Raw genomic sequence first — 57,671 nt, 5'->3', positions numbered from 1 at the left:
TTTTCTGAAGCAAGAAATAAGACCATGTTTGCAATATCATTTGGCGTTCCCGGCCTCTGTAAAGGAATATTGCTCACATAATATTGCCATAATTCTGGGTTGCTGGTCGCTGTATCTTCATTCATTCCTGCTTCAATCACGCCTGGTGCAATAGTATTCACTCGTATGCCGTGTTTCGCCAAATCCAAGGCCGCATGTTTCGTCCATTTATTCAGCGCAGCCTTCGAAGATCCATAACCAATCCCTTTGTTCATCGTCATAATGCCGCTGATTGAAGAAATATTTAAAATACATCCCTTATTCACGTTTTCCACCATGTTCTTAGCACATAATTGCGCTAAATAAAGCGGGGAGATCGTATTCACCTGAAAAACTTGCTGCATTTTTTCCGGAGATAATTCAAATAAGGTTTCGCGACACAACATCCCGGCATTATTCACTAAAATATCGACACCCCCTAAATGCTCAATTGCCTGCGCAGCAAAAGCTGCAACATCCTCCATTTTGGCAAAATCAGCATAAAATGCGTTTGCATTTCGCCCTAGTGCCTCAATGGCTTGAACCGTTTCCGCAGCCCCCTGTGCATCACTGCGATAACTGATGACCACATCGGCTCCTTGCTCTGCAAAAGCTATCGCTATTCTTTGGCCTATACTGCGATTCGCACCGGTAACAATGACTTTTTTCTCTTTAAAATCCATGTAATTCCTTATTTGTTGGTAACCCAGAGGCAGCGGAGCGAAAAGGGGGTGAATGGTACTTCGAAAAATCCCATGGTTCGTTACGCCAGCGTTACTCTTTTTATTGGGCTTTGTATCCTCAATAATCGATAGCAGATAATTTTAAGTCAAATTATCATGAAATGCAGGCAATAAATGAAAAACTCGTACTCATTGAATCGAAAAAATTAAACACCTTGACACCGATGCCTGCGCACTGTAGAAATTAAAGCACTAAAGGATTTAGAGGGAGAAGATTATGGGAGGAGAATTAGAGCTCTGTCAGAAAGAAATGAATACAGCGATTCAGCCTGTTTTCGCACGCCTTGAGCACTACCGGAATGCCATGTTTGAAATAAGGAAATTGTTAAAGGAATATTTTTTTAATACATGGCGAACACAAAAACTCACAGAAGTTGCCAAGAACGAGGAAGTAGTTTTTAGCTTCAACTTGGTTCAAGAGGCTATGGAAAGATGTCTCGTCGAAGAAGAGACTTTAGTAAAAACCGCGCAAATAATTAGTGATAATACAAAAAACCCAAGTCTTGTCGCCGCTCTTGATGCTCATGTTCTAAAATGTGGCTTGCCCATTGAATTGCGTGAAACAGATGGAGTATATCTCTTTAAATCGGCTAAACCCTATACGCCTTCGGCGCAAGCTTTTATGTGCCAGTTTGCTTATTCCTTGAGCGCATATCGGGTGTGTTTAGGAATTTGTGAAACCTATTATGCGCTTTATCGTCATGAAGGGATACAAACAGAGTATTTGTCCAATTACATGCAATCAGCGACTTTGTTACAACAGCAAATCGAAGGAAGTGTCAATTTAATTTCCTTACATCAACAAGTAAGAGCAATAGAAAAAGAAATTATCAGCGCGTTGCGGTCTGAAAAAGTACGTGAAGGAATAAATCAGTTTAAAATGGATATCGATTCGCTTACAAGCAAATTGGTCGAATTATTAGAATCCGGAATAGTTCATCTACAAAATTGTTATCTGGAGTTTCCTAACAATCCCATCTTATGGATGCTCCATGATCGGAGTTGGCATACCTTACTCAAGACCCTTTCTGGATTATTGTATGCCGATCATTACACTTACTCTACTTTATATGGCTCACTGACCATTAAAAAAGAATTTATTGAGCTTATCAAAGCAGAAATAGACCATTTTGGCGCCGTCACATCAGCCAAAACTCCTGTGCTTAAAGTTGAATTATTAAGAAAAGCAGCAAAGCTTATTACTGAAATAAAAATTGATATCTTGGCAAAACTTGCTGAGCAGGGAATCGAATTGGTTAAAGCCCCCCAAATAGGCGTGTTTTCAAAAGATCCATCACCCGATCTTTACGCTCTTTTATTGACTTCCTGGAAAAAAAGTCTTTCTGTAAAAGAACAGGATGATGAAGAGAAAACGGTCGATCTCCCTTTGGGTATCCGTTCGTAAAATAAAATGCGTGATTTGCATCATTTTTTAACTATTTAAATTATGGTTTAGAGACTATCTAAAAACGAGTCCATAAATGAAAGCAAGGGCAATTGTATACGCTAATAAACATAAAAATCGCGGTGCAACTTTCATAGACACCGCAAAAAAAACAAAAATTAAGTGAATCAAAAATAGTATGCCAATTACATATTGGTTGATACTTTCTGCAGAAAGATAAAAATAATTTCTAGGGAATCCATCAGGAAATGCATTTAAGCGAGTGACGACCGTTGCAATAAGAATGATTAAATAAAATAAATACAAAACAATGGGATAAGTCATTAAAAATATCGGCAGCTTAAATTCTTCACCGTCTTCTTCTTTATCTAATTTTTTAACAAAAATGAGCGCAATGAGTGAAACAATAATGCCGATAAAATTAAAGCGGACGAAAGAGGAGCTGATTAAAGGAAAGAAATCGAAATGGCCCAACAAGGACCATTTATACTCTGCGATGAACGCGATGAGTATCAGAGGAAAAAATAATGCTGCCTTCAATAATAAAGGGTGTGCTTTATACATCTTAAATAAAGAACGGGTGTAATTAAGATGAAAAAAAATAGTCCAAACAAATGAAGTAACAAAGAATAAAAAAAACGCATTTATAAAAAATAATAGCGTTAAAGGGCTAAACCACATCGAGATAAAATGTTCATGCATTGCATTTTCTCAAAAATTACTCCGATTTCATAAGTATAGAATGTCTTCTTTATATTAGCTCTTTCGCGAAAACCCCTTCAACGAGCACAAGCCAGCACAAAAAATAATCACCTATACTATAAAAAGAATCAACTGATCTTTTTTTAATCATGAAAAAACAATTTGAAGAGATTTACACGCGTTTATCGGGGTTAGGCATTAATCTTCAAAATGTCCCCCCGCTGGAAAACAATGATGAGACGATGCAGTATATGGCCTATGTTGATCATTTAAATCATGCGGCATATGAAGCAATTGAAGAACAATACTCAAAATTTGACCCTAATTTCAATATAGATGAGCAGCTTCAATTTTTTAAAAGAGTTATAGCGATAAAAAATATCTTAAGAGAACTACAAGTTATTCATAATGAGCTAACAAAAAGTTTGTGCGAAAATTCAGATATATACATACATAATGAAGAAGATATTTCATTAAATGAAAAATACATCCTTCCTGAGTTAAAAGGAAAAAAACCTAAAGAAATCGCACGTGCAAGCTTTTATCAACTCTTAGAGAATATAAAAAATAATAATTCGCTTAGTACAGAAGAGGCAGATTTTGTTTACTCACTCTTAATGCAAATTGTTTCCAGACCCGGAGGGATAAACTTAATTGTCAAACTTAATTACATGTTAACAACCAAAGAGGCTCAGTTAGTTTTAACACCCAGTAATGATTTTGAATGCTCGATGGCAGCAGCTGGATTTGCAAAGATTAATCCAAACTACAGCAGCAAATCCCTTACTCCTGAGCAAGAGCTTAGAACGATTTTAAAGAGAGAAACCATGCCTGGAGTGGGGGCAAAAAAGATACATATCGGTATCGATTTTCGCTATAACGATAAAATTTCCTCCTTGAATTTAGATACTTATGCATCAACTGGAAATGGATTAACTGATGCGGGCCCACCTTTTATTTTATTAGCCCATGAACTGATTCACGGCTTGCATAATCTTACCGGCAAAGCACGCTATAATTTTGCGCCTTTTTTTCACGGCCCCCAATACAGTGATGATCCTTTGATGAGTTTATTATACCCGATGAGCTCCTTATTCAGCTTGGGTCCTGCGGCTGAAGAATACTGGACTATTGAAGAGGGTAATTTATGTGAAAATGTAATCCGCAAAGAACACGGTTATTTTTTTAGGACCGGGCATATCAGCGCCGAACCAGGTGGTCGAGGGATTCGAGATCTCTATTATCTTGGATTAGCACGTAGTTATAATATTTCTGATCTAAAACGCTGCCAAGAGTATATCAGTATGCTTGATTTAGATGAGAGTGACGTTGATGACGTAGTCGTTGACAAACTACTTAAATTTGAAAAATTTAACACCTGGTCTTACTCTCTAACGGACTTAATTCATTTATGTGAAAGCATTTCTCCTTACCAACTTAAGAAAATGGAACGAATTATTGCTCAATTTAAAAATCCAGTAGATGATGCTCCGGATCAGGAAGTAATTTTGCAAGACTTTTTAATGGAAATACCGCCTAAAATGGCTCAACTATTGATTGCTATTTCAAAAGATAACCTGGTTGATAAGGACAAAGAAATAGACCCAGATGTACTCACGAAAGCCCTCACAAAAATTCAAAATATCAATGAACTGTTAAAAGCTTCCGATTTACCCAGCCCGCTTCGAGAACATTTTGAACAATTTACCAAAGACATAGAATCAAAAGTCGAGCGCCCCTATAGGCTCGTCTTCTAGCCTCATTCATTTTATTGTTGACAACCTGAAGGTCTTAATTAACCATGGCCAATCTCCCTTTGAGCTCAAAGGGTCTGAGGAGCATCCTGCTATTCTGCAGAATGCGGTGTTTTTTGCGATCAGATACTCACATCCTTTATGTATGCTGAATTTCTGTAAAAATCACACCTTTAAGTGAATTGTCAAAGGTCTTAGTTCAAACTACAACACATGAAATACCATTATTCATAAACGCTTTATCCCAGCTGTCTTTGCTCTTCGTGATACGATAAACATTACTATCTAGTCCCGAGGCTTGCCCACCGGATCCCGATCACTCGCAACTTAAAACCTGATGAAAATAAACTAGCTCGGTGACTTTTCGTGCCACTTACAATGAGTTAATATTAAGCACTGTGATTATCTACCTATTATTAAAACCATTTATTTTTTGAATCCCCCAATGGACTACAGGTTGGGAAATTCATTATGAGGATATGATAGAGCAATAGAAAAAGACCCTGTTAGTATTTTTGAAAACGAAGCTGTGAAGAGTAAAGACGGATATTTTCCTGAAAATATGTAAATGATTTTTAGGCACTTTCAAGCGAACAAAAAAGAGAGGGACAATGTGCATTTTTAAAGATATTACACACCGTTATTGTCAAAAAATATTGGATGCCTACCAGACGCAGGTAGATGAAAAGACATATAAAGGTAAAGAGGCTGAATTATTAATTCAAAGAAATGAAATTGCTCGAGATTTAGTCACAACCATTAAAGAAATAGAATTTGAAAATGATTATATTAAATATTTCGATCAGGTTTTAAACACCATTAACGCGAAATTGAAAGAAGTGAGCAATGCTGTTTTAGAATATAACAAAAAATATAAAACTTCGTTCACCACTGATCTTTATGAAACTTTTTTCACTGCAAGCTTGATCAGTTTTATTAACGCATTAAGCAACCTGGTTCAAAGTAGTCCTCAGATCATCCTGAATATCAAGGATGAATCATTATTCACGAGTAAAAAGGAAGCCCCGTGGTTTTATCATTTTTCCTTTGTTTTATATGAATATATTCTTGATAAAGAATTTGAATTCGCGACCACTAAAATCGAAAGAGATATTTTTGATGCCAAGAAAACTTTAATCCTTAAATACATTCAAAATGCCGGAAATCTTTTTTCTCGCTATGAAAATGAGAATGAGGCGGAATACCAAGAGCTCATGAAGGTACTTTTAAATAGTCTGTGTTCTGAGGAAAAAGACATTCAACGACGTAAAACAGAAGAAACGAATTCAGGGTATATGTACACTTATTTTTCCCAATCATTTTATAAAGCTTCGGAAAAAATAATGGGGAAAAATCAATTGGGACAAAAAATTGAACTTTTGACTAAGGAATTTAGTGAAAAGTCAATGGGTAAAGAACTAAGTTGTAACTAATCCTTATGGCTACCCTGAATCAAAGGCGGATGGACTATGAAAGGTAGTGTTTAAATAACTGTGTCATCTCTTTTAATTTGTTTATAATTTAACACTTAAAAGAGGTAGATATGAATAAAAAGAAAATAGATTTATCGAATTTTGATTTCAATGAGTTCAAATTAGAGGCTTTGACCCAGTTAAAGTCTGGCCAATCTCTCACTGGAAAAGACGGCATACTGACCCCCTTAATAAAAGAGCTATTAGAGGCGGCATTAGAAGGTGAAATGGATTCTCATATGACTGATTGTCATGAGACAGGTATTTCAAACCGTCGCAACGGCAAAACGACTAAAACAATTAAATCAACAACTGGAGTTTTTGATTTAGAAACACCTCGAGATAGGGATGGCAGCTTTGAACCCGAGCTTGTAAAAAAACGTCAAACGGTACTCAACGAGTCACTGGATAATAAAGTCCTAGCCCTCTATGCGATAGGCATGAGTTACGAGGCGATAAGCGAGCATTTATCTGAGATGTATGGACTAGAAGTCTCGAGTGCTAAAATCAGCCTGATTACTGACAAACTATTACCCCTGATTACCGAGTGGCGTAATCGCTCCCTAGAATCTGTATACCCAATCGTTTTTCTTGATGCCATGCACTTTAAAGTACGTGTTGAAGGTAAGGTCATAAGTAGAGCATTTTACACCGTCCTTGCTGTAAATTCAGAAGGTAAAAAAGATATTCTAGGGCTCTATTTATCTGAGGCAGAGGGAGCTCGTTTTTGGCTTAGTGTATTAAATGACCTTAAAGCTCGTGGTGTAGAGGATATCCTTATAGCAAGCATCGATGGACTTAAGGGATTTCCTGATGCCATTGCTGAAGTTTTTCCTAACACCGAGATCCAGCTTTGTGTCGTTCATCAAATTCGCAACTCATTAAAGTATGTGGTTAGTAAGGACCAGAAAGCCTTTATGGCCGATTTAAAGCTGGTTTATAAGGCTTCAAGCAAAGATATGGCTTTGCATCATCTACTTGAGTTGGAAGAGAAATGGGGCAAAAAATACCCGGCGGTGATGAAATCCTGGAATAACAACTGGGAAGCTCTATCACAATACTTCAAATACCCAGAAGAGCTAAGACGCATCATTTACACTACCAATATTGTTGAAGGCTTTCATCGGCAAATTCGCAAGTACACTAAAAATAAAGGCGCTTTCACCAGTGAAAACGCCCTTATTAAGCTTATTTATTGTGCTTGCCAGAAAGTACTGGAAAAATGGAATCAGCCCATGCACAATTGGGCGCTTATCGTGTCCCAGTTACAAATCTATTTCGAAGACAGACTAACCCTGGGACTTAGATAATGACTGAGGTGACACAGTTGGATGAACACTCTCCTATGAAACTATTCGCCTTTGCTACCTTTAATTACACGCAAAATTAGGACTTTCTGCTTCTGGCTTTAATTCATCATTCTCTTCAATTGCACTATTACTTTCTGGTTCTGGATTGAGATCATCACTCTCTTTAATTCCATTAGCGTGCTCTGGTTTTAAATCATCATTCTCTTTAATTTCACTGAAGTCTTCCTTAAAGTTCCTGGTTTTTTCGACACCTTTAGTAATTATATTCTTATCAAAATAGGAAGCCACTTTTAAGAAAAATTCACATATTTTCATTAAGACTCGGTTTTTTCGGTAGCAGAAATCCTTCAAAACTTCCGGTTTATGGATAGTATCAATTAGAGTCGTACAAAATTGGGTTAGTTTTTGTTTGTTCATTATTTTATGAGCGGGCTCTGCTCGGTGAAGCTCTCTATCAAGAAGTGATACAAAATGATAAACATCTTTCTTCAATAAGCTCGCTTGATTCAAATGGTGCACTTCTCTTCCTTCTTGCTGATATCGAGATCTAAGCGACTCTAATAACCTGCCTCGAAGTCCATAAGTAAAGCCCCCACCTTTAGCCAGCCCCGTCATCTCACTGACTGCATCAATTAATTTCTTAGGTGTCACGTCAATTTTTGTATTCTGATCCAGCAATTCTTTAATATCGTGAGGAACAGTTACTTTTCTAATTTCAGTGCTTTCTTTAGCACAAGCCTGCTCCAAACAGTCTTGTATCATTTTTTGATCAGCTCGGCTGTAATCTTTTATATTTTCTACTATCTTACGAACATCATCCCACCGTTCTTGCTGCACATATAATGGAATTAATTCTAGTTGTACTTCCATATTGTTTTGCATGCCTAATTTTTTTTCTAAAGCGTTTATTTTTTCTGTTGCATCAGCTATCAAATGGATTTGTGTAATAGCAAGTAATGCATCCGCATCCAGCAACTCCCTAATATCGGCAGGAACAGTCAATTTCCTACTTTCGGAACTCACTTTAATACATGCCCCCCCCAAACATTCTTTAATAATATGCTTATCCGTTTCGCTGCCTTTGGAATGCCGCACTATCTCACGAACATCATCCCACCGTTCTTTCTGTACATATAATGGAATTAATTGTCGTTGTACTTCAATATTATTTTGGATTCCTATTTTTTCTAAAGCGTTTATTTTTTCTGTAGGATCCACTATCTGATTAATTCTTGCGAATTCTGCTTTAATCGCTGAATTAACTTCCGGAATAATTGAAATTTCTAAAAGCGTACTCTCTACTGCACCTTTTGGGAATTTCTGGAGAAGATTCTGGATTTCTTTTGCGGCTGCCCACCATGTTTTTCCATTTTTATGATGAAAAGCCTCGTCTAAGAGTGCATCAATATTTTTATCTTGAGACCCATATTGCTGTTTTACAAATAAACAATAAGCCTCAGGAGAACAATATGTACTAGGATTAGAAGGATTAAGATCGATTTCTTGGACTTTTTTACGAAGTACCGAATTCATATAGGGGTCTTGTCCAACAACGGCAGTTCCTACAAGACCTATGTTCTTTTTCCATTCGGCAAAAGGAATAGACGCCGACTTCTCCTCTCCCCACGTCATAATGCGCACATGAACCCTATCCGTTTCTTCATCAAAGTCAATGTCTCGAATAATAAAAAAGTGACCATCCATAAAACGTTGCACGACATTTTGACTATCCGGTGCTCCTTCTTCCGGATTCAAAATATAATTAGCGAGACTTCCAGTGCCAGCAAGTCCAACCATATAGCCATCTTTAATTAGTAAATTTAATTGCTTAACGGCTTCTTTCTCATGGACAGGTATATTCTGTACATGATGATACCCTGCTTGTTTCATCCAACGTTTTATTTCATTATGAGTAGTCACCCCAAAAAGTTGTTTGGCAAGCTCTGGTCCTTCCCTGCTATAACGGATCATAGTATTTTCTGATGAACGGATACCATTCAAAATAATATGATCCGCATCACGAATGTCACTTCCATCCGAGCTTTCTTTTTTGGCCACGCCCTCAGTGACTTCGACGCGTAACACGCCTTCTTTACCAGCAAATTCTTTAAGATCACAAACCCCTGTAGAGGCCAATTCAGATACTATATGGACGTATTTCATAGGATTAAACAGGGTGATATTGTGCACAAAAGCATTGACCCCACAGACCTGCTCATCCCGTTGATTGATGTAACGAGGATCTAGGACGCGCATCATCATTTGTAAGGCTAATAGAGGACGATTAAAATTTTTAAATTTAAGAGAGCCTTGCCCATCCAAAAAATTATTATCCACCTTATACTTTTTGTACTCACTTTTTATACCTTCTAATAGAGGAAATTCTTTATAAATTGCCTCAATTCCCTCTTGCTCCCCGGTTAGAAAAGCAAACGCTTCCAGCTGTTTTGCTACCGTATATAACTTGGGATTATCTTTATCATACCAATCGCTTTGAGTTGCCCTAAGATGTTCTTGATATTTTTCTAATAGAATTTTTGTTAACTTCTTTACATAAGCATTAGCTAAAAACGCTTCCCCTTCATCTTCGCAAATTTGAGTAATATGATCTAATACATAGAGATACTCTTCCAAAGTACTCGGCGTTCTGTCTCCATCCTTGAGGGTTACCTCGACTGTATGTTGTCCATTGTCTCCAAAAGTAAACGCTTGTGTTAATGCTAGACCCATAACAACCTCACTGAGAACAAATGAATGAGTAGACACTTTAGAGCAGTATCACCAAAGGCAGCTCGATCACTTCACTATAAGTAAGTATAGTTAAGGATTTAGTATTTGCGGCGCTTCGGTGTGCTTAGAGAACATCAAATGTGTCGATACAAGCTAGGAGTAGACCAGCGAAACCCCAGAGGGCTGATACAGCCCCCGAAATACAATGTGCTGCTACTTCATATACGGTTGCAAAAAATCAAAAGCTTTTTTAGCATACTGAAGGGGCGGCGCTTTAGCGGGATCTTGCTCTGCCTCTACAATCATCCAACCAGAGTATTGGTATTTGTGCATCATTTTAAAGATGGCAGCAAATTCAAGAGCTCCATCGCCTGGAACAGTGAATACGCCTGCACGTACGGCATCCATAAAGTTCATGTGTTCGTGCTTCACTTGATTCAGCACGTCCGCGCGAATATCCTTTAAATGAACATATAAAATACGCTCATGGTATTTGTTGATTAGAGCAAGGGAATCAATATCAGCAAATGCCGCATGTCCGGTATCCAGTAATAACGAGATCAATTGGGGGCTGGTATTTTCCATTAAATAATCAATTTCATGCTCATAAAAAACCCCTGTTCCTGCATGATAGTGATAAACAAGGTGCATATTAAAATCATGGGCAATACGACCCAGAGCATGTAATCCTTGAATCAGCTGTTCCCACTGCTGCTCACTAAATTCAGGTTTATGTGGACCTAGGATAGGAAGTTCTGTTCCTTGAATCGCATGCCCACATTCACATACATTGATAAACGATGCTCCCATCGCTCTCATAAAACTTAAATGGTCCATAAAGCGTGATAACGTAGGTTCATATTGTCCTGGCTCAGTAAAAAAGGTACTGAACCACGCACTTGATAAATGTAATCCACGCTCAGCTAATGCTTTTTTTAAAATGGACACATCGCGCGGGTATTTATTCCCTAATTCAGTACCCACATAGCCGGCTTCTGACATTTCCTTAATGCTTTGTTCAAAACTAATCTCTTTACCTAATTCAGGATCATCATCATTGCACCAATTTATTGGTGCAATTCCCAGTTTAATGTGCATAAATAATTTCCTTAATATTCTCTCACTTGTTTCAACTGTTCGCGCATTGCTTGATGCGCATTGGTTACTTCTACAGAATTAGATACCTCGGCAACACCTACACGCCACCAGGTTTGATAACCATGACTCATTGTTTTAGGTAATATGGGTAAGACGATCACTGAAGAATGTTTTTCATGACGTGCCGCATCCATAGCCCCAGCCAATTGCTCGTAAGAATCTACAAAAAAGGTTTTCGCCCCTAACCCCTCGGCGTACTTACAAAAATCAATCGGTAGATATTCTCCAGACAATTGATGGGTTTGCTCTTCCCGATAGCGAAACTCATTACCAAAACCTTGACTACCCTGACTTTCCTGTAAGTTTCTAATGCATTGAAAACCATGATTATTAAAAAGAATGATCGTCATTTTTTGATGTTCTTGAATGCTGGTTAGCAACTCTGAATGCATCATCACAAAACTCCCATCGCCTACGAATACGTAAACCTCACCCGTATTGTTGGCTTGCGCCAACCGCACGCCTAAACCCGCAGCGACTTCATAACCCATACAAGAATAGGCATATTCCAGATGATAATCTTTGGGTTTTTTGGATTTCCAAAGACGATGCAAGTCACCAGGCAAACTACCTGCTGCACAGATAATGACATCCTCTTCCGTTACCATCTCATTTAACAGTCCAAGCACTTTGGTTTGCGATAACCCCTGTTGCTCAGCATCAGTCACGGCAGCAATACGTTTTAATTCCTGTTGCCATTCGTTCTGATAGTGTTGTACGCCTTGCTGATATTCTTTAGATGTTTGATAACTTGCTAATTTCTTCCCTATTTGCTCTAAACCTGTTTTCGCATCGCCCTTTAACATCAAACCATTCATTTTGATCGCATCAAAGCGCGAGATATTTAGATGAATGATACGGCTCTCTTCATTTTTAAAGCCCCATTTGGATGCGGTAGTAAAATCTTGTAGCCGTGAGCCAATCACTAAAATAACGTCCGCTTGCGCAGCAAGAATATTCGCTACTTCCGAGCCAGTGACGCCTATTCCCCCCACATTCATGGGATGACTCGCTGGCAAGGCACTTTTTCCAGCCTGGGTTTCCGCGACCGGAATTTTGTGATGTGCTGCAAATTGCGCTAAAGCCTCGGTAGCCAATGAATAATGCACCCCTCCTCCTGCAATGATGAGTGGTTTTTTTGCTTTTAGAAGCAGTTGGCTTGCTTCGTCAAGGGCGCGCTCACTAACGGCTTCTCTATCAATATGCCAAAACCGTTTGTTAAAAAAAGAGGCCTCATAATCATATGCCTCGGATTGCACATCTTGTGGCAGACATAGGGTGACTGTACCCGTTTCAGCAGGATCAGTTAAAACCCTCATCGCGTTGAGGCATGCCGTCATCAATTGCTCCGGCCGAGCAATCCGGTCCCAATATTTACTGACGGGTTTGAAACAATCATTTACCGATAGGGTGTAATCGTAGGCCACTTCAAGTTGCTGTAATACGGGATCTGGCTGTCTGCAGCTGAATGTATCGCCTGGAAGCAACAGCAAAGGAATTCTGTTCGTAGTTGCTGTTGCCGCAGCCGTAATCATATTGGTCGCCCCCGGTCCTATAGATGAGGTACAGGCAAAAATACTTAATCTGTTTTTTTGTTTTGCATAAGCGGTAGCAGCATGAGCCATTCCTTGTTCATTATGGCCTTGGTAATAAGTCAAACCATAATTATCGTATTCAAGAGCCTCTCCTAAACCCGTGACATTACCATGACCAAAAATTCCAAATACCCCTGAGACAAATTGGTGTTCTTTACTGTCCATGACTACATATTGATTCGCTAAAAACCGTAATAAAGCCTGAGCCATTGTTAATCGAATTTTCATAAACATCCCTTAATATTGTTTTTTTTCCGGACTTTTACTACCCCCCCCCTCCACTACGTCCCGCGACGTGTTCGCGGGATCCAGAGACTATTGCTCTAGAAAGAACTTGGAGTGCCTCAATGCCTTATTCTGAATAACGCACATAAAGTGCGGTAAGGAGGCTCTAGACGCATCGGTGGTCTAAGTCTTCCTCCAAACCCTATTATTCGCTTTACTGGTTCTCGTCCATTCATGCTCTTTAACAAAAGTCGGTATCGTATAGGGGTTGTCCTTTAAATGCCGTATAAACCAAAGAGTATAAAGCGCATATCCTGGCGCTGCACAGTGAGCATGACTCTGCCCCTTTGCAATGTGATAGGTATCATAATTCTCGATGCGCAAAATCTCTTTCCCATTCTCCCCAAATGCATAGCCTTGAGGTTCAGAAAAACGGTAATGGTAGATTTCAGGTTGGTCATGGTAATGGGAGGGATAACTTGACCAACGTCCTTGGAACGTAATGATTTCGCCCACCACTAAATTAGACTCGGGTCTATTGCGCTTATCAAATACTGTCCTCACAATGCGATAAGAGCTGTCCTCCAAAATATCTTTTCCGCGATTATCCAATTCCAAAAGATTCGTGTGGTTAAATAATAAAGGAGCAAAGGAAGTGTCATTCTCAGTTTCAATCAACAAAATCTCACAATCGCTCAAGGCTTCAACCGAGGCAATTTGGCCTGAAGGGCAATGCAAGACAATAGGTTCTTGAGAAAAATAATCGTAACGCTCCGCATGTTGGCTTTGATGTGCATAATGAAATACGACTTTTCCAATCATTAATAATGCCGCAAATTCATACTGCTCATTAAATAAATATTTTTGTCCGGCATCTAATTTAAGTGAGCTAAAATTCATACCGCTATCGGAGAGGGGATCCATAGTAACAATTGCATTCGCTCCCCGTGCAAAACCTTGTGGGTTTTTAATCAAAATCTGTGGATTATGCGCCACGTTTTTTTGATGTAATTGGCTCAAATAAGCACTCTTCCAAATCTGCGGCTGTGCATCAAAATGTTGAATAAAATAGTCTAATTCTTCTTTATAGGGTATGGCTGGAGCACAACCATGACGGGTAACGACTAAAGCGCCACTGGCATTTGCATGAGTCGTAGCGAGTTCCCAAGATCCTCCTTGTAACAACGCGGATAAGAGGCCCGCCATGAATCCATCGCCGGCTCCCAATACATTAAGGACTTCAACAGGAAATGGTTTAGAGGATAAAGGTTGGCTGTTGCCCGCAAAATATACCTCAGCCCCTTTTTCACCTCGCTTGAGCACTACAGGAGCCTGAGTCAATGCTCTGATGTTCTTAAGCGCCGTATGAACCTCATCACTCCCGCCCGCGATACAAATTTCCTCTTCAGTACCGACGATTAAATCACAAAAAGGCACGATGCCTTGGTAGGTTTTACTTACTTTCTGGCTCGAGCAATATCGCGTTTCTCCATTCCCACGCGCGGTCAAGCCCCAAAGCACAGGACGGTAATCCAGATCGAGCACTACGGCAGTTTCTGTGTGTCTTGCAAGCTGAATCACTTCTTCTGTAGTGTGCAACATGGCATCTGTCGATAATCCTGTGCCGGTGATTAAAATGGCTTTGGCCTGTTGTAATATGTCCTTGTTAATGTGCGTCGATTTAATTTGCATGTCGGCGCAATCAGTACGATAAAACATTAAGGGAAATTCATTAGGGGGCTTAATGCCCAGCAAGACGAGTCCAGTCAAATGATTTTCGGTTTCATATAACAAATCAGTATTGACACCCTCAAGTTCTAATTCATGTTTTAAAAATCGCCCCATCTCATCCTGGCCCACACAAGAAAACATCATGCACTTCAAGCCAAGACGTGCTACGCCTACAGCAATATTTCCTGCGCAACCACCTAAATATTTTCTAAAACTCTGTGCCTCACTGAGCGATACACCAATTTGCTCTGCATACAGATCAACAGCCACACGTCCCATACAAATCAAATCAACAGGTCTTTTCACATCATAATAAAATGGTGGATAAGTCATAGGTCCTCAACTCAAAGAAACAGGCAATTTTGTCACTAAAGATTGTTTCGCTGCTTGTGCAATACGCAAAGCCTGTAAACCATCCCTTCCAGAAACTGGACTTGGACTGTTATGAAGCCAGGCATTATAGAAAGAATCTAATTCTGCCCTAAAAGCTTGATGATAGCGTTCTAGAAAAAAGTATTCAGGATTCGCTTGCTCGGTGACTGCATTGGCGTAATGCATCACCGAATGCTTCAAATGATTATTTGCTATTAGCATCCCTTCTTTGCCAAATACCTCAATCCGTTGATCATATCCATAAACGGCCTGACGACTGTTATCAATTACTCCTAATGCCCCATTAGCAAAACGCATTTGGATAATTGCTGTATCGATATCGTCCAATGCTTCAAAATCAGGATTAATCAGCACAGCACCCGTCGCATACACTTCAACAACTTCGGATTGAGTCAGAAAACGTGCCATATCAAAATCATGGATGGTCATATCCAGAAACAAGCCGCCTGAGGTTGCACAATATTCTTTAGGAGGACAAACCGGATCGCGAGAAGTAATTTTAACAAGATGCACTGCACCAATTTCACCTGCTTGTACTTGTCTTTGTAAATGGGAAAAACTGGGGTCAAATCGACGGTTAAAGCCAAGTTGTAGTAACGTATTGTTCGCCTGAATTGTTTTTAGTACCTCCAAAATTTCTTCTTCATGCAAGCCAATTGGTTTTTCACAGAAAATAGCCTTGCCCGCTTCGCTTACTGCTTTAATCTGTTCCACATGTAAATTCGATGGGGAAGCAATCAAAATGGCATCTAAATTGGGATGCGTAAGCAATTCCTCAAATTGAGTATATTGACCGGTAATAGACAATTTATCCGCCCATGCTTTATTCAGATAAGGATCAGCTATCGCTTGTAACTCAAATTGAGGCAAATGATATTTGATATTTTCGGCGTGCAATTTACCGATTCGTCCCGCACCAATGATTCCTATACGACACATTCTTTGTAGATTTGTACTGTCCATTTCTAATCTCTCACTAGTTCAAATTCGTTTGTTTTTATCCCAGATAATTCTTGACCAATATCTCTGATTTTCTTACCCGCCAACAAATTTTTTTCTATTTCTTCCAGGGAAGTTCCCGTTGTCTCGGGTACAAAATAATAAATAAAGAAAAAAGCCGCAAAGCATAATGAACCAAATAAAACAAAAGTAAGTACGCCTAAATTTTGGTAAATTGCTAAGAAGGAGATCGAGACTACAAAATTAGCCCCCCATTGCACCACCGTGGCAATACTCATCGCTAAACCACGGACAGATACAGGATAAATTTCAGAGATCAGGACCCAGAATAAAGAACCAACACTAATACAATAACCCATCACATAGATTGATAAAGCACCCAAAATCCAAAATTTTTGACTCGGCACTTCCATATTAAATAACAAGCCAACCGCAAAAAGACTCAGTGCCGCAATAAGCGTACCGCCTAACAATAAAAAACGTCGACCTAGTTTATCGACATAAAATAAAGTCAATAATGTAAATAAAAAATTAACAACCCCCATGCAAAAAGTAGCTAAAATCGCATTGGAAATCGGATAAAATCCGGCTGATTCAAAGATCACCGGCCCGTAATACATCACCGCATTTATCCCTGAAAATTGTTGAAATATTCCCAAAGCGATTCCTACTGAAAGAACAAAAATAATGGGCGGCTTAATTAAAAGATTAAATTTGGGCTGAACCGTAGTTAAGTTTCGCTGAATTTCATCAATTTCTTTTTGAACGTTATAACCCGAAGGACGAATCCTTTTTAAGGCATGCATTGCCTTATCGATGCCATATTTTTTCATGAGCCAACGCGGTGAATGAGGAACAAAATGCATTCCTACAAATAAAACCAAGGCAGGAATAGTCCCCATGGCAAATAAAAATCGCCAGCTGTTTGCAGAGTAATCATGAAAGAAATAGCCGATTAAATAGGCGATAGCCTGACCAAAAGTAATCGCTAAGCCATTTATTAATATTAAAGTTCCTCTGCGATTTGGTGGAGCGATTTCGGCGATAAATAATGGTGCAATATAAGAAGCAATGCCAATACAAATGCCGATGATGAATCGCCCCATTAATAAAAGCGTGAGATCATGCGTCAGTGCGCAAAGAAGGGTTCCAAAAATAAAACCCAAAGCAACTGTTTTTAACAGATAACGCCGACTGAGTTTATCCGCAAAGAGTCCGCTGAAAGGAATACCCAAAACGCAACCGAGTAAACTGATACTCACCACCTCAGACCATTGCCATTCTGAGAGAGATAATTGGACCATGACCTGATCCTTCACATCGGCAATCACACTGGAATCAAAACCAAATAAAAAGCCACCGAATCCGGCAATCAAGGCAACAAAAAAAACAAATGAATTAACTCCTTCATTCATAGTATCACTTTCCTTAGCGTTACTTAATCGCTGCTGATGTTATCACCGTATATGGTGAATAAATAGATGGTAAGTAAGAATAAATCGCACTGAGGTTTACCCTTGAAATTTTAATAGACCCTCTCAGGGATAAAGTGTGATCAAGGCAAAAAGAACTTCTTTTTGCAAAGTAAGGCGTCAATCCCTCATCCTCCCTTAGACGGCTTCTCTCCAATGGAGAGAAGGGAAATTATCTGCATATATTATTTGCTAGACTTATGCGCTCCCAAAAGTTGTATCAGCTACTTTCTTCTTATAAACTCTGTTCGGCAACATTCACATTTTAAAATAATGAGCCCTATGCTTAGCCAAATGACTGAGCATTTTCGGGTACGCACGAGATTATGTAAATGGACAGGGTCAGTTATCAATCAACAAGGAATGTATAATGAGTACATATCAATTGTTTAGAAAAATGATCATCATTTTTTATTTAGGAAGCGTTGTCTTATTCCTTGGTTCTTGTGCAGGCAATAAAAACTCCATTCCCCAGAATGTCGGTGGTGAAGAATATGGAACAAACGACTATGGTGGATGGCGTTAAAGTGAAATTTGACCTCAATAGCCTTGTCAGTCAAAATAATTAGTTCTCTTTTGTTTCTATTTTAAAGGACATTTACTTCTTATGAGAATTCATTTGTTCCTGTTTGCCTTAGTCTATTGTGTCGTTGTTCAAGCACAACCGATGATTGCTTTTGAACGTAATGGTTCCATTTGGACTGCCTGCCTTGATGGCAGTCAAGTCCAAAAAGTAACCCAGGGTTACATTCCAGAAATTTCTCCTGACGGGAAATATATTGCCTACAATGTAATGGATAATAGCCCATCAGGAAACCGTTACCTTGCTGTAGTAGAGCTTGCATCCGGTAAGGTAACCCAATTGAACAATATGCCTTCTGCAAATAATTTCAATCCGGTATGGTCGCCTGATAGTAAAAAATTACTGTTCAATACCTTTGTAGGCAGTCATTGGCATCTGGCCTTAATCAATATCGATGGGAGTGGTTATCGCATCATCAAGAATACTGAAGATGAATACAGCCCTGCGTGGGCTGCAGATGGAAAATCTTTTCTCAGTCATGATATTGAAACAATTTATTGGATGGATTTTGAAGGTAATCTAATAAAAAAATGGCCACTCAATGCAATAATTCCTCACGGCATGATGAGCAGTGGCTCCCGTATTCACATCTCTCCCAATGGAAAAACATTGATTATGGACGTAGATATGGATGAAAACATCCACAGGAAAAACTGGGATGAACCTCCGCCGGCCATTTGGACACTTGAGCTTGCCTCAGGGAAGACCATGAGAATTACCCCTAAAGGCATGCTGGCGTGGAGTCCTTTTTGGATTAATTCTGAAACATTTGTTTTTCTGGAACAAGGTTTAAAAGAGAACTCCCCTTCATTGCATCGTGGGTCGTTAAAAAATCCTTCCGAATCACGCTTATTAAAGAATGTGCAAACGCCCAGCGTTTCCCACTAATTATAACTATTCTCAAGTCTTTTAAGAATAACCCGTATTAGTTACTCATAATGCGGGATTTTCTTGTACATGCTAAATGAGCCATATTTGCTGCAGTGCAGTAAAAAATTACTCATCAAACGATGTTTTTTGTGTTTTATCTACTATACTCTCTAATAATTAGGCTTGGTATTTACACAGGTTGTATTAAAAATGTATTCCTCGTTGTATTCATTTCACACGATTTTCCATCAAATTATTGAGCATAAAAATAAAAATCCTCAAAAAGTTGCCTATCGATTTATCAACAAGGACAGCGAATCGGGTTACATAACCTACGATGAGTTGTGTCGCCAGGTATTTCACTTGGGGTACCAAATCCAGCAAAGAACCAACCCCCAAGACCGAGTAATACTTTGTGCGCAACCTGGTTTGGATTTTATTGTGGGCTTTTATGCGTGTCTCGCTACAGGAACGATAGCAGTCCCATTGATCCCCCCTCTCAATAAAATGATGATGAATCGATTTTTACATATTATTAATAATGTAGAAGCTCAATTAATTTTATTTGATAAAAAAACGTCACACATGTTGCATATAGATCAAAAGACCAATCAGTTTATGCCACATTTATTAAAGCCGTTTCTAAGGGTATCAAGTATTCATGAACATTTATTTAATCAACTGAAAGATACACCTCTTAATACCTTATTTATTGACCGATCGCATGAAGTAAATCCACCATCAGAAATTGTCTATCCCTGTGCAGAAAACGATGTCGCATTCATTCAATATACTTCTGGATCTACTTCTGATCCCAAAGGTGTTTTAGTTACCCATGCTAATCTTATGCATAACTCCAGCATTATTAAAGAAATGTGTCAAAATTCTGAAAAGAACTCTGAAGACGTAATTACCTACTCCTGGCTCCCCCCTTATCATGATATGGGGCTAATTGCGGGAATTATCCAACCAACTTATGCTGGTGGAACCTCTATTATATTACCAACCTTAGACTTTATTCAGCGCCCTGCTCGTTGGGTTGAGGGAATCTCCAAATACCGTTGCAATCTCACCGGGGGACCTAATTTTGCTTATGAGTTATGTGCGTTAAAAACTCCTGAAGACTTGCTGAATCAGCTGGATTTAAGTTGTCTACTTACTGCGGCCAATGGGGCAGAGCCAATTCACTATAAAACAATGGAACTATTTTATAATACTTTTGCTAAAGCAGGCCTCAAACGAAATGTCTTCTTACCCTGTTATGGCTTAGCTGAGTCTACACTGATGGTATCTGGTAAATCATGTTTGACTGACGATATAACCTTTTCAGTCAATAAGAAAAAATTAAAACATAATCGTGTTGAGGCATGTGAGATCGAAACAGAAAAAACGGTTCTTGTCAGTTCCGGAACACCACGAATGCCTTTAAAAATAGTGAATCCCGTTGATCAGAACGAATGTGCATCCCTAGAAATTGGTGAAATTTGGGTACAAAGTCGGTCTGTAGCAAAAGGTTATTACAATAACCCAGATGAAACAGAGAAAGCATTTCATGCTCGTCTAAAAAATAACCCAGATCAAGGGCATTATCTGCGGACAGGTGATCTTGGTTTTTTATATCAGAATGAACTGTATGTATGTGGGCGAATAAAAAATATGATCATTATTCGTGGCCAAAATTATTATCCCCATGATATTGAATTAGCGGTTGCTCATGCCGATCCCTCAATTCGCAAAAGCTGCGTTGTTGCCTATGCAAGTCAATTTAATGATGAAGAAGGAGTGGTTATTGTCGCTGAGGTAAAAGCAAATACTGAGCCGCACTCCTATCCTGAAATGACCACTAAGATCAATCAAATGCTCGCCCAGGAAATTCATCTTGCAGCAAAACAAATCCTATTAGTACCTCCCAAATCAATTCCTAAGACCACCAGTGGTAAATTACAGCGAATCAAATGCAAAGAACTCATAGAGGAAAATAAAATCACCCCTTTATTCTCCTATTGTGCAACAGATGATTTAAAAGAAAATAATTTGTCTTATCAAAAATTGGAAAATCAACTGATGGCCGTTCTTGAAGATACGCCAGAGGATAAACGCCAACAACTTTTGCAAAATTATCTGCAACAGCTCATTAAAGAGGTGGCGCATTTACCTCAAGAGACAGTAATTGATCCAACGCGTCGTTTTTTGGAACTAGGCCTCGACTCCATAATGTTCATTGAATTTAAAAACACGCTGCAAAAGCTTTTAGAAGATACGATTACTCTAACAAATGAGGTGTTTTTTGAAAACGATCACATTGCATCGCTGAGTCATTATCTTTTAGAGCAACTGCAATTTAAAAAACCGATTGCACAATCGTTCCCCGCTAAAAATTTGCCTCAGGATATCCATTTTGAGGGAGGAGAACATGCCGTCTTATTATTATATGGGCTCAGTGGCACGCCGCTTGAATTAATGTATTTAGCCAGAAATCTCAATCAACAAGGTTATAGCATTGAAATTCCTCATATTGATGGCTATGCCTATCTTAAAGATAAAAACACGAATGTCCCTCATGAAGAATGGATAGAATCAATAGCTCGCTATTTTCAGCGCATGAAAAAAAAATATAAAACCGTTTCAGTTGGAGGGTTATGCGTTGGTTCTATTCTCAGTCTGAAACTTGCTGCATTGTTTCCCTCACAGGTTAAATCGTTGATCATTCTTTCCCCCTCCTTTTTTTATGATGGTTGGGCCGTGCCCTGGTATTCCTTTTTATCGCCGATTATTTATCACACGCCGCTGAAATATTTTTTTTATTATAAAGAAAAGGCACCCTATGGCATTAAAAATGAAGAAACAAGAAAAATGATTGAAGATGAAATGCAGAAAAATCGATACTCCATTACAGGTGGCTCAAAGATATCCTATTACCGGCTCTATGAGGCACAGCGATTAAACAAAAACGTGAAACGACATTTAGCGAATATCAATTGTCCCATACTGATGATCCATGCCGCTGAAGATGAAACGGCAAGTGTTCGAAATGTACGATTTCTAGAAAAAAAGATTCATTCTAAGACTAAGAAAAAAGTCATTTTAACTAACAGTTATCATATTGTTACAGCAGATAACGACAAAGATATAGTCGTTGATGAAACCATTAACTTTCTGAGACAAAATGTAACTGAATGATGTCTTCTTGAATGGGCTGGTTTTAAGGGTACATTCATGATAGCTTTAAGAAATCAATACAAATATTAGCTCAAACATCATGAACCATTGGATTATTAAAAGTATCTTATGCAGTCTACTCTTCACCTACTCAACCTTTGGTTTTACTGAAACGCACAGGGACAGTGTCTCTAAAGAAGAAGTGAATGGTACCTTCATTATGCATTTTCCTGCCCCTCATAATGATGTTACCAATACGCTCACTGTCGATGCATTGGGTGGTGGAAAAATTAAAATTTCTTTTCAGTTAATATACCCTTATATGGCCAATGGAGCGCTTCAAGCCAATACTGGAGAATTATCCGGCATAGCCCGTATTAAAGGGGATACTGCAATTTACTCTTCATCTGAATTTGGCCAATGTACCATCACAATAACCTTCATCAAACCAGGAATGGTGTCTGTAAAACAAGAAGGTGCTGATTTTGATTGTGGTTTTGGACATAACGTCTATGCCAATGGAACTTATTATAAAAAATAGCCCATTATTTCGAATGCTCCAGTCGATGCGATGGGATTCAGTTGCTTTCGTTTAGTGATTATGCTTTGATTTTACTTAAGGGAATTAACTGGCAAGTATAATGATATACGTCCTTTATTTGTTTCTCTTAATCAGTCTCATGATTGTATTGAAACTTAAGCTGATATCATTTAATCAAATAATTCCGTCCTTATCCTACTTTACATCAAAACGTAATGCTTTAGAGCATGAAGATTTATTAACTCTTTTTGATAAATTTAATTATGAACATGGCGATGGTGTATGCCATGGTTTTACATTAACCTGGGCACAGGAAGCGGCTCTAGGGTTAGATTATCAATTTTATAATCGACTTAACTTAATTAAAAAAGAAAAGGCAACCTTACCCCATACCTTACATACAATTACCGAAAAAATAAAAGCAAGTCTGTCATTAACCAAAAAAGAGCGAAAACTCAATGAAATAAAGCCCTTTCTTGAAGCCGTCTGCCTGGCTCAATCTCCCGATGATTACGCTGAAATTTATGCCCAATCAATCCAGCAGTCGGACATCGATATCATCTACAAGATGATTCAGTTGAACCTGAGTAGAAAGCAAAATACCGTTAAAAATCTTTTCAGTAAAACAATGAGCTTCGCATCCCCCAAAGAGGTTAACGAATTTTTTCATCAACTAAATGTGCTCCTCAACGCTAAAAATCAAGTCGTGGTGGTATGCAGCAGCGAAGAACATACCGTCGGCTTTAAAAAGCATAAAGACAATACTTGGTTATTTTTGGATATCAATCACATGTATGAACAAACTGAGGAATACCCCTATCAACTTTTAACGAGTGAAGAACTGGTCCCCATTTTGTATCAATCCCTTTTTGAAACCAGCACGCATTTAATAGTTCATTGTTCTTTCATTGCGAAAACAGGTCAGCGAAGATTAACTGAACATATCCGGGGGCTTGGTTCATTATACCCTATCCACTCCCCCCCCCTAATCACCAATTGTCGTGGTTATGGAGCTCTCGCTCTGGCCGTGCAAAATGATGATCGCAATACCGTGCGAGCACTACTGCACTTGCATAAAAAATCTCCTGTAATCAGTCAATCCGAATTAGAACATGCGCTCTTTTATGCAGCAGCATGCAATCGATCAGACATTATGAATCAACTCAAAAATATTCCTACAATCAACATCAACCAATCTTGCGATCATGCTGGAAATTCCCCACTTGGAATTGCTTGTAAATATGGTAATGAAGCGATTGTGAAACTGCTACTTCGAGATAATCGTATTGAAGTGAACCCGACAAACGCCAAAGGGATGACTCCCTTAATGTTAGCCTGCAAATCATCCTACACACAAAAGAAGCCGGCACTCTTTCAAATGCTTTTAGCAGCAGGGGCCAACGCAGAACTCACTAATACCAATGAAAAATCAGCTTACGACATCGCCAAGGAACATGATAATCAAACAGCTTTGCAGATTATAGGCTCTTATCACCCTAAACCAGCTCCTCAACCCAGTGCTGCTGTAGCAAGCAGCCGGAATTCTGGAAAATCAAAGCATGGAACCATGATTTCATTTTTTCTAAAGACACCGGAAAAATCCATCATGAAATCCTCACAACAACATTGCAGCAGTCCAATAGAAACTGAAAGCGCAGGTGCGACACAAACAGAACTACCCTATCTTTAAATCACTTTCATGATTGAAGTTGTCTGTCATTTCTTAGATCAACTTCTCGGATTTTAGATTGTTCCGCCTACACGGCCCACACAGCCCTTTAATTTCTACAGTACAATTGATTATTGAAAACTCAATTGAATTTGCAAATTCTGTAACCGCCGCGAAATCAATAATGCATTCTAATTCTTTGACGAAATCACATTGATTGCAAATGAGAAATTGCGCCTGCCCCACATGATGTCCATGCAAACAAGCAACATAGGATTTAAGGCTATCAATACAATGGATAAACCCTTCTTGATGCCAAAATTGAATCGCACGATAAACTGTAGGTGGTTTTGGATTTTCAATTTGTTGGGATAATCTTTGCAGAATTTCATAAGCACCAAGAGGTTTTCTCGCATCCGCTAATATTTTGAGGACACGCTCTCTTGGCTCCGTAAATCGGTAGCCATGTTTTATACAATGCTTATAGGCCTTGTCCAACAAAGTGCATTTCATCAATCATTTTTATTTAAAGTGCTCGAATATTCTATTATACCACAGTCCTTAGTGTCTGTTTACCATTCTACTCTCTTGGTTATAAACAAGTTCAAAATCGAACACAGTGAGGGGTTTCCACACTGTAATAACGTTTTACGTGGGAGATCTCTTGTCTGAAGTGAGCGTTGATGTAAACCGACCTTATTTTATAAAAATAATTAGGGCGTGTTGACAATTCATCCCCACCGCCTACGTGCCGCGACGTGTTCGCGGCAACCAGCCGATCTTAATCAGTGGCAAATTTCTTCATAAAGATCATGCCATTCTGTATTTAGGTTCTCAATCAAATTTAACTTCCACTGCCTGGGCCAATTTTTGAATCGCTTTTCACGTCGAGCAGCTTCTATATAGGTTTCATGAACCTCATAATAAACCAATATATGTACATTGTACTTAGCTGTAAATCCCGGAATCAGGTTGTTTTTATGTTCCCAGACTCGTTTAATTAAATCTGATGTTGAACCAGCGTATAGTGTACCATTTCGCTTGCTTGCCATAATATAGACATAAAATGACTTCATTTTGCTTCCTTGTTTTGATCAGAGTGTTGGACTCAATGCGATGATATCACCTAAATTTCACTGATTACATTGGTAGCCAAATATAGGAACAAGCCATTGCGAGCATTGACGCATAATTTCTCTTCAATTTATCATATCTTGTGGCAATAGCTCGAAAAAGTTTAAGTCGCGCAAATACGTTTTCAACTAGATGACGATATTTGTATAGACCCCAATCAATATCAGCATTCCCAGTTTTAGAGTTCGTCTTCCGAGGAATCATTGGAGTAGATGATTTTTGCCTAATCTGATCTCGAATTTCCTCGCTATCATATCCTTTGTCTGCAATGGTGTAATCAGCTTTAGGGAGTGTTTCAATGAGACCTGAAGCTGCTTTAGCATCATGTACCTCTCCGCCAGTCAATTGAAATTCAATCGGAAGGCCGCAAGCATCAACTGCCCTATGAATTTTTGTTGTATTACCACCAACGGATTTCCCTATTGCTTGATGTTTCTTTCCTATGGCGCCTGAGCTATGTTGATGGGCACGAACGATACTGCCATCAATAAATTCCGATTCAAGATCAGGATGTTGTATGAGCGCTTTGAAAATCATCATCAACTTGTTCTTTGAGGACCAACGATTGAATTGTTGATAGGCAGAATTCCAAAATCCAAACTCTTTAGGTAGGTCTCGTCAAGGGCAGCCTACACGCATGCGATATAACATTGCCTCAACCATCATACGAACATTAGGTTTGTCATATATCTGATGTTGTAGCATTATCTCCTTTAGCTTAGACCATAGCTCATCACTGAGCATCAGTCTAGCCATTGCAAACTCGTTTTATACTTGATATTGAAATCGATATATTATGAGTTTGCTCTTATTCATCATTAGATTAGAGCAATGAATTAAGTTCATCTTTAACTTGACCATTTCCTGGATGCCGCGAACACGTCGCGGCACGTAGCCGGTGGGGACGAATTGTCAACACGCCCTAAATTAATTGTAAAAGTTGTTTTGGTTTAAAAATCATTAAAAGTGTCTTGTTCTTTGGCAAGATAATGTTACAATGTAACACTTTTTTGATATTAGAATGTTTAGCAGTCACTATTCTGGCGATTTTTTAGCAGAAAATTCTTTGCTGCACCAGACTCAAAATCGAATCGTTAGGTTTAAAAAGTACTGTAATGGTCATGATATGTCTGAAATTAATATTGACGTACAACTGATAAAGTCAGGAAAGCTCTCTACCAGTGGGCTTTTACAAAAAGTGGATAGTTACCCCTCATTAACATCTATATGTCCTATAAATGGAGGAAACCATGCATCTTAATTATTATAGATTCCGCCTTTCAGGTGACACCCAACTTTTCGCCCAAGAACAAACTGCAGCACACATCGAACAAATTTTGCATGATACCCACAACCTGAAGTTAATACGGGTAGCAATCGATTTGACTGATCCTAACCCAAGTATCAGCTTATTATGTAAATCCCCAGATACCCAGGTTTTACAAAGAACCATAGCTGAGCGTTTAATGGAAAAAGGGATTGCGTTAACCGAATTGCTCGAGAATGAAACCATTTGGTATGATGAGGAAACACCGCTTGAAAATCCTGTTTCTCCATCTCAACCGGTACATTCTGAACATCTTAAAAAGAAGCGAAAAAAACGTAAACCGCATGAGCATGCCGATGAGGGCTCTCATGTACAGTCTCTAGACCATTTTCACGACCATGGTCAGGGTCATGACCTTAGTCATGAACACGGCCATAGTCATGGTCACAGCCATAGTCATGGTCACAGCCACAGTCATGGTCACAGCCACAGTCATGGTCACGGTCACGGTCACGGTCACGGTCATTCTGATGAGGATACTCATGAAAATCATTGGCTTAAAGCTGCATTAGGTTTGATTTGGGGAATAGGTCTGCTCGTCCTTTCTATTGCCAGTTTTAATATTCCTCTAACAGCCTATATTCTTATAACTGGCCTTACCACTTTAATGACCTTATATTTGGGATATAATGTATATAAATCAGCATGGTATTCATTACTTGAAAAGAAATGGGATACCACTGCTTTATACACGATCAGCACTTTAACTATCGTCGCGGTGTCGCTTGCAAGCCTGTTTATTCCAGGACTCCCAATGATGTTCGAGGCGGCTCCATTAGTTTTGGGATTTTGGCATTTAGGTGAAGGAATTGAACATACCTTAGTCGGTGCAATTGAAAAAAAATTAGATGTACGTGATTGTTTGCCTCCATTAGTCCTATTAAAGGGTAAACCCAATAAGGAAATTTCGGTCCGAAATTTAATTCCTAACGATAAGATCATCATTAAAAAAGGAGAGGTGATTCCGGTTGATGGAATATTAACGCAGAAAGCATTGCTTTATACGACTCGAATTGATGGCTCTCCCGAGCTTAAGGAGTTCAAGCCTGGGGATGAGGTGAAAGCAGGCATGCGCTTAGCCGATCATATTCCTTCGTTGGAAATGCGCGTTACAACAACCTATCAAAAATCCTACCTGTCATTAATCGCAGAAAATATTGATAAAGCAAATGATGAGAAAGCCCCTGTCGAGCTATTTGCAAATCAAGTCGTGAAATATTTTGTTCCTGGTTTACTCCTGGTCGCTCTTGTTTCGGGTATTGTCATAGGTACTCTGGTTAACCCTGCACTGGCTATTCAATGTGTGATCTCCGTTCTTGTCAGTGCATGTCCCTGCGCTTTGAGTTTGATTACACCCATGGCAGTTAAAATCGGCATGAAAAAAGCCTCTGAAAACGGAATTCAGTTTAACAACGGAAAAGATCTGCAAGCAGCAGCTGATATAGATACCGTTGTTTTTGATTTAAATGGCACCCTTACCCAAGGCAAAAGTGTGGTGCAATCACTAACAATTGACGATAAAAAATTTTTGCACCACCTCGCCTTATTAGAAAGCCAGTCCGATCATCCGATGGCATCAACTATTAAGTCTTACATAGCAGGCCAAGGCGTTGTTACAGATCAGCAGTTGAAAATAACCTCCGTTGATAAAAGTTATCATTCTGGCATAAAAGGCGACATTGATGGCGAAACATTCATGGTAGGCAATAAAGAGATGCTGCTTGCGAATGGAATTAGAACGATTAATGAACCTTATAATGATCCTAAAAAGGGTTCTGTTTATATTGTGCGCGGGACCCAAGTTATAGGCCAAATTTCTTTATTTGACCCTCTACGTGAAGACGCTTTTGCGACTGTAGAACAATTAAAAGAACTTGGAAAAACAGTACACATTTGTACCGGAGCAGATCAAGACACCGCAGAAAAATATGCTGCATTACTGGGTATTTCCCCCCAAAATATTAGTGCAAATACTGTAGGTACGGCCACTAAGCCTAATGAAAAGCCTAAAAAAAATTACATCCTAGAGCTAAAACGCAAAGGATATAAGGTGGCGATGATAGGTGATGCCACCAATGACCTGGAAGCCTTTGCATACGCTGATCTCGCCATTGCAGTTAAATCACGTATTGGCGATAAGATCATCCAACAAAAAGCAGGAATCGTCATTCACCAAGGCGTATTATTTCCTATCGCCACTGCATTTGATGTAGCAGCAAAAACAAAACAAAATATTGCCCAAAATTTGTTTGTAAGCTTAACTTACAACTCAGTCATTACTTTAGTGGCAGCAGGATTGTTTGTGGCCATTGGTTTTGCGCTGAATCCCATCCTCGGTGTTGCAATGATGGTGCTTGAATCTGCTATTGTGTTAACCAATTTGTACCGGTTTAAACAACAGGAAGTTGTATTGGCTGAAACGAATAAAGGGACCACACTCGATTTAGAAACGCCTAAAGAGAAAACCTTTAATCCTTTGTCTGCATTAGGTTTTCCCCCTCAACCTAAAAAAGATTTAACACACATGGGGGAACCTCAAGATATAGGACCTTACGTTAAAAATATATTTGCACCGGCAGAACCTAAGCAAGCTCTTCATTCACCCCAGCCAGGCTCACAAGAGAGCTTATTTCAACTCTGTTGACGGCATGGAGCCTTGGGTAGACTTTTAAAGCGCGCTTCACCATTTCAGGTGGTGATCAAACCTAGAAATGGTGTCTTTCTCGTATACCCATTTTAAGGGGCATTGGGTGGCAAATGCTGCTTATTATCGTCCGAGAAAGACTCTTTTTTAATGTTCGCTCTACTTGTATTGGTACTGGGATTCCAAAAAAGAAACCGTCTATCTATATCGTCATGAGGAACTAATAGGCACTGCTCCTCAGGGAACTCTTCCCAGATCAAATCACAGGGATCCTCAAGCTGATAGTCACTTAAATGAGTGTCAGGTAGTAATTTATTTTTAAATCGATCCGCATACAGAACACACTGATACACCGAAATAAATTTTTGATATTCACTAAAAGAACACTGTTCGTAATTGTTACTCCTACGAGCATAAAGAATAAACATCAATTCATTCACTGCTGTTGATGACTGCAGATCGACAGTGATTGATTCTGCACTATTTTTTTTATTAATTATAAGTTTCATGGATGACCATTTTCTCAATTGCCCCTATTCATTAATATATAATGGGAAGAAATCAATATCTAGTAAACCACTCAAATGGTTCTGAGCTTATTAAATCATGCCAGAAAATACAGTGGAGCAACCTATGGAACAAAAAATCTGATCAGTGGGTTGAAGTGACCTGTTGATCTTAGCTTAGGCGCTTCCCTTCACCCCAGCGATGATCAACATGTTCGCATGTCTCAAATTGCGATGCATTCATCAGGCCAAACACCGCATTGAACTTGCCCAATATGCTTTTTTTGCAACAGAAGCATCACCAAACGCGATTGCCCTATGCCACCACCAATCGTTTGCGGCAAAGAGCCCGCAATCAATCGCTGATGCCAATCATAATCCAAACGATGTTGATGGCCTGTTAATGCCAATTGATATTTCAATATGGCTTCATTCACTCGGATACCCATAGAAGAAATTTCAAAAACATCGTCGATGATTGGGTTCCATACCAGAATATCTCCATTTAAGCCTGTAAATCCCACCTCATTTACTGAGCTCCAATCGTCATAATCTGGAGCACGAACATCATGCGGTTTTCCATCTGATAAAGAACCACCAATTCCAATTAAAAAAACAGCACCATATTTTTTGGTAATAGCCCGCTCTCTTTCTTTAGGAGATAGATTAGGATATAGAGCAAGTAATTCTTCTGTATACATAAAATGAATGTATGAGGGTAAAAATGGAGTTAAACCATAAAGATCACTGACCGTTTTTTCCGTTTTTTTTATGGCATCATAGAGCTCGATGACCGTTTGTTTTAAATAATTCAAGCCACGGTCTTTAGTATCGATAACACGCTCCCAATCCCATTGATCCACCAATACAGAATGAGTCGCACTTAATACCTCTTCGTCAGGTCTTAAAGCAATCATATGGGTATAAATGCCTTCTCCAGTTGGAAAGGCAAATTCTCCGAGTAACTTTCTTTTCCATTTAGCTAAGGAATGAACGATTTCATAAGTACGATCCGGTATGGCTTTAACCTTGACTGAAACTGCTTGTTCTGTACCGGACAAATTATCTTGCACGCCATCGCCTACACAAGTCAATAATGGTGCTTGCACTTCAACGAGGCCTAACCGTTGTTCGAGTTCACGAGAAAAAAAAGATTTCACAAAACTTATTTGTTTTTGTTTTTCAATAAATGCCTGTTTCATTCAACTACCCCACAATAAAATTAAGTTAACATTATATTGTATTTTCCTATTATTTTTATTATCAAATTAAAATATGTATGGATATAAAAGATAATATTTAATAAAATATCAAATAAATTAAATAATATATAAAAATAACCTATGAAAGACCTGGAAAATTATCAAATCGATGATCTTGACAAGAAAATACTCCATGCATTAATAAAAAATGCACGTACTGCTTATGCGGAATTAGCTAAAGCTTATGCTGTAAGCCCGGCTACAATTCATGTTCGCGTTGAGAAAATGCGGCAAGCAGGTATTATTGAAGGGGTGCATGTGCACATTAACCCCAAACGGCTGGGGTATGATGTCTGTTGTTTTATCGGGATTACTCTGAATCATGCGAAAGATTACCAATCCGTCCTGAAAAAGTTAGAAGCTCTAGAAGAAGTCCTTGAAGCTTATTACACTATTGGTCATCATTTTAATATTTTTATTAAAGTCATGTGCCAATCAATTGATACCTTACAGCAACTTTTGGTGAATAAAATTCAGCTTATTGAGGAGGTGCAATCCACCGAAACCCTTATCTCCCTGCAAAATCCAATTATGCGCTCAGTGACACCTTAATCACTTCATGGGGGGAGTAACATCAATTTTGCTCTCTTCTTCCAAGAACGCCTTCTTTAAGTGATTCAGAGTCGAAATCACTTCATCCATACTAGGCCTATCGTCAGAAGATCGTAAAACCATCTTGTTGACTAAAGACCTAAGTCCCATATCCAGTTCGGGAGAAAACGTTGGGCTTTCCAATTTTTCTATCTTTTGTAGTAGTATCGAGATGATGCACCCGACCGAATATACGTCAATTTTATCGTCAATCATTACCTCGATTTGCTTATTAAAAGCACTGAGCAAATCTATGGGGAATATAGATGGACTCACCCCCCCTAACCTCGACTTTTGCGCCAAACGCCTTGCGGTGCCAAAATCAATTAAATATACTTCGTCCGTTTTGCTATCGAATAATATATTCTTTGCATTAAGATCTAAATGAGCCCAACCTGTAGCATGCATTTTTGCTACAGCCTGAACGAGATTGTTAATTAGATCAAATAATTGTTGAGGCGATTTACCATCCGGTGTAAATTTCGAGATGGGCTGTCCTTTTATGTAGGGCATAAAAAGATAAGACTTGTGATAAGAAGTAGACTTTTTAGACTCCTTTCTCTCTCTATGCGTTACATTTTTATTTCCCTCAATAAATTTGCTATTTAAATTCGCTTCTTCCTCAGTAACACGTACAACCTGCTCACGAGTTTTAAGTCCAAGACTATCACTTTGAATCGACACTGCTTTAACAACTTTTGCATTATCTTCATTGCGTTCTTTTTCGATTAATTTATCACCACTTATTTTAAGGGTTTTAAGGATAAACTTAACCGTCCCTGCTCCTCCCATTCCCAAACGTAAACCTACTACTTCATATTTAGTATTTTTCTTGCCTTGCTCGGGTAAAACTGAATGTGATAATGAACATTTTGAAATGCCATGCGGCGTTTGAACGAAAAAAATTTCATTCTTTCTTATTTTTACATCTTCAATATCATCTGGATTTCTTTTTTTTGACTGCTCAATAATCTTTTTGAGCATTTCTTTGTCATTGTCAGTTAATGGCTGATTGAAATCAATTGTGTATTCTTGATCGTCTATTTGAATGTTTACTTGATTCATTAGCTTATTGACAAAATTCATCAATTCTTCATATTGGGCATGATCTTTTCGAATGTGTAACGACTGCAAAGCATCAGAAAGAATGATCCTGCATTTTTCTAGTCCCTCTGGTTCATTCTTCGAGTGATGGATGATAAGCCGTATAGAATCTTCTATGTGTTTTTGGTAAGGTTCATTAAACTGTTCAGGTAACTTATGTAAATCCCCTTTTAGCATCGCAGCCGTCTCGTCAACCAGTCCACTCATTAATTTCTCTCTACTGGTATATCCAGTTGTTTCTTGCAACACGACCGATAAAGCCGCAAGACCTTTAGCATTACTATTTTCAAAAAATGATTTATCTCTGCTTAGGTGTCTTATCGCTTCTTGTATGAGGAGTATTAGGAGTAAATTTTGATCTGGTTTGGAGACGTTGTTTTTCAAAGATTCCAATCTATCTATGATTTCTAATCGAGATAAAAAGGGTGCGATTTTTTCAATATTATCAAGCGTCCTAAGTTGAAGACCAGCAGAAGGAAGCGTCAATTTTATTTTTTTAATCAAATCATTAACTATACTTACTTTAGTTTCATCCCTCATTTCATTAAATTGGGGCATAAAAACTTCTTATAATTCCAGATGATATGTGCAATTATAGCACATACAGTTATTGTAACGATCATTTGGACCTAAGGGGAAGATGCCTGGCTATATACCTCCATAGCGGTCAAGTGAAGCAAAAAGTGAATGGTGTCATTCCCGTGAGGGCGGGAATTCATCCATGATTGAGCACCATGCTAATACAATAATGGATCCCGACGTAGGGTGCTTTAGATTGATACATTGACGTGTGGGTCACCTATAATTAGCTAATCGAGAATGGTTTATATGGAGTAATAATGAACCGGACAACTCTTCTTAGTACTTGCCTCCTTGGACTTGTCCTAATGCAAGCAGGCTGTGTTACTGTATAGGGAACGACTGCAAGTTCATCTGATGCTATGAGGTATGTTGCCTCTTCTAAGGATTCCACACTACCAATAACACTTAGGTCGGGCCTTGGCCCGACCACTCTTTAAGGTTCACTTAAGCTCTACTAAAACTCATAGACCATTATTTTTCAGCTTTTTTAACGGAATTCTCATTCGGAGGAACCACAATAGCAAAAGGCTCACTGGAACTGCCTTCGATGAAATTATTTAATAATTGCACTCGAACTAAAACTCGCATTGTCTTACTTTCCTCAGAACATTTTGTTTCTTGCGGTTCACGTTTACAATTTGCAACTTGATGTACCGTATCGATAGGACTGTTGTCGCTATCAATCACTTTTTGGTGTTCTAAATCAATAAGAGTTAATGCCAAATGACTCAGCTTCCACTCATTTCCTTCGTCAGTGTAACCCACACGTCGTTCATGGACTAGGGTAACCTTTTGCCCTCTTTTAAGGATGGTCTCATATTCCCATATTGGTTTTTCTACGGTTAACTCACTTTCTATAATATTATTTTTCTGTTGAAATGCTTTTTCCATGTTGAGATACCCCCAGCCGTAGGTTCTATTCCACGCGGAGCCCATAATTTTAGTGTGTCCAGAGTCTTCTGTACCGGCATCGGTCCAGGTATCTGCACTGTTAATTAGTAACGCTTTAATGGCCATAGGATTTGTGATTCCTGCATCCTGTAATAACAAGGCAGAGGCACCTACATGCGGTGCTGCAGAACTGGTGCCACCCATGAGGCGGTATCCATCTTTATACTTCATCGCATTCGAATAGACAAAGCCATAAACTTTAGGATCAGGAGCGCATGTAAAGGTATCATGACCTGGGGCGGTTAAATCAGGTTTACGTCTTCCAAATGGCGTAGGCCCTCGGCTGCTGGTTTCCCTTATACGATGTTTGCTTCTATCTGCGGCTTTAACAATAACCGAATCATTTTCGGTAACCACGGTATTCATATTGGCAATTGTAAGTCCATTGTAATTATCACCAGGGACGGTTAGCGTGGAGGCAAAAGTATATTGATGTGCTGGCTCTATATATCCAGCATTTCCCGCTGATTTTACCCAGAGGATTTTTTGGGTATTGACTACATAGTCTATGACTTTTGCGAGCCCGCTCCATTCAGGACACGCAGGACAATTTAAATCCAGTCGACCATTTCCCATACTGTAATTAATGATAGTGGGCTTAATTTCAGAACGGTTCACCATCCAATCTAAAGTTTCCATAGTACGCATAATACTTGTTGGATCCGCGGTTTCCTCTCCAGCTAACCCAGAAATGATGGTAGATGCTCCATAAGACATGCCTTTGTATTTTTCATGGTTACTCGCATAAATACAGGCTACTCCTGTTGCATGGGGTTCTTTTACTCCATTAAGATGATTTGAATACCCAGAACCTACATCTTGCTGCACTATTAATTTTTTGTTGGATAAAGAAGGACGCAAAGGATCTACCCCAGTGTCGATTATGCCAACAATTCCTTTTTGGCCAGTATAACCATGCGCCCACCAATTATTTACATTCGGATAAAAAGATGAAGGCGCCAATTTTAAAACTTGGGCATTGACATCCAACTCCGGTGAGGCTGCGGTATGTGAAGAAATTTGTGCCGCTGCGTCTAAATGAGCAATTTGATAGAGTATATTGCGATCCTTTGGAACTTGCAGTGCGACTGCAGGCATAAACCCTAAATCTTGTATATTTACATCCGGAATTTTTTTAATCTCTTCGATAAACGATTCTTTTTCCAATTGATTATGCAAGAAAACCAGAAGTGATAATGTAGCCTGCTTTGAACCTTTAGGATATTTAAACTTTTGAAGCACGTCGGCATCGATAATTGCCTTTGCGGAAAGAATAGGACTTACAACGACTAACATCATTGCAAGATAAAATCTTTTGAATGTATACCCCATAGAGTTCCTCATTTGCGCGGTCTAACATAATAAAATAATTTTTACCTTCCAGGTTGGCAAATTATTGTTATTCTTTGCATCCACAAAGGAATTTTAAAGCAAGGGGTCAAAAGAGGAAAGCGGTCTCTGTAAAAAAATTCCGTCGATACAACAATATAGCGTCAAACCAAGTATTATTTCGGATTTCGAGGAATAAAAACTATTGTTTGAGCCTAGGTGTATCCCATTATTTTTTAGAATGAGCTGGATATTACGAGATCAGTGAATTTAAATCATACCGGTATCGTTGCAATTACTGCATAAACAGTAGCTTCGATATTTCTTCGCTGGCAGAAAGACACCATGCAATGTTGAGTGCATCGGTATATTGCAAGGGTTTGATAATGCAGCCTGATACATGTAACTCACTTTTAGCAATTTTTTCTTTAGTCGTATATTCACCGGTAAGTAAAAAAACTTTCACTTTTTCAAAATCAAACGTTTTTCTTACTTCCTTCAAAAAATCGATACCATTCATCTTGGGTAAGTTGAGATCAAGCAATATCACCTTCGGGTTAATTTTTTGCTTGCCATGACGTCCATACAACATATCCAGTGCTTGTTTCCCATCCTTGGCTATAGCAATATTCACCTTTTTTTCCATTTTGGCAAATACATGCTGCATCGCTTCAATATCAAAAATATCATCTTCTATATATAAAATATCCACGTCCATAGTCAGAATCTCCTATCGTTTGGCAGATGCTATAAATCCTTCTTATACTTTATATTATACATCAGAATATTGAGCGCCGAGACTTGTGGATTACATGAGTTTCGTGGTTATTGATCCCAGCTAAATTCTGATTTTGAAGGCGCAACTGAATCAACCATATTTTTGGAATCAGTTGGTTGATGTAGAGATGCTGGCTTCCAAAACATATCTCTAGGTAGAGCAATTTGGTGTTTATTTAGAGTCTTAGCTTTTTCATCCACGAGCAAGTCAATTAATTTATCATCTGAACTTGCTTGTGGACGACGCAGATTCGCAAATTTGGCCGATAATCTTATTTTTTCATTCAAGGGCTGAATTAGACTAAAATAATCATTCAAATGTTGTTCAAGATTCAGCGCACATGATTTAAATGTTTTTAAATAGTTGCTCAAACACAGATCTGAATCCATTTCCACAAAAACCTTGATATCAAATTTTGCTCGTAATTTTTCTTCTAAAAAAATATCAGGCCCAAAAACAATAACATCGTGGGGTGCATTCTCAACTGCGGCCAGGAGCAGCTCGATAGAATCAAAACTAGAACTATCAATGAGCACGGTGGTCTCTTGATTTAATAAAGAATAACATCGCTCACTGAGCCCTTTAAAATCACTACCTATAGGTCCACAAACAGCCAGTATTGTCATTGCAATTGCCATGATGATTAAAATAGCGGCAATAATACCTTGTTGATAGCAAATTTAAAACTATTAAATCAAATGGTACATATCACTCATGTAGTCTCTATAGGAATACCATCTACTTTTCTTCCTACCATGTCGGTCCAACATATGGCTCCATAGATCGGTTTATAAAAACGTAATTTTTGATCCCGGTATTGAATCATATCTATTTCTGGATAACTGTCGTATGACACGAGTTGCAGTAACCCGGGCCCCATAAAAATAAGTTGAAGGAACAAAAAACGAACTGGGTATGTTGGCTGTGCCATTTATATTATCCGTGGGATCAGCTCTTAAAACCCGATAAGATATACTTTGCCATCAGGTTAGAGTAATGACCCGGTGGCTTTTCAAAGCTGCTAGATATTGGAATGGAATTCTAATTCATTAAAAAAGGAGTTTATTATGAAAATAAGCTGTTTATTAGGTACTTTGTGTTTATCACCCCTTCTTGCTTTTGCTCATTCAGATCCCGGTTTAGATGGTCTTATTTTTTCTCCAGTAACTAAGAATAAAAATACCGTAGTCAGACATTATAGTAATGAGCAGGTAAGACCTAATTTGCATCAAATGACTCAAAGAACCGTTGATTTTCCAACTCAAATCGTGCGAGTTCGTGGCAATGTGACGGGAATGGGTCTCAGTTGCGAAGAGGTGGAAGATGAAATAGAACGTGTTTTTTCAAAAAAAATCACCCCTGATTTGTTTACTTACAACACATATATCAATTGCAGTTATGATCAGGAGAGCCCCGATGAAGACGCGGTAAGTTTTTCTATCCAGAGTTATTTTGATCCATTAACCGATAAAGCCGTTGATTATTTAAAAGCCTATCTGCAAGAATATAACGGATACAATTTATTTAATACTGCAACATTGGACTTTGAGAGTGCCAAAGGTGTTATTGTATCGATGAATCTGAATGCGGGTTTAAAAAACAACCCCAACCAAGTTCCCATGACGCTGTACCGCCAGGATCGAAAAAATCTTTATTTTAAAAGTAATTTTGAAATGAGAAAGGAATTAATTGCCGATATTTATCAACGATTTTATTCGAACAACCCTGAGGTGATTCTACCCTTTTTGGACAAATGGATTTTCTCTTTTGCAGGCAGCATTTATCACTCGGTTTTGAAGGCATCCAATTATCTTGAATTACAACCTGAACGTATCTTTGTGATGGAAAAGGAAGGAGATATCTTTGTATCCGATTTAAGATTTTATTTCGCCAACCTGTGCATGAAGAGAAACCCGAATAAATATTGCTTGTAATTAGTCATTCAGAACCTGCTCGAGTGGGTTGGGCCTGCTCAATAGATACTAAATGCATGGAAGTTTTTTGTTGGGCCTTGGCCCAACATTTCCTTAAATGAAAATTGGAGCTTTTGTTGGGTCCAGGCCCGGCCTAGCCCAAAAAATCTATCCTTTATGAAATAACATCGTTACATCAATTGGATCAAAAGTATATTTCTTATTGCAAAAATCACATCGAATGGCCACTTCGCCTTGTTCTTTTAATAGTTCGTGTGCCTCTTCCTCACCTAAAACATTCAATACCTGTTTCATTTTCTCCAGGCTACAGCGACACTTGAACTGCGTTTTACGGCTATCAAATATCCTTAGTTCCGTTTCATGATAAAGACGATGGAGCAATGTTTCATTATCTAAAGTAAGGAGCTCAATTTCACTGACTGTTTGACCTAATTGAACGGCATATTCCCAAAATTGTTCTCTTTGTACCGTATCTTGGCCTGGCATCAATTGCAGTAACATCCCCGCAGCGGCGCTCTCATTAACAGCCAACCAAACACGCGTTGATACCTGTTCGGATTGAGCAAAATAATTCATTAGATTCTCACCCATGGATGTTGATTGAATAGGAACCATGCTTTGGTAAGAGTTCGTTTGATTGTTTTGATTAATGGTAATGACCATCTGTCCTTCGAGAAAAGCGGTAGCGTATTCTTTGGTTTCCAGATTTTCAGCAAATTGAGCAAAAGCCCTTACATTAAACTCATGGTCACATTGTACCAATAATAAAGGAAGACGTTTATCGCCCTGAAATTGCAAATTTAAACTGCCTTGAAATTTAATACTCGATGCCAAAAGCAGACAGGAAACTATAGCCTCCCCCAACAAATTTTTAACCATCGGAGGATAGTTCCGTTGGCTCATAATCGTTTGGAAAGTATTTTCAATATGGACAATTTCACCACGAATATTGGCATGCTCAAAAATAAAGCGTTGTAGGGTATCAGATTCTTTCATAACAGACTCAAATAAAATGACGGCAAACCACAAGAACGTTGTGGCCGTGCAAAGTATAACATAATTTTTTTATTATTTTCCTGGAGAAAAAATTATCTTGAACTATGCTTTTAGAACCTCCCTCTTAAAAATTTAAAGGACTAAATCATGATAGATAAAAACATACTTGCCCCCCTCTTTAAAACCATTGATAAGGTTGTTTTTGGTATTGAAGAATCAAAAGAACCTGAAACCAAACCCGAATTCATTGAAATTGATAGTGAAGAAGAGTTTGATGTCGAACGCTCGATGAATTAGTAGTTGATTCGATTGCCTAAGCGGGCAATAATTGCTCTTTTTTTGAGTGAGAACCCCTTAAGATGTTGAATAGCCAACAAATGGCAGCGGTACGTTATATTGATGGACCTTTATTAGTTCTTGCTGGAGCTGGAAGCGGTAAAACACGAGTCATAACGCAAAAAATAGGCTATTTAATTAATACTTGCGGCTACGCCGCCAACACAGTATGTGCCGTAACTTTTACGAACAAAGCAGCCAATGAAATGCGTGCTCGCGTTGCCGCCGTTCTGCCAGCAGCAAATCGCCGAGGTTTAAAGGTAGCAACCTTCCATACTTTAGGCTTAAGCATGATTAAACATGATCTTGCTTTATGTGATCTGAAAAAAGGCTTTTCTATTTTTGACAGTGAAGACTGTTTACAAATCCTAAGAGGTTTTTTACCTACAAATAAAGCAACGGAACGCGAATTTATCCTCCAAATTCAACAACGAATTTCGCGCTGGAAAAATGATTTCCTCACCCCAGAGCAAGTCGTTAACAACCCTTCTGATGCCCCTTATTATGAAGAAGCAGCCCTATTGTACCCGCGTTATCAGCAAGCACTAAAAGCCTACAATGCGGTTGATTTTGACGACTTAATTCGTCTTCCCGTTAGTCTCTTGACCGAACATCCATCGGTAGCAGAATACTGGCAAAACAAAATACGTCACTTATTGGTTGATGAATACCAGGACTCCAATACCAGCCAATATCTTATGGTAAAAAAATTAACTGGAATCCAAGCACGTTTCACTGTAGTAGGGGATGATGACCAATCAATTTATGCATGGCGGGGTGCCAAACCTGAAAATTTGCAACAATTACAGCAGGATTACCCTCAATTAAAGATAATTAAGTTAGAACAAAATTACCGTTCAACGAACATTATTTTACATACCGCCAATCACCTCATCGCCAACAATCAACATCTGTTTGAAAAAAAATTATGGAGCGAGTTTGGCCACGGCGAACTGTTACGTGTAATTCGTTGTAAGGATGAGAATGATGAAGCAGAGCAGGTCGTGGCTGATTTAATTAGTCATAAACTACGCGCCCGAACAGAATATGGTGATTACGCCATTTTATACCGGGGCAATCATCAATCACGCGTGTTTGAAAAAGTACTTCGCCATTATGGTATTCCTTATAACATCAGTGGCGGTCAATCGTGGTTTGCCAAAACAGAAGTCAAAGATGTGTTTGCCTACTTGAAATTGTTGTGCAATGAGGCAGATGATGCCGCTTTTTTAAGAGTAATTAACACGCCCAAGCGTGGCATAGGCGAGTCCAGTCTTGATGCCTTAGGACACTATGCCCAAAACCGAGGGATTAGCCTTTATGCTGCAGCAGATCATCTTGCCCTCAGCGAGTATGTTGCAGAAAAACCTCGAGCTGCACTGCTTGTTTTTAAAGCCTGGATAGAAGAAATCAAAAAGCGATTAACCAACGGATCGATTATTGAGCTTTTAAAACAAATGGTCGAAGACAGTGGTTACGAGGCTTATATTTACGAACAATGTGACACCCCAGCAAAGGCTCAGAAAAAGATGGACAATGTCTGGGAGTTATTGGAGTGGGTAGGACGTTTGTTAACTAAAAATCCAGAACAAACTTTAGCTGAAATCATCAACAAATTAATTTTGATCGACATATTGGAACAAGCCGATGAGCAAGATAATGAGACCTTACAACTGATGACCTTACACGCATCAAAAGGCTTAGAATTTCCTTACGTTTATTTGGTGGGTATGGAAGAAGAGTTATTACCCCATCGGGTAAGCATTGATGAAGAGCAAATTGAAGAAGAACGACGTTTGGCTTATGTTGGGATTACCCGGGCACAAAAAGGATTATGTTTTACCTTAGCCAAACAAAGACGTCGAGCCGGAGAATTGCAAGACTGTTTACCCAGTCGATTCTTAGATGAGCTACCCCCTGAGCATTTGGAGTGGTTTGGTAAAAATGTGGAACGCTCGGAGGAGCAATCAAAAAATTTGGCTAAATCGCATTTAGCCGGACTGAAGAGTTTATTGAGTGAATCTTAGCCTGAAGCAACGAAAGCACCCAAGACCTCCCTTCTTCCCACAATGGGGCTAGGTGCCCATAGGGCGGATGAGGGACACCATCACCCCTTCCCCTCTTCCATAAGTGGGAGAGGGGATTTTTTTAATTTATCTCTTATTGATATACTGAACCCATGAGAAAAAATATCATCCTATTCATTGTTTCTTTTGCCATGTTTATGGAAGCAGTGGATACAACCATCATTAATACGGCAATTCCCGTGATGGCACAGAGTTTAAATGTCAATCCTGTGGATTTAAAATTAGCGCTGATTAGCTATCTGTTGAGTTTAGCCATTTTTATTCCGATTAGTGGCTGGATCGCTGACAAATTTGGTATAAAAATCGTTTTTATGACGGCTATCTCTGTATTTACTTTGAGCTCCATTTGGTGCGGGTTTACCAATAATTTATGGGAATTAATTAGTGCACGTATCGTTCAAGGTTTAGGGGGCTCATTAACTATGCCCATTGGCCGACTCATTATTTTACGAACCTGTGAGCGACATGAGTTAATCGCCAAAATGACTATCGTCGTCATGGTTGCCTCCTTAGGCATGATGCTTGGGCCATTATTAGGAGGAATTATTACCTATCGTTTTTCCTGGCGGTGGATTTTCTGGGTCAATATTCCTGTTGGAATCCTTGCCGTAGGTTTATCAAGCAAATTATTGCCTTACATGCCCCCGCGCCCGGTTCCACCACTGGATAAATTGGGCTTTATTCTTTTTGGCAGTGGCCTGGCTACCTTAACCTTCGGTTTATCGATGGTTAGCGAATCGACTGCAACGGTACCCCAAACCATTACTGCACTCTTTATTGCATTCCTTTTATTGGGGGGATATACCAAACACTCCTATAAAAGAAAGCATCCCATTGTTAAAGTAGAACTGTTCCATATCCGTACATTTTTTATTTCTGTTGCAGGAAATTTATTAGCTCGCCTCAGTTTTGGAGGTGTTCCTTTTTTATTGCCTTTACTCTTACAAATTGCTTTAGGTTATACACCTCGTCTATCCGGCCTATTGCTTGCCCCAATTGCTGTGGGCGTTTTTTTGGTTAAACCCGTATCATTCTATATACTTCGCTGGCTTGGCTATAAAAATTTACTCATTATCAATACAGTCTTAGTCAGTATGTCTCTTTGGTCCTTTTTTTCCATTACCCAATCTACTTCAGTGTACGTTATTGCCTTTTTGACTTTTATGTACGGATTTTTAATCGCATTACAGTATACGGGTATGAATTCACTCGCATATGCCAACATCACAGAAAACAATATGAGTGCGGCAACCAGCATTATGAGTACCACCCAACAATTGGCTCAAAGTTTTGGTGTGGCAATTTCAGCAATCTTGCTTAGTTTTTTCACTTATAAATATTCCGTAAATCATGTTTTATCCATTCATATATTTCATGAAACGTTTTTCATGCTTGGCATTCTGACTTTTTTTTCAGGGATCATTTTTACTTTTTTAAAAAAAGAAGATGGGCTTGAATTGATTGAACCCCCAGAAAAAAGAACTTTATAAGGTTTTTAAAGCCATCCTGCATGCTTTTCAATGAAAACGGCTAAAAGATTGTAAAGTATTAGAAATTTTAACCAAAATACACTATGATGGTCAGGCATTATTTTCTGTTTTTGCGTTAAATGAAAAAAAAGTTAAAAAAATTTAATAAAAAAACAGCACAATTAATAAAATAATGCTACAATGTGCTGGTAACAATTTAGGAAATTAACATGTCAGAAAAAATTCGCGGTACAGTAAAGTGGTTTAATGAGTCCAAAGGTTTCGGTTTTTTAGAAAGTGGCGGTAAAGATTATTTTGTGCATTTCAGTGCAATTTTAGGCAGTGGGTTTAAAACTCTTGCTGAAGGTGCAACAGTAATGTTCAAGCCAAGCAACGGACAAAAAGGTCCGCAAGCTGAAGAAGTTGAAGTAGTCTAAATCATTTATTAAACCCTCTATTTGCTTAAAATATGACAATATTTTAGTGGATAGAGGGTTTTTCTTTATTAAAATTCTCAATCCTATTCTCTCGATGAAGCATAATTGCGTCTGACCAATATTGTTAACATCTGTCTCTTCGAAATACTACCTAAATAACTGGAATAATTACTAAAATAAGTAATAATACAATTACGAACGCCCCCTAAAATACGACAAGGAGTTGTAGCATGAGTAAAAAAATCGCAGTCATCGTCGGCAGCTTGCGCAAAGAATCCCTAAATAGGAAAATGGCAAAAGTGCTTATTTCTCTTGCACCTAAATCTCTCAGTTTACACATTGTTGAAATTGGTGATTTGCCATTATATAACCAGGACCTGGATGACGAAAATCGTCCCCCTGCTGCCTGGGTTCAATTTCGTGAACAAATGAAAGCCTTTCAAGGAGTGTTATTTGTCACTCCAGAATACAATCGTTCGGTTCCAGGTGTACTTAAAAATGCAATCGACGTAGGTTCTCGACCTTACGGAAAGAGTATTTGGAGCAAGCTGCCAGGTGCCGTAATCAGCGTTTCACCTGGAGCGATTGGAGGTTTTGGAGCAAACAACCACTTAAGACAATCATTTGTCTTCTTAGATATACCAACCCTTCAACAACCAGAGAGTTATATCGGAGGAGCAGGAGATTTATTTGACGCCCAAGGGAACATTACCAAAGAAGACACTCAAAAGTTCCTGAAAAAATTTATAGACACTTATGCCGATTGGGTTGAGCTTAATACCAAAGGCTAGTTCACAACAAAATACACGATGCCTGGGCTTCCCCTTTTGTACGGTCACGTAAAATAAGTAGCAGCAGTCTTGAATTAACAATTTAAGACTGCTGCTAGGTTTCTCGATGTGACAAGGAGGTGAGAAACTCCCTTCTCCCCTAGGGCAGAAGGTGCCCGTAAGAGCGGATTTGGGTATTCAGCGCTTAATGCCCCTCATCCCTGCCAACGCTCCACTATGCCCACATCGATATTAAAAAGATCAAGTATTCTACCCACACTGTAATTAACTATGTCGTCAATAGTTTCTGGCTTAGTATAAAATGCAGGCATTGCAGGACAAATGATAGCACCTTGTTGTGTCAGTGATACCATGTTTTGCAAATGCCCTAAATGCAAAGGAGATTCACGCGGCATAATCGCTAGTTTTCTACGCTCTTTTAAAGTCACATCTGCTGCTCGACCGATCAGATTATCACTGGTTCCATGCGCAATTGCTGCCAAGGTCTTCATGGAACATGGGGCAATGATCATGCCCAATGTTTGAAAAGAACCGCTGGCAATACTCGCCCCTACATCATTCCAAGAATGATAGACATCCGCTAATGCCTTCAATTCAGTAAGGGATAAATTAGTTTCATATTTGCGTGTCAATTGCGCAGATTTACTCACTATTAAATGCGTTTCAATTGACGTCAGTTTGAGGAGTTCTAAAAGGCGTATCCCATAAATCATGCCTGATGCACCAGTAATTCCAATAATTATTCGCTCTGTGCTCATAAGTTGTTCCTCGCAATTGAAGCAATTAGGTTTTCAGGCAAAAAAACAGTATAATTATTTCACAAAACACGGTCGTCACAAAGTAAATAAGTGGAAAATACAGACATAAAAAGTTAAATTGCACGGATTACAACGAACGGCAAAAAAATAAGAGAGACAGATTATGCAAATTACAGCGATCTCAGACGATAGCATAGTAAGTTCATTCCCCATTGCGATCATCACCAGTGTGTTTAATCGTCAAGTCACGAAAGCGCTACAGGAAGGAGCTATATCGCAACTTCTGAAACGTGGCTTTAATGAACAAGACATCAGGTCATTTGAAGTTCCCGGAGCAGTAGAAATTCCTTTAGTTGCAAAACGCCTTGCCATGCAAAAGACAGTACAAGCAATTATTACCTTAGGCGCGGTCATTCGTGGTGAGACCAGTCATTATGATCTGGTGTGTAATATGGTGTGTCAAGGATGTTTGCAAGTCTCATTAGAGTATAATATCCCTGTTCTTTTTGGCGTACTGACGACAGATAATGAAGAGCAAGCATGGGATAGGTTAGGTGGAAAAGCCGGACACAAAGGAATCGATGTAGCCAATGCGGCCATATCCATGCACCAAACATTAGGTCAATTGTAAAACAGGCAAAATCCATGACGAATAACTATGAGCAGTTTGAACAACGCAAACAAGACCACATTAAATTAGCCTTAATGCCTGAAAACCAAACTGCAGAGCTCAGTACATTCGATAGCATCCATTTAGTACATGATGCCCTACCCGATTTAAATTTTGATGAAGTAAGTATCAAAGGATCTCGATTTGGTCAAGTCGTAGAAAAGCCGTTTCTGATTAGTTCCATGACCGCAGGTCATCGTCGTGCAAAGCACATCAATCATCATTTGATTGAGGCGTGTGCGTTGAATGGTTGGGCGATGGGTGTAGGCTCACAAAGACGTGAGCTCACTGATCCTAAGGCCGCTTTTGAGTGGCACCACTTACGTCGTGATTTTCCCCAAGTCAGCTTATACAGCAATTTAGGAATTGCCCAATTAATCACTTACTCCTTAAGCGATATTCAACGCTTAACTGATGCCTTGCAGGCTAATGCTTTAATTATCCACTGCAATCCCTTACAAGAATGCATGCAACCCGAAGGGACAACAGACTATAAAGGGTGCTGGCATGCTTTGGCCGATGCGGTTAAGAATCTTCCTTTGCCTGTTATCGTTAAAGAAACCGGCTGCGGGTTTTCACGTGAAACCATGAGGCGCTTAAATGAGATTGGTATTGCCGCAATTGATGTGGGTGGCTTGGGAGGAACCCATTGGGGAAGGATTGAAGGACATAGAGCAACGCATGATCCGATTCGACAACAAGCAGCCGTTACTTTTCAGAATTGGGGAATTGATACCGTAACCTCGGTAAAGCATGCGGCAGAGCTCAAACCCGCTTTTGAAATTTGGGGTTCAGGCGGAGTGATTAACGGGTTAAATGCTGCGAAACTTTTTGCCTTAGGTGCAACGACCGTTGGTTATGCAAAACCGATGCTCGAAGCAGCCTTAGAATCAGCTGAGCAAGTGAGTTTATGCATGCAAACCATTGAATATGAACTTAAAGTAGCGATGTTTTGTACTGGAAGTCGCGTCTTAAGCGATTTGCCACAGAAACTGGGGTAATAAGATATGAGCTCGGATTCAAATGTTCCTTTTGGTTTATAATTCAACGGGCTCCAAGAATCTTTTGTTGTTTAAATCTTGTAAGAAAGAGAGCAAAATCTTATGCTATTGTTCCTAAAAATAAAGAACTGGATGCGGAGAAGTAATTTTGCTTAAGCGTTTTTTCGATGTACTTTTAGCGAGTATCTTATTAATCGTATTTATGCCCATACTGATTATAGTTGGATTGTTAATCCGATATCGCTTGGGCTCACCGATTTTTTTTCGCCAAGATCGTCCAGGATTGCATGGTAAAACATTCCAAGTAATAAAATTTAGGACTATGAAAGAATTATACGATAAACAAGGTGAGGTTTTACCAGATAAAGATCGGATAACTCGCTTCGGCCATTTTGTGAGGGCGTCCAGTTTAGATGAGTTGCCTCAATTATGGAATGTTCTTAAAGGCGAAATGAGCTTTGTAGGGCCGAGGCCTCTATTAATGGAATACCTTTCTCTTTATAATGATGAGCAAAAAAGACGCCACGATGTGAAACCAGGAATTACTGGGTTAGCTCAAGTCAATGGCCGTAATGCTTTAACTTGGGATGATAAATTTAAATTGGATTTATGGTATGTAGATCATCAATCGTTTTATTTAGATATCAAAATCCTCTTATTAACAGTGAAGAAAGTAGTGATACGCGAAGGCATTACGAGCCAAGGAAGTGTAAGTAATGAAAAATTTACAGGAAATAATTCATGAAATCACTTGCCATTCTTGGTGCTGGTGGACACGCTAAGGTTGTAGCTGATGCAGCGCTTTGCTCTGGTTGGCAAAATATTTCATTTTTTGATGATAGATGGCCCCATATTGAAACAGTTGGACGACTGAAAATTAGTGGAAACACGCAGTCGATTTTGTCGCAATCCTCAGAATTCAACGGGGTTATTATTGCCATTGGCGATAATGCCGTTCGCATGGAGAAAATGACCCTATTTTTAAATGAAAATATCCCTATCGCGACCATTATTCATCCTTCAGCAATAATTAGCTCCTCAGCCCAGATCGCAGAAGGATCTGTTATTTTTGCCAGAGCAGTATTAAATCCAGACTGTATCATTGGGGCGGGAACGATTATTAATACTGGCGCAATCATCGAGCATGATTGCCGTATTGGACTGTCAGCGCATATCTCTCCTGGTGCCAATTTAGCCGGAAATGTGCAGGTAGGAAATTTAAGCTGGATTGGCATTGGAGCTTGTGTTCGTCAAGGCATTAAAATTGGTTCAGAAGTCATGGTAGGGGCAGGTTCAGTTGTTGTAAATGACTTGCCAAATCATTGCACTGCATTCGGTGTACCAGCAAAAATTTATAAAGAAAATTCAAAGGATTAAACATGTTAAATACCCCATTTTCACCATGGCCAAATTACTCCAAAGAAGAAGCGGATTTAATCCATCAGGTTCTTCTCTCGAATAAAGTAAATTATTGGACTGGCAATGAATGCAGAGAATTTGAAAAAGAATTCGCAGCTTGGGTTGGCACAAAACATGCTGTTGCATTAGCTAATGGCACTATAGCACTTGATGTCGCCTTGAAAGCGATTGGCATAAACGCAGAAGATGAGGTGATCGTGACCTCACGCACATTCATTGCTTCAGCTTCCTCTGTTGTGACGTGTGGAGGGATACCGGTATTTGCTGATGTTGATGAAAACAGCCAAAACATTACTGCAGAAACCATTCGGGCAGTAGTAACTCCTAAAACTAAAGCCATAATCTGCGTTCATCTTGCGGGTTGGCCTTGTGATATGGATCCCATTCTCGAATTAGCTAAAGAATTTAATCTCTATGTGATAGAAGATTGTGCCCAAGCTCATGGAGCAAAATATAAAGGTCGTTCTGTTGGTTCAATAGGTCACATCGGTGCCTGGTCTTTCTGCCAAGATAAAATTATGACCACGGGTGGCGAAGGGGGCATGGTCACCACAAATGATGATGTGCTATGGTCCTCTATGTGGTCTTACAAGGATCATGGAAAATCTTGGGATGCCGTATATAACGAAACACATGAATCCAGCTTTCGTTGGGTACATCGAAATTTTGGTACGAATGGCAGGATGATTGAAATCCAAGCGGTTATTGGGCGTATGCAACTCCAAAAGATGCCGGTTTGGCATCAACAAAGACTTGGAAACTTAAAACAAATTTGTGAAGTGGCCTCGACTTTGAAAGGATTAAGAGTCCCGCAAATTCCCGATGATATTACTCATGCTGCTTACAAATGTTATGTATTTGTAGAAGAAACTCAGCTGGCGACAGGCTGGAATCGTTGTCGCATTTTAAAAGAAATAAATGATCGCGGGGTTCCTTGCTATCAGGGTACCTGTTCGGAAGTGTATTTGGAAAAAGCATTCGATAATACCGGTTGGCGCCCCAATAATCGGCTACCTGTTGCATCCAGGCTTGGGGAAACCAGCCTGATGTTTTTAGTGCATCCAAGTTTATTAAAATCAGAAATTGATAAAACGTGCCAGGTTCTTAAAGAAGTCATGTTGCAAGCAAGTAGGGTTTAAAAGCACTCCCCTTTTATTGAAAGGTTTTTTAAAGGCATATGGCTAAGAGCTCTTGCTGTTTGTTGCTTTAGCACTTGAAGGCCAAATTGATTTATGCCATCATCAACTCAAAGAATTATTGGGCCAAATGGGATAATATGAGCACTTTCAAATCACACATGCATGGATCGCGCCATTTTTTTCAGAAATGTTCGTTCTAGTTTAAAGTTGTTCTTCTATTTAAAAACATTTGGGAACAATTCATAAACTGATAATGTAATGGAATATTTTTTCTAAATACATTTCAATGAAAAAAAATGAAATCAGCTTAATCGATACAAGGGTTTATCATGCTCCTTTTTAAAAATAAAGTAACTGTCTTTTTAGGATTAATGCTCTTAACGGGCGGTATGTATTTTTATCCTAATGATTGGATGGGATGGTTCCTTCTATGTGGAAGCTTCTATTTTATAGATAGGATGAAACTTGATTCGCAAACCAAAGGCATATTATTATTCATATTATTTATTCATCAAATCATCGCCTTATATTATTTTATAAAATATCCAGGCTATGTTGAAGACATTGATTTTACAACGTTTCAACTTACTGCAAAAAGCATCGCCGAAGGGAATTCTTTTTCTTTTGGCACCGATTCCGCATTCTTTTCAAATTTACTCGCATTATTTTATAAAATAAATATCTCTCAGTTGTTTGGACAAGAAATCTCTTTAGCCATGTTTATGACTTCTTGTTTTGTCCTGATGAGAATTGTTAAATACTACCAACTGGACACTTATATAATTCCCATTTTGCTTCTTTATGCGTTATCTCCTGCATCCCTTCTTTGGACTAATGTCATTTTGCGCGAGCCTTTTGAACTGGCCTTCTTGCTGCTCGCAATCGAGTGTCTGCTCTGTTTTAAATCGGGTGGTTTTGCAATTTCAACTCGATTATCATATTTAGGTGGCTCTTTTTTACTCATACTCTTTATGTGTTTGCTTCATAAAGGTTTATTTTTTTGCCTCCCAGTGTTTTTCTTTATGGCACTCATCCTCCCTGCAAAAGATAAAGATGGCGAGCAAATCGTTGCAAAGTTAATCGAACCCAAAAAACTGAAGCAATATATTTCCTTGATCTATCTACCTTTGGTCTTACTTTTAGCCATTGTATTTTATCAATCAAATACCGAACTGAACCAAGAGCAAGCAGAACAAAAAAAAGTACATGCCTCTAAAATTATTTATAACAATAATTACATGACTGTTGAGGTGGCTAAGGATTTATCCCAAAAAATTTCTTCCTTGGGTTTATATAAAACTGTAGCCAAATTTCGTTATGGTGATGCGGAGGTACTAAGCCCCGAGTTTATGGCAAGTTTGTTTAATGCCAAAACTAATTATGATAAAGGTAATTTTGTACCCCAAAATTTAATTCAGTTTGGTTACATGACTCTACGCGAGTACCTGCACTATGCATTTTTACCTGCGGTATTAGTAACAGGTAAATGGACCCTCTTAAATTTGATCTTGTCTTTTATTTATATTGCTCGACTGCTACTCTTTTGTTCTGCAATCAAATTGAGTATAGCTTTCTATAAAAAATCGATTAGATCTCCGCTGATTTTACTCTCATTGTACTTCATTGTTAGTCTCATCTTTTCATTGGGCACCATAGCGTATGGTACCGCAATGAGACACAATCTGATGACGGATTGGATTCTTATCTTATTAGGAACTCCACTCATATATGATTTCGTTGTTCAGTTATTCAAGAAACTTGCATGGAGAAGAAGTGCATTGAAACTCCAAAGAGTGTAAATGATTAATATAAAAAAGCGAATAGCAAAAATAAATCTTCATACCTTAGGGATTCTCTTATCCCTAAGTAGTGCTAGTCTGGGCATGTTACGAGATGTATTACTCGTTTTTATCTTTGGATTTAGTACCTTAAATGACATATTACAGATTTATTTATCTTTGTATTTTGTCATTTGTTTCTTCTCGGATCCCTTAAGGCTTACCTATTTAAATTTGATTGCAGTTCGGCCTTTCAAACAATTAATCTCCTTATTACTTTCTGTAGTCTTTATTTTTATTATGTTCTTTGTGGGCTTCATAATGGTGATCAAGCCAAATTTGAATCCCTATTATATGCTTCTAGCGGCCTTTGGCGGATTTCTAAATTTATTTGTTTCTTTACTGGTTTTTCATAAACAACGTTTTGGGGCTTATTTGTCTTCGCTATTGGTTAGTGTAGCACCCAGTTTTCTGATGATTCCCGCAGTAATTACTCTTGCTTTTTTACCCACACACTTTTTTATTTTGTGTTTTTTATTTACCTTTGTGCTAATTCATACTATCCAGCTGTTTTTACTCAGCTTTATTCGTATCCAAAATTATGTTCCTGAAAAAATGCCACTGTGCCTCGAAGACTTATGGTTTTTATTGCGCCATTGCATATCGGTACTTGGAGAACAATTATTTCAAATTGTTGGACGACTTATTTTTCTCCAGGTGGGACAAGGTTTTTTAACATTAACTTCTTTATTTATGAAGTGCCTTCTCACATTTCGTTTTGTATTTGTAGATTCATATATTGGGATCAAAATCAGCTCTTGGAGTTCAGGGAACTCCAAAGATCGCTTTCTGGAATTAATTGATAACAAACACATAAATTTTATTATTATTTTAGCTTTACTATTTATTTGTTCTATTGATACAGTAAATTTTTATTTTGTGGGATTGCAGTTTTTATTAATTAGCATCGTCTCTTGTTATTTTTCTTCTTTACACCGTATTGTGTATTTTAAGATCAATCGCTCTATTCATAATGCAGGACTGGTTACCTTTACTGGCTTGGTCGATCTGTTTAGCGCTTTATTAGTATTTTTCTGTTTGAAGTTGCATGTTCAAAGTCATAGCATGCTTTTTGTTTATTTTTGGTACATACTGCGCCTGTTTATCGAAATTTCTGTTTTACGATTGTACTTTAATAAATTTCAAATGACTCTAGCCAAAGAAAGCTCGGCAGCCCCTTAATCCATTGTCGTCGTTGATGTGCTATAGAATAAACAAAGCGTAAAATGGAAATCTAAGACTTTTATAATTTTGATTCATTAAATAATTTTTGGTATTCATCTACCAGTAAATTATCGCAATGGCGACTATCGAACTCCTTAATCGCTCTACTCTTAGCATTTTCACCGAGTTTTTTTCTTAAGGGAGCATCGGCAATCAATCGATCAAGGGCTGTTGCTAATTGAGTCACATTCTTAGGTTCTACCAATAAACCGGTAACCTCATCGATGATCGCATCAGTCAATCCATAAATGGACGTTGCTACAGTTGGAACACCCATTGCAGCAGCTTCTATAACGACTGTGCCAAAACCTTCTCGATAGCTTGGAAGACATAAAATTTCAGAAATAGCCATTAGATTTTCAGGTTTGGAGTAAAATCCGGTAAAAACAACTTTCTCTGGACAATGCTTTTGGACATGACGACGTGCTTCTTCTTCTATATTTTGTTCAAAGCACCCGGCAATGATTAGGGTAATTTTAGTTTTTGTAGTTAAACGGCCAACTGCCTCAATAAGCTCAAAAAACCCTTTATCTCGATTGATCCTTCCAACAAAAAGGAGTACAAAGCTTGTCTTATCAATATTTAGTGACTCACGAATTCGCTGCTTTGCCGTTTCTGAAAAATTTTCCTGGGAAAAACGATTAATATCTACACCTGCCACAGAGCCACTTCCTAAAACTGAGAGTTTATAGGGACGAACTACCTTCTGTTGAATTAAAAAATCACGTTGACTGGCACTGTCTGCATAACAATGAGTATTCAATCGATTGATCAATTTATCGCAAAATTTGACTATTGCTTTTTTGGGCCCCTTTAAGCTAACCCAGGTTTGGCCGGTATAAGTATGAAGTCTAATGGGAATGCCTGCGAATTTGGCAGCTAATGCACAAAGAAATCCGGCTTTAGGTGTCGTAGAATGAATGATATCAAAACGCTCAGAAAAAAATAATTTTGTTAAGCGTATTAAGGCGATTGTATCTTTAATTAGGCTAATTTCTCTTGGGATATATATTGTTTTGAACTTACAGTCTTTGATTGAATTCATCGCCTCAGATAACCCATCTTTACTGGAAATAACAGTAACTTCCGCACCGGCATCACTGATGGATGCGAGCTGTGAGCGTAAATGAGTTGTCATAAAAAGAAGCACTGTTGACACACGTGCCACACGAATATGCTGCAATTTCTTAGTCATTAATTATCCAAGAATGAAAGAAAAAATCAATCAATGCTACTTTAAAAACAACGAGCTTATCTATCATATAAAAAACCAAAATGTATTCCAAGATTTTTAAATACGCTTTCTCAGGGGCGTATTGTTGGCTTTATGAGTTAGTTTATCTATATTTCGAGCAAGGGATGGTTCCCCATTGCAAAAAAATCATACTCCTATCTCATCGAGCATCGTTTTAGTGATCACATCAGCATCATATTTTTTCTCAGCTAAATATCTCGATTGTTCTCCAAATTGCTGAATTAAAGAAGGATTTTCAATGAATTTGAACATCGCTCCTGCTAAAAAATCTACGCTCTTTATCGGAACTTTAAATCCATTCACATTTTCTTCTACAGTTTCACAACAACCGGGAGCATCCGTTGTTATAATAGCGCGCCCCATAGCCATGGCTTCTAAAATAGTTCTAGGCATTCCCTCTCTGTACGAGGGGAGGACATAAACATTGCAGCATGTAATTGCGTCGCGTACATCTTCAAGAAACCCTAAATAGTTTACTACTCCTTCGTCAATCCACGCATTCAGCTCTTTTTTCGAAATAGCATCCGGTTCTTCATCAATCCAGCCTACTATTGTAAATGTTGCATCCGGATATTTTTTCTTGACCAATCGAGCTGCCTCAATGTACTCTCGAATACCTTTACTTACTAATAATCGTGCAATTAATAAAAAATGAATGCCCTTCGGCAAAGGAGCTTTAGTATAGCTCTCTAGCTCCACTCCAGAACCATTCACTACCGTCGTTTTCACAGTAGGGCATAACAATTTTTTTTCAATCAATAATTGTCGATCGTCTTTGTTTTGGAATATGACCAAACGCGAGGATCTGAGTGCGGCCCGATACAGTAACATGACAGGACGATAAAACCAATGAGTTTTATCGCCTATAAAAAGATAACCCAAACCTGTAATCAGATTGGTTATATTAGGGACCTTTAAAAGTCTGGAAGCTAATGTTCCATATATAACTGGTTTTATCGTATAACTTAGAACATAATCCGGTTTAATTTTACGAATCACTTTAATTAAAGAAATAAAATACCTTAAATCCACAAAAGGATTCTTCCCTGTTCGTTGCAACGATACATCATGAAGGTTCACCCCCATCGACAATAAGGTGTCTCGTGTTTTGGATGGGACTTTAATATTTGGAGAACAAACATGGACCTCAACTCCATCTAGATTCAATTGCTGAATTAAGGCTCCACGAAATTTAATAATTGAATCAGTAAAACTCGAGATTAACAGAAACTTTGGAGGATGACTTTTATTTGAAAATTTTGGCATTATAAGTCACTCCCTACTAAGATCTCTTTCAGATTCATAGCCACTTTATGAGTATTATTATTCATACAATACCAACACACTTTCTATTAATTAGTCCGGTATTATCTTGAAAACAAAATATATTTAAAATTAAATTACCACAAGCTCTTATGAGTGTTTGAATTTTAGCATTGTACTCGTTGCTAAATCAACAGCGTTTAGAGACTACTTTCCCTAAATTGCAAAATACTCCACATCCTGTTGACCAAAGCTTTATGATGTTTTTTATTGTACTTCCCACCACGCCTGAAACATCAAAATATTCCATAATAAAGCAGAAAAATTTCCCTTACCACTTAAATGCTGCTTCCACATGTCACGTATTAGTTTTGAATTGAAAATACCTTCTTGACGTAATCGCTCTTCATCAAGCAAAGTCTCCGCCCAATTTTGCAAAGGTCCTCGCAACCAATCCGATAGAGGGATACCAAAACCCATTTTAGGCCGCTCTATTAACTCTCTTGACACATAACGATCTAATATTTGACGAAGCGGCCATTTAGTTTGCCCATCTTTTAACTTCATTGATAAAGGTAGACTCCAGGCAAATTCAATCAATCGATGATCAAGAAATGGTACTCTGGTTTCAAGAGAAACGCCCATAGCAGCTCTATCTACTTTCACTAAAATATCATCGGGCAGATAGGAAATAAAATCCATTGCCATCATCTTGCTAATCTCACCTAATCCGGTGAAATGAAAAAGATTTTCATCCATAAACGTATTCGGTTCCACCCCCTCAGCAATGAGCAAGGAGTATGGCGCTTCATGATGGGAAATAAGAGTGCGATAGGCTTCTTGAGCATTGACACTCGTTAGCACATGCGCCCCCTTATGAAGCTTTAATCCCGTCTGAGGATAACGCCCCAATAAAGGAAGGACCGAAGCAAACCTATCCCAAGTCATTGGAGAAAAGTTTCTAATTAATTTTGCAGCCGCTTTTCTTACAGGAAGTGGGATTTTATTAATTTTTCCCCAAAATTGATCGGTCATCTTATAACGATTATATCCACAAAATAATTCATCCCCGGCATCACCACTCAAGGCAACCGTCACTTCTTGCTTTGCTAATTCCGAAACAAGGAAAGTGGGAATTTGTGATGAATCAGAAAAAGGTTCATCATATAAAACGGGGAGTCTGGGAATTACCGCTAGTGCATCCTCAGTGGAAACATACAATTCAGTATGTTGCGTTCCCAAATGCTCCGCAACTGATTTAGCATAAGCGGCCTCATTGTATTGCTTTTCATGAAAACCGATTGAAAAAGTTCTTACGGGACGTGTCGATTGCGCTTGCATCAATGCAACTATTGTAGAAGAATCAATTCCTCCAGAAAGAAAAGCGCCAAGAGGCACATCGGCAACCATTTGTTGGGCAATGGCATCTTTTGTAAGCCGTTCCAATTCATCCACTGCTTCAAGTTCGTCCCCCTTAAATGATTCTGCAGTGCTAATACCCGCGAGTGTCCAATAACTTTTTATGATAGGTTGAGGGTTTTCGAGTGACAGTTGAAGGAACGTTCCAGGAAGCAATTTACTCACATTCTTATATATTGAGTGTGGCGCAGGAATATAATTGTGGCGTAGAAATAGTGCCAAGGCCCCGTGATCCAGCTCATTTTTAAAATGAGGATGAATTTTCAAAGCCTTTAACTCGGAACCAAAGAGAAAAACATGATCATTCCATCCATAGTAGAGGGGTTTTTCTCCTGCTCTATCTCTAACTAAAGTGAGCGTATGCAGCAGCTTGTCCCAAAGAGCAAAGGCAAACATCCCAATAGTGCGTTTAATGGTTTCCTCAATTCCCCAGGTCTCAAATCCAGCAAGTAATGTTTCTGTATCTGAATGGCCTCGCCAAGTCTCGATTTTTAGCTGCTCTCTTAGTTTTAAATGATTGTATATTTCCCCATTGAAGGCAATAACATACCGACCACTTGCCGAGCTCATCGGTTGGTGTCCCGCCGGGGATAAATCGACTACAGAAAGACGAGTATGTGCGAATCCAATTCCTGCTCCTGCATCATACCAAGTACCACGATCATTAGGGCCTCGATGTGCAATCGAATCACACATTGATGCTAACAGCTTTTCGGATATACCAGACCAATCAGCTCGGGATAAAACACCAGCAAATCCACACATTTAGTGAGATAACTCCTTATAAAACGGATCAAAGCGTTCACAGGCTCTTTCGTAGAAAATTGTTCGTGAACATCCACGTTCATACATTTCAGGATTAGATTTCTTGATCAATTTAACAATCGATAAACAATTCATGTCATTACAATCGTAAATCACTCGACTCAGCTGAAAA

At 38.7% G+C, this 57,671-nt stretch carries 47 protein-coding genes and 1 pseudogene (2 of these 48 cut by a window edge); 24 read left to right on the top strand and 24 right to left on the bottom strand.

The features are described 5' to 3' along the window. Window positions 1-701: the 5' portion of an SDR family NAD(P)-dependent oxidoreductase gene (locus tag OQJ26_RS00470; RefSeq protein ID WP_265701944.1), read on the bottom strand. It extends 55 nt beyond the left edge of the window; the window shows 701 of its 756 coding nt (coding positions 1-701); it begins with the start codon at window positions 699-701; its stop codon lies off the left edge, out of view. A gap of 277 nt (window positions 702-978) precedes the next feature. Between OQJ26_RS00470 and OQJ26_RS00465 the strand changes: the two genes are divergently transcribed. After that, the gene (locus OQJ26_RS00465; protein WP_265701943.1) at window positions 979-2,166 is read left to right on the top strand and encodes a hypothetical protein; all 1,188 of its coding nucleotides are present in this window, start codon (window positions 979-981) and stop codon (window positions 2,164-2,166) included. 54 nt (window positions 2,167-2,220) lie between these two features. On the opposite strand, the gene OQJ26_RS00460 is transcribed toward OQJ26_RS00465, so the two are convergent. Continuing rightward, the gene (locus tag OQJ26_RS00460) at window positions 2,221-2,868 is read right to left on the bottom strand and encodes a hypothetical protein (protein WP_265701942.1); all 648 of its coding nucleotides are present in this window, start codon (window positions 2,866-2,868) and stop codon (window positions 2,221-2,223) included. A gap of 149 nt (window positions 2,869-3,017) precedes the next feature. On the opposite strand from OQJ26_RS00460, the gene OQJ26_RS00455 reads away from it, so the two are divergent. The 3 genes from OQJ26_RS00455 (at window position 3,018) to OQJ26_RS00445 (ending at window position 7,404) form a co-directional block, all read left to right on the top strand. Further along, window positions 3,018-4,625 (top strand): hypothetical protein, encoded by a 1,608-nt coding sequence (locus OQJ26_RS00455; protein ID WP_265701941.1) that lies wholly within the window; start codon window positions 3,018-3,020, stop codon window positions 4,623-4,625. Between the two features lie 608 nt (window positions 4,626-5,233). After that, window positions 5,234-6,055: a hypothetical protein gene (locus tag OQJ26_RS00450; protein ID WP_265701940.1), complete on the top strand. Its 822-nt coding sequence runs from the start codon at window positions 5,234-5,236 to the stop codon at window positions 6,053-6,055. A gap of 110 nt (window positions 6,056-6,165) precedes the next feature. Continuing rightward, window positions 6,166-7,404: an IS256 family transposase gene (locus OQJ26_RS00445; protein WP_265701939.1), complete on the top strand. Its 1,239-nt coding sequence runs from the start codon at window positions 6,166-6,168 to the stop codon at window positions 7,402-7,404. 60 nt (window positions 7,405-7,464) lie between these two features. On the opposite strand, the gene OQJ26_RS00440 is transcribed toward OQJ26_RS00445, so the two are convergent. The 6 genes from OQJ26_RS00440 to OQJ26_RS00415 all read right to left on the bottom strand — a co-directional run bounded on the left by OQJ26_RS00440 (window position 7,465) and on the right by OQJ26_RS00415 (window position 17,611). Beyond that, complete coding sequence (locus OQJ26_RS00440; protein ID WP_265701938.1) at window positions 7,465-10,134, bottom strand: hypothetical protein; 2,670 nt, start codon at window positions 10,132-10,134, stop codon at window positions 7,465-7,467. Window positions 10,135-10,347: 213 nt separating this feature from the next. Then, on the bottom strand, window positions 10,348-11,232 hold the full coding sequence (gene iolE, locus OQJ26_RS00435) for a myo-inosose-2 dehydratase (RefSeq protein ID WP_265701937.1): 885 nt from the start codon (window positions 11,230-11,232) through the stop codon (window positions 10,348-10,350). Window positions 11,233-11,243: 11 nt separating this feature from the next. Beyond that, the gene (gene iolD / locus OQJ26_RS00430) at window positions 11,244-13,115 is read right to left on the bottom strand and encodes a 3D-(3,5/4)-trihydroxycyclohexane-1,2-dione acylhydrolase (decyclizing) (RefSeq protein WP_265701936.1); all 1,872 of its coding nucleotides are present in this window, start codon (window positions 13,113-13,115) and stop codon (window positions 11,244-11,246) included. A 180-nt stretch (window positions 13,116-13,295) separates the two neighbouring features. Beyond that, window positions 13,296-15,176 (bottom strand): 5-dehydro-2-deoxygluconokinase, encoded by a 1,881-nt coding sequence (iolC, locus tag OQJ26_RS00425; protein WP_265701935.1) that lies wholly within the window; start codon window positions 15,174-15,176, stop codon window positions 13,296-13,298. 6 nt (window positions 15,177-15,182) lie between these two features. Further along, window positions 15,183-16,199 (bottom strand): inositol 2-dehydrogenase, encoded by a 1,017-nt coding sequence (iolG, locus tag OQJ26_RS00420; RefSeq protein ID WP_265701934.1) that lies wholly within the window; start codon window positions 16,197-16,199, stop codon window positions 15,183-15,185. A gap of 2 nt (window positions 16,200-16,201) precedes the next feature. Further along, a complete protein-coding gene (locus OQJ26_RS00415) occupies window positions 16,202-17,611 on the bottom strand; it encodes a sugar porter family MFS transporter (protein WP_265701933.1) in 1,410 nt (469 codons plus the stop codon). Window positions 17,612-18,038: 427 nt separating this feature from the next. Here OQJ26_RS00415 and OQJ26_RS00410 point away from each other — a divergent pair, with 427 nt between their 5' ends. The 5 genes from OQJ26_RS00410 (at window position 18,039) to ankG (ending at window position 24,511) form a co-directional block, all read left to right on the top strand. Then, window positions 18,039-18,194 (top strand): hypothetical protein, encoded by a 156-nt coding sequence (locus OQJ26_RS00410; RefSeq protein ID WP_265701932.1) that lies wholly within the window; start codon window positions 18,039-18,041, stop codon window positions 18,192-18,194. Between the two features lie 81 nt (window positions 18,195-18,275). Next, window positions 18,276-19,139: a TolB-like translocation protein gene (locus OQJ26_RS00405; protein ID WP_265701931.1), complete on the top strand. Its 864-nt coding sequence runs from the start codon at window positions 18,276-18,278 to the stop codon at window positions 19,137-19,139. A gap of 192 nt (window positions 19,140-19,331) precedes the next feature. Then, on the top strand, window positions 19,332-22,301 hold the full coding sequence (locus tag OQJ26_RS00400; RefSeq protein WP_265701930.1) for an alpha/beta fold hydrolase: 2,970 nt from the start codon (window positions 19,332-19,334) through the stop codon (window positions 22,299-22,301). 79 nt (window positions 22,302-22,380) lie between these two features. Continuing rightward, entirely contained in the window at window positions 22,381-22,821 is a 441-nt protein-coding gene (locus OQJ26_RS00395) for a hypothetical protein (RefSeq protein ID WP_265701929.1), read from the top strand. Between the two features lie 100 nt (window positions 22,822-22,921). Beyond that, window positions 22,922-24,511 (top strand): Dot/Icm T4SS effector AnkG/AnkZ/LegA7, encoded by a 1,590-nt coding sequence (ankG, locus tag OQJ26_RS00390; protein WP_322783949.1) that lies wholly within the window; start codon window positions 22,922-22,924, stop codon window positions 24,509-24,511. A gap of 33 nt (window positions 24,512-24,544) precedes the next feature. On the opposite strand, the gene OQJ26_RS00385 is transcribed toward ankG, so the two are convergent. The 3 genes and pseudogenes from OQJ26_RS00385 to OQJ26_RS00375 form a co-directional block, all read right to left on the bottom strand. After that, entirely contained in the window at window positions 24,545-25,003 is a 459-nt protein-coding gene (locus OQJ26_RS00385; protein ID WP_265701927.1) for a Fur family transcriptional regulator, read from the bottom strand. Between the two features lie 272 nt (window positions 25,004-25,275). Further along, a complete protein-coding gene (locus OQJ26_RS00380) occupies window positions 25,276-25,566 on the bottom strand; it encodes a GIY-YIG nuclease family protein (RefSeq protein ID WP_265701926.1) in 291 nt (96 codons plus the stop codon). Between the two features lie 64 nt (window positions 25,567-25,630). Then, window positions 25,631-26,380: pseudogene (locus OQJ26_RS00375) on the bottom strand (IS5 family transposase). 494 nt (window positions 26,381-26,874) lie between these two features. Here OQJ26_RS00375 and OQJ26_RS00370 point away from each other — a divergent pair. Then, on the top strand, window positions 26,875-29,595 hold the full coding sequence (locus OQJ26_RS00370; RefSeq protein ID WP_265701925.1) for a heavy metal translocating P-type ATPase: 2,721 nt from the start codon (window positions 26,875-26,877) through the stop codon (window positions 29,593-29,595). 92 nt (window positions 29,596-29,687) lie between these two features. Here the strand turns inward: OQJ26_RS00370 and OQJ26_RS00365 are convergent, their stop codons facing one another. Both OQJ26_RS00365 and asnA read right to left on the bottom strand, forming a co-directional pair. Beyond that, window positions 29,688-30,104 (bottom strand): hypothetical protein, encoded by a 417-nt coding sequence (locus OQJ26_RS00365; protein WP_322783948.1) that lies wholly within the window; start codon window positions 30,102-30,104, stop codon window positions 29,688-29,690. 221 nt (window positions 30,105-30,325) lie between these two features. Then, window positions 30,326-31,303: an aspartate--ammonia ligase gene (gene asnA / locus OQJ26_RS00360; protein ID WP_265701924.1), complete on the bottom strand. Its 978-nt coding sequence runs from the start codon at window positions 31,301-31,303 to the stop codon at window positions 30,326-30,328. A gap of 141 nt (window positions 31,304-31,444) precedes the next feature. On the opposite strand from asnA, the gene asnC reads away from it, so the two are divergent. Continuing rightward, window positions 31,445-31,915 (top strand): transcriptional regulator AsnC, encoded by a 471-nt coding sequence (gene asnC / locus OQJ26_RS00355; protein ID WP_392538265.1) that lies wholly within the window; start codon window positions 31,445-31,447, stop codon window positions 31,913-31,915. Here asnC and OQJ26_RS00350 read toward each other — a convergent pair whose 3' ends face one another. From OQJ26_RS00350 to OQJ26_RS00330, 5 genes are all read right to left on the bottom strand, one after another. Further along, entirely contained in the window at window positions 31,916-33,616 is a 1,701-nt protein-coding gene (locus OQJ26_RS00350; RefSeq protein ID WP_265701923.1) for a protein kinase domain-containing protein, read from the bottom strand. Between the two features lie 495 nt (window positions 33,617-34,111). Then, a complete protein-coding gene (locus OQJ26_RS00345; RefSeq protein WP_265701922.1) occupies window positions 34,112-35,923 on the bottom strand; it encodes a S8 family serine peptidase in 1,812 nt (603 codons plus the stop codon). A gap of 292 nt (window positions 35,924-36,215) precedes the next feature. After that, window positions 36,216-36,638, bottom strand: a complete 423-nt coding sequence (locus tag OQJ26_RS00340) for a response regulator (protein WP_265701921.1) — start codon at window positions 36,636-36,638, stop codon at window positions 36,216-36,218. A 107-nt stretch (window positions 36,639-36,745) separates the two neighbouring features. Beyond that, entirely contained in the window at window positions 36,746-37,324 is a 579-nt protein-coding gene (locus tag OQJ26_RS00335) for a nucleoside/nucleotide kinase family protein (protein ID WP_265701920.1), read from the bottom strand. 86 nt (window positions 37,325-37,410) lie between these two features. Then, window positions 37,411-37,629: a hypothetical protein gene (locus OQJ26_RS00330; RefSeq protein ID WP_265701919.1), complete on the bottom strand. Its 219-nt coding sequence runs from the start codon at window positions 37,627-37,629 to the stop codon at window positions 37,411-37,413. A gap of 136 nt (window positions 37,630-37,765) precedes the next feature. Here OQJ26_RS00330 and OQJ26_RS00325 point away from each other — a divergent pair, with 136 nt between their 5' ends. Then, the gene (locus tag OQJ26_RS00325) at window positions 37,766-38,632 is read left to right on the top strand and encodes an Lpg0189 family type II secretion system effector (RefSeq protein ID WP_265701918.1); all 867 of its coding nucleotides are present in this window, start codon (window positions 37,766-37,768) and stop codon (window positions 38,630-38,632) included. Between the two features lie 147 nt (window positions 38,633-38,779). Here OQJ26_RS00325 and hslO read toward each other — a convergent pair whose 3' ends face one another. After that, window positions 38,780-39,628 carry an Hsp33 family molecular chaperone HslO gene (gene hslO, locus OQJ26_RS00320; RefSeq protein WP_265701917.1) on the bottom strand — a complete coding sequence of 283 codons (849 nt, stop codon included), beginning with the start codon at window positions 39,626-39,628 and terminating at the stop codon, window positions 38,780-38,782. 147 nt (window positions 39,629-39,775) lie between these two features. On the opposite strand from hslO, the gene OQJ26_RS00315 reads away from it, so the two are divergent. From OQJ26_RS00315 to OQJ26_RS00295, 5 genes are all read left to right on the top strand, one after another. Continuing rightward, window positions 39,776-39,925: a hypothetical protein gene (locus OQJ26_RS00315; protein ID WP_265701916.1), complete on the top strand. Its 150-nt coding sequence runs from the start codon at window positions 39,776-39,778 to the stop codon at window positions 39,923-39,925. 62 nt (window positions 39,926-39,987) lie between these two features. Beyond that, entirely contained in the window at window positions 39,988-41,991 is a 2,004-nt protein-coding gene (locus tag OQJ26_RS00310; RefSeq protein ID WP_265701915.1) for a UvrD-helicase domain-containing protein, read from the top strand. Between the two features lie 152 nt (window positions 41,992-42,143). After that, window positions 42,144-43,541, top strand: a complete 1,398-nt coding sequence (locus OQJ26_RS00305; protein ID WP_265701914.1) for a DHA2 family efflux MFS transporter permease subunit — start codon at window positions 42,144-42,146, stop codon at window positions 43,539-43,541. 209 nt (window positions 43,542-43,750) lie between these two features. Then, on the top strand, window positions 43,751-43,957 hold the full coding sequence (locus OQJ26_RS00300; RefSeq protein ID WP_028382507.1) for a cold-shock protein: 207 nt from the start codon (window positions 43,751-43,753) through the stop codon (window positions 43,955-43,957). Window positions 43,958-44,187: 230 nt separating this feature from the next. Next, window positions 44,188-44,748, top strand: a complete 561-nt coding sequence (locus OQJ26_RS00295) for an NADPH-dependent FMN reductase (RefSeq protein WP_265701913.1) — start codon at window positions 44,188-44,190, stop codon at window positions 44,746-44,748. Window positions 44,749-44,942: 194 nt separating this feature from the next. On the opposite strand, the gene OQJ26_RS00290 is transcribed toward OQJ26_RS00295, so the two are convergent. Next, complete coding sequence (locus OQJ26_RS00290; RefSeq protein ID WP_265701912.1) at window positions 44,943-45,506, bottom strand: UbiX family flavin prenyltransferase; 564 nt, start codon at window positions 45,504-45,506, stop codon at window positions 44,943-44,945. 163 nt (window positions 45,507-45,669) lie between these two features. Between OQJ26_RS00290 and ribH the strand changes: the two genes are divergently transcribed. The 7 genes from ribH (at window position 45,670) to OQJ26_RS00255 (ending at window position 52,755) form a co-directional block, all read left to right on the top strand. Then, entirely contained in the window at window positions 45,670-46,137 is a 468-nt protein-coding gene (gene ribH / locus OQJ26_RS00285) for a 6,7-dimethyl-8-ribityllumazine synthase (RefSeq protein WP_265701911.1), read from the top strand. A gap of 14 nt (window positions 46,138-46,151) precedes the next feature. After that, window positions 46,152-47,177 carry a type 2 isopentenyl-diphosphate Delta-isomerase gene (gene fni, locus OQJ26_RS00280; protein WP_265701910.1) on the top strand — a complete coding sequence of 342 codons (1,026 nt, stop codon included), beginning with the start codon at window positions 46,152-46,154 and terminating at the stop codon, window positions 47,175-47,177. Window positions 47,178-47,325: 148 nt separating this feature from the next. Then, the gene (locus OQJ26_RS00275) at window positions 47,326-47,922 is read left to right on the top strand and encodes a sugar transferase (protein WP_322783947.1); all 597 of its coding nucleotides are present in this window, start codon (window positions 47,326-47,328) and stop codon (window positions 47,920-47,922) included. Next, window positions 47,919-48,554, top strand: a complete 636-nt coding sequence (locus OQJ26_RS00270) for an acetyltransferase (protein ID WP_265701909.1) — start codon at window positions 47,919-47,921, stop codon at window positions 48,552-48,554. The genes OQJ26_RS00275 and OQJ26_RS00270 overlap by 4 nt, the downstream gene beginning before the upstream one ends. A gap of 2 nt (window positions 48,555-48,556) precedes the next feature. After that, entirely contained in the window at window positions 48,557-49,735 is a 1,179-nt protein-coding gene (locus OQJ26_RS00265; protein ID WP_265701908.1) for a DegT/DnrJ/EryC1/StrS family aminotransferase, read from the top strand. Window positions 49,736-50,064: 329 nt separating this feature from the next. Beyond that, window positions 50,065-51,534, top strand: coding sequence for a hypothetical protein (locus OQJ26_RS00260; RefSeq protein ID WP_265701907.1), 1,470 nt, complete (start codon window positions 50,065-50,067; stop codon window positions 51,532-51,534). Further along, a complete protein-coding gene (locus OQJ26_RS00255; RefSeq protein WP_265701906.1) occupies window positions 51,535-52,755 on the top strand; it encodes a hypothetical protein in 1,221 nt (406 codons plus the stop codon). 61 nt (window positions 52,756-52,816) lie between these two features. Here OQJ26_RS00255 and OQJ26_RS00250 read toward each other — a convergent pair whose 3' ends face one another. The 4 genes from OQJ26_RS00250 to tviB form a co-directional block, all read right to left on the bottom strand. Then, a complete protein-coding gene (locus OQJ26_RS00250) occupies window positions 52,817-53,992 on the bottom strand; it encodes a glycosyltransferase (RefSeq protein WP_265701905.1) in 1,176 nt (391 codons plus the stop codon). Between the two features lie 186 nt (window positions 53,993-54,178). Continuing rightward, window positions 54,179-55,318, bottom strand: a complete 1,140-nt coding sequence (locus OQJ26_RS00245; protein WP_265701904.1) for a glycosyltransferase family 4 protein — start codon at window positions 55,316-55,318, stop codon at window positions 54,179-54,181. 264 nt (window positions 55,319-55,582) lie between these two features. Continuing rightward, window positions 55,583-57,499: an asparagine synthase (glutamine-hydrolyzing) gene (asnB, locus tag OQJ26_RS00240; RefSeq protein WP_265701903.1), complete on the bottom strand. Its 1,917-nt coding sequence runs from the start codon at window positions 57,497-57,499 to the stop codon at window positions 55,583-55,585. Between the two features lie 139 nt (window positions 57,500-57,638). Next, window positions 57,639-57,671, bottom strand: partial view of a Vi polysaccharide biosynthesis UDP-N-acetylglucosamine C-6 dehydrogenase TviB gene (tviB, locus tag OQJ26_RS00235; protein WP_265701902.1) — the final stretch only. It continues 1,245 nt past the right edge of the window; the window shows 33 of its 1,278 coding nt (coding positions 1,246-1,278); its start codon lies beyond the right edge, outside the window; the stop codon is at window positions 57,639-57,641.

This window comes from Legionella sheltonii (genome assembly GCF_026191355.1).
Lineage (GTDB): Bacteria > Pseudomonadota > Gammaproteobacteria > Legionellales > Legionellaceae > Legionella > Legionella sheltonii.
This window is presented reverse-complemented; position numbering and strand designations above follow the sequence as displayed.

Bases quoted from the DNA above. Each gene is read 5' to 3' on its own strand.
- OQJ26_RS00330 (WP_265701919.1), bottom strand. From the start codon at position 37,629: ATGGCACAGCCAACATACCCAGTTCGTTTTTTGTTCCTTCAACTTATT.
- OQJ26_RS00440 (WP_265701938.1), bottom strand. From the start codon at position 10,134: ATGGGTCTAGCATTAACACAAGCGTTTACTTTTGGAGACAATGGACAA.
- OQJ26_RS00455 (WP_265701941.1), top strand. From the start codon at position 3,018: ATGAAAAAACAATTTGAAGAGATTTACACGCGTTTATCGGGGTTAGGC.
- OQJ26_RS00345 (WP_265701922.1), bottom strand. From the start codon at position 35,923: ATGGGGTATACATTCAAAAGATTTTATCTTGCAATGATGTTAGTCGTT.
- OQJ26_RS00265 (WP_265701908.1), top strand. From the start codon at position 48,557: ATGTTAAATACCCCATTTTCACCATGGCCAAATTACTCCAAAGAAGAA.
- OQJ26_RS00315 (WP_265701916.1), top strand. From the start codon at position 39,776: ATGATAGATAAAAACATACTTGCCCCCCTCTTTAAAACCATTGATAAG.
- OQJ26_RS00380 (WP_265701926.1), bottom strand. From the start codon at position 25,566: ATGAAGTCATTTTATGTCTATATTATGGCAAGCAAGCGAAATGGTACA.
- OQJ26_RS00460 (WP_265701942.1), bottom strand. From the start codon at position 2,868: ATGCATGAACATTTTATCTCGATGTGGTTTAGCCCTTTAACGCTATTA.
- OQJ26_RS00270 (WP_265701909.1), top strand. From the start codon at position 47,919: ATGAAATCACTTGCCATTCTTGGTGCTGGTGGACACGCTAAGGTTGTA.
- OQJ26_RS00310 (WP_265701915.1), top strand. From the start codon at position 39,988: ATGTTGAATAGCCAACAAATGGCAGCGGTACGTTATATTGATGGACCT.
- OQJ26_RS00370 (WP_265701925.1), top strand. From the start codon at position 26,875: ATGCATCTTAATTATTATAGATTCCGCCTTTCAGGTGACACCCAACTT.
- OQJ26_RS00250 (WP_265701905.1), bottom strand. From the start codon at position 53,992: ATGACTAAGAAATTGCAGCATATTCGTGTGGCACGTGTGTCAACAGTG.
- OQJ26_RS00245 (WP_265701904.1), bottom strand. From the start codon at position 55,318: ATGCCAAAATTTTCAAATAAAAGTCATCCTCCAAAGTTTCTGTTAATC.
- iolC (WP_265701935.1), bottom strand. From the start codon at position 15,176: ATGACTTATCCACCATTTTATTATGATGTGAAAAGACCTGTTGATTTG.
- OQJ26_RS00450 (WP_265701940.1), top strand. From the start codon at position 5,234: ATGTGCATTTTTAAAGATATTACACACCGTTATTGTCAAAAAATATTG.
- OQJ26_RS00350 (WP_265701923.1), bottom strand. From the start codon at position 33,616: ATGCCCCAATTTAATGAAATGAGGGATGAAACTAAAGTAAGTATAGTT.
- OQJ26_RS00295 (WP_265701913.1), top strand. From the start codon at position 44,188: ATGAGTAAAAAAATCGCAGTCATCGTCGGCAGCTTGCGCAAAGAATCC.
- OQJ26_RS00445 (WP_265701939.1), top strand. From the start codon at position 6,166: ATGAATAAAAAGAAAATAGATTTATCGAATTTTGATTTCAATGAGTTC.
- ankG (WP_322783949.1), top strand. From the start codon at position 22,922: ATGATATACGTCCTTTATTTGTTTCTCTTAATCAGTCTCATGATTGTA.
- ribH (WP_265701911.1), top strand. From the start codon at position 45,670: ATGCAAATTACAGCGATCTCAGACGATAGCATAGTAAGTTCATTCCCC.
- OQJ26_RS00335 (WP_265701920.1), bottom strand. From the start codon at position 37,324: ATGACAATACTGGCTGTTTGTGGACCTATAGGTAGTGATTTTAAAGGG.
- fni (WP_265701910.1), top strand. From the start codon at position 46,152: ATGACGAATAACTATGAGCAGTTTGAACAACGCAAACAAGACCACATT.
- OQJ26_RS00465 (WP_265701943.1), top strand. From the start codon at position 979: ATGGGAGGAGAATTAGAGCTCTGTCAGAAAGAAATGAATACAGCGATT.
- asnA (WP_265701924.1), bottom strand. From the start codon at position 31,303: ATGAAACAGGCATTTATTGAAAAACAAAAACAAATAAGTTTTGTGAAA.
- OQJ26_RS00395 (WP_265701929.1), top strand. From the start codon at position 22,381: ATGAACCATTGGATTATTAAAAGTATCTTATGCAGTCTACTCTTCACC.
- iolE (WP_265701937.1), bottom strand. From the start codon at position 11,232: ATGCACATTAAACTGGGAATTGCACCAATAAATTGGTGCAATGATGAT.
- OQJ26_RS00405 (WP_265701931.1), top strand. From the start codon at position 18,276: ATGAGAATTCATTTGTTCCTGTTTGCCTTAGTCTATTGTGTCGTTGTT.
- OQJ26_RS00415 (WP_265701933.1), bottom strand. From the start codon at position 17,611: ATGAATGAAGGAGTTAATTCATTTGTTTTTTTTGTTGCCTTGATTGCC.
- OQJ26_RS00400 (WP_265701930.1), top strand. From the start codon at position 19,332: ATGTATTCCTCGTTGTATTCATTTCACACGATTTTCCATCAAATTATT.
- iolD (WP_265701936.1), bottom strand. From the start codon at position 13,115: ATGAAAATTCGATTAACAATGGCTCAGGCTTTATTACGGTTTTTAGCG.
- OQJ26_RS00410 (WP_265701932.1), top strand. From the start codon at position 18,039: ATGAGTACATATCAATTGTTTAGAAAAATGATCATCATTTTTTATTTA.
- OQJ26_RS00365 (WP_322783948.1), bottom strand. From the start codon at position 30,104: ATGAAACTTATAATTAATAAAAAAAATAGTGCAGAATCAATCACTGTC.
- OQJ26_RS00340 (WP_265701921.1), bottom strand. From the start codon at position 36,638: ATGGACGTGGATATTTTATATATAGAAGATGATATTTTTGATATTGAA.
- OQJ26_RS00260 (WP_265701907.1), top strand. From the start codon at position 50,065: ATGCTCCTTTTTAAAAATAAAGTAACTGTCTTTTTAGGATTAATGCTC.
- OQJ26_RS00290 (WP_265701912.1), bottom strand. From the start codon at position 45,506: ATGAGCACAGAGCGAATAATTATTGGAATTACTGGTGCATCAGGCATG.
- OQJ26_RS00255 (WP_265701906.1), top strand. From the start codon at position 51,535: ATGATTAATATAAAAAAGCGAATAGCAAAAATAAATCTTCATACCTTA.
- asnC (WP_392538265.1), top strand. From the start codon at position 31,445: ATGAAAGACCTGGAAAATTATCAAATCGATGATCTTGACAAGAAAATA.
- OQJ26_RS00300 (WP_028382507.1), top strand. From the start codon at position 43,751: ATGTCAGAAAAAATTCGCGGTACAGTAAAGTGGTTTAATGAGTCCAAA.
- asnB (WP_265701903.1), bottom strand. From the start codon at position 57,499: ATGTGTGGATTTGCTGGTGTTTTATCCCGAGCTGATTGGTCTGGTATA.
- OQJ26_RS00385 (WP_265701927.1), bottom strand. From the start codon at position 25,003: ATGAAATGCACTTTGTTGGACAAGGCCTATAAGCATTGTATAAAACAT.
- hslO (WP_265701917.1), bottom strand. From the start codon at position 39,628: ATGAAAGAATCTGATACCCTACAACGCTTTATTTTTGAGCATGCCAAT.
- OQJ26_RS00305 (WP_265701914.1), top strand. From the start codon at position 42,144: ATGAGAAAAAATATCATCCTATTCATTGTTTCTTTTGCCATGTTTATG.
- OQJ26_RS00325 (WP_265701918.1), top strand. From the start codon at position 37,766: ATGAAAATAAGCTGTTTATTAGGTACTTTGTGTTTATCACCCCTTCTT.
- iolG (WP_265701934.1), bottom strand. From the start codon at position 16,199: ATGGACAGTACAAATCTACAAAGAATGTGTCGTATAGGAATCATTGGT.